Annotated in this window: 56 protein-coding genes, 1 tRNA gene, 2 pseudogenes and 1 other annotated feature (2 of these 60 cut by a window edge); of the genes and pseudogenes, 30 read left to right on the forward strand and 29 right to left on the reverse strand. The window is 59.0% G+C overall.

The window, feature by feature from the left end:
* On the forward strand, positions 1-532 hold the 3' portion of the coding sequence (locus tag ACU5AY_RS10990) for an MFS transporter (protein ID WP_446826233.1). It extends 686 nt beyond the left edge of the window; the window shows 532 of its 1,218 coding nt (coding positions 687-1,218); the start codon falls outside the window, past its left edge; the stop codon is at positions 530-532.
* Between the two features lie 89 nt (positions 533-621).
* On the opposite strand, the gene recO is transcribed toward ACU5AY_RS10990, so the two are convergent.
* Positions 622-1,380 carry a DNA repair protein RecO gene (gene recO / locus ACU5AY_RS10995; protein ID WP_446826234.1) on the reverse strand — a complete coding sequence of 253 codons (759 nt, stop codon included), beginning with the start codon at positions 1,378-1,380 and terminating at the stop codon, positions 622-624.
* A gap of 50 nt (positions 1,381-1,430) precedes the next feature.
* On the reverse strand, positions 1,431-2,036 hold the full coding sequence (locus ACU5AY_RS11000) for a TetR/AcrR family transcriptional regulator (protein WP_446826235.1): 606 nt from the start codon (positions 2,034-2,036) through the stop codon (positions 1,431-1,433).
* A gap of 129 nt (positions 2,037-2,165) precedes the next feature.
* Between ACU5AY_RS11000 and ACU5AY_RS11005 the strand changes: the two genes are divergently transcribed.
* Both ACU5AY_RS11005 and ACU5AY_RS11010 read left to right on the forward strand, forming a co-directional pair.
* Complete coding sequence (locus ACU5AY_RS11005; protein ID WP_446826236.1) at positions 2,166-2,741, forward strand: hydrolase; 576 nt, start codon at positions 2,166-2,168, stop codon at positions 2,739-2,741.
* Entirely contained in the window at positions 2,738-3,838 is a 1,101-nt protein-coding gene (locus ACU5AY_RS11010; protein ID WP_446826237.1) for an AbrB family transcriptional regulator, read from the forward strand. The genes ACU5AY_RS11005 and ACU5AY_RS11010 overlap by 4 nt, the downstream gene beginning before the upstream one ends.
* Before the next feature lie 12 nt (positions 3,839-3,850).
* Here the strand turns inward: ACU5AY_RS11010 and era are convergent, their stop codons facing one another.
* The 8 genes from era to rpoZ all read right to left on the reverse strand — a co-directional run bounded on the left by era (position 3,851) and on the right by rpoZ (position 10,716).
* Positions 3,851-4,786, reverse strand: coding sequence for a GTPase Era (era, locus tag ACU5AY_RS11015; protein ID WP_446824765.1), 936 nt, complete (start codon positions 4,784-4,786; stop codon positions 3,851-3,853).
* Positions 4,779-5,507 carry a ribonuclease III gene (gene rnc / locus ACU5AY_RS11020; RefSeq protein ID WP_446824766.1) on the reverse strand — a complete coding sequence of 243 codons (729 nt, stop codon included), beginning with the start codon at positions 5,505-5,507 and terminating at the stop codon, positions 4,779-4,781. The genes era and rnc overlap by 8 nt, the downstream gene beginning before the upstream one ends.
* Complete coding sequence (gene lepB / locus ACU5AY_RS11025) at positions 5,504-6,250, reverse strand: signal peptidase I (protein ID WP_446824767.1); 747 nt, start codon at positions 6,248-6,250, stop codon at positions 5,504-5,506. The genes rnc and lepB overlap by 4 nt, the downstream gene beginning before the upstream one ends.
* Before the next feature lie 131 nt (positions 6,251-6,381).
* Positions 6,382-6,786: a holo-ACP synthase gene (acpS, locus tag ACU5AY_RS11030; protein WP_446826238.1), complete on the reverse strand. Its 405-nt coding sequence runs from the start codon at positions 6,784-6,786 to the stop codon at positions 6,382-6,384.
* A 55-nt stretch (positions 6,787-6,841) separates the two neighbouring features.
* Positions 6,842-7,429, reverse strand: coding sequence for a DUF2062 domain-containing protein (locus ACU5AY_RS11035; protein ID WP_446826239.1), 588 nt, complete (start codon positions 7,427-7,429; stop codon positions 6,842-6,844).
* Positions 7,430-7,651: 222 nt separating this feature from the next.
* Positions 7,652-7,804, reverse strand: coding sequence for a DUF3563 domain-containing protein (locus ACU5AY_RS11040; RefSeq protein ID WP_261930651.1), 153 nt, complete (start codon positions 7,802-7,804; stop codon positions 7,652-7,654).
* Positions 7,805-7,953: 149 nt separating this feature from the next.
* On the reverse strand, positions 7,954-10,164 hold the full coding sequence (locus tag ACU5AY_RS11045) for a RelA/SpoT family protein (RefSeq protein WP_446826240.1): 2,211 nt from the start codon (positions 10,162-10,164) through the stop codon (positions 7,954-7,956).
* Positions 10,165-10,308: 144 nt separating this feature from the next.
* The gene (gene rpoZ, locus ACU5AY_RS11050; RefSeq protein ID WP_446824771.1) at positions 10,309-10,716 is read right to left on the reverse strand and encodes a DNA-directed RNA polymerase subunit omega; all 408 of its coding nucleotides are present in this window, start codon (positions 10,714-10,716) and stop codon (positions 10,309-10,311) included.
* Between the two features lie 279 nt (positions 10,717-10,995).
* On the opposite strand from rpoZ, the gene ACU5AY_RS11055 reads away from it, so the two are divergent.
* Positions 10,996-11,574, forward strand: coding sequence for a LabA-like NYN domain-containing protein (locus tag ACU5AY_RS11055; protein ID WP_446824772.1), 579 nt, complete (start codon positions 10,996-10,998; stop codon positions 11,572-11,574).
* Positions 11,575-11,581: 7 nt separating this feature from the next.
* Here the strand turns inward: ACU5AY_RS11055 and ACU5AY_RS11060 are convergent, their stop codons facing one another.
* Positions 11,582-12,256: a helix-turn-helix transcriptional regulator gene (locus ACU5AY_RS11060; RefSeq protein WP_446824773.1), complete on the reverse strand. Its 675-nt coding sequence runs from the start codon at positions 12,254-12,256 to the stop codon at positions 11,582-11,584.
* Positions 12,257-12,368: 112 nt separating this feature from the next.
* Here ACU5AY_RS11060 and ACU5AY_RS11065 point away from each other — a divergent pair, with 112 nt between their 5' ends.
* On the forward strand, positions 12,369-13,277 hold the full coding sequence (locus ACU5AY_RS11065) for a DMT family transporter (protein ID WP_446826241.1): 909 nt from the start codon (positions 12,369-12,371) through the stop codon (positions 13,275-13,277).
* On the opposite strand, the gene smpB is transcribed toward ACU5AY_RS11065, so the two are convergent.
* Together smpB and dapA are read right to left on the reverse strand one after the other, a co-directional pair.
* Positions 13,268-13,747 (reverse strand): SsrA-binding protein SmpB, encoded by a 480-nt coding sequence (smpB, locus tag ACU5AY_RS11070; RefSeq protein ID WP_446824775.1) that lies wholly within the window; start codon positions 13,745-13,747, stop codon positions 13,268-13,270. The genes ACU5AY_RS11065 and smpB overlap by 10 nt on opposite strands.
* A gap of 103 nt (positions 13,748-13,850) precedes the next feature.
* The gene (gene dapA, locus ACU5AY_RS11075; protein WP_446826242.1) at positions 13,851-14,735 is read right to left on the reverse strand and encodes a 4-hydroxy-tetrahydrodipicolinate synthase; all 885 of its coding nucleotides are present in this window, start codon (positions 14,733-14,735) and stop codon (positions 13,851-13,853) included.
* A gap of 231 nt (positions 14,736-14,966) precedes the next feature.
* On the opposite strand from dapA, the gene ACU5AY_RS11080 reads away from it, so the two are divergent.
* Positions 14,967-17,036: a transglycosylase SLT domain-containing protein gene (locus tag ACU5AY_RS11080; protein WP_446828995.1), complete on the forward strand. Its 2,070-nt coding sequence runs from the start codon at positions 14,967-14,969 to the stop codon at positions 17,034-17,036.
* 87 nt (positions 17,037-17,123) lie between these two features.
* On the forward strand, positions 17,124-18,020 hold the full coding sequence (locus ACU5AY_RS11085) for an alpha/beta fold hydrolase (RefSeq protein WP_446826243.1): 897 nt from the start codon (positions 17,124-17,126) through the stop codon (positions 18,018-18,020).
* Positions 18,021-18,180: 160 nt separating this feature from the next.
* Here ACU5AY_RS11085 and ACU5AY_RS11090 read toward each other — a convergent pair whose 3' ends face one another.
* Positions 18,181-19,173, reverse strand: coding sequence for a porin (locus ACU5AY_RS11090; RefSeq protein WP_446826244.1), 993 nt, complete (start codon positions 19,171-19,173; stop codon positions 18,181-18,183).
* A 706-nt stretch (positions 19,174-19,879) separates the two neighbouring features.
* On the opposite strand from ACU5AY_RS11090, the gene ACU5AY_RS11095 reads away from it, so the two are divergent.
* The 3 genes from ACU5AY_RS11095 (at position 19,880) to ACU5AY_RS11105 (ending at position 21,929) form a co-directional block, all read left to right on the forward strand.
* Positions 19,880-19,970: transfer RNA gene (locus tag ACU5AY_RS11095), tRNA-Ser, on the forward strand.
* Between the two features lie 44 nt (positions 19,971-20,014).
* A complete protein-coding gene (locus ACU5AY_RS11100) occupies positions 20,015-20,590 on the forward strand; it encodes a DUF6538 domain-containing protein (protein ID WP_446826245.1) in 576 nt (191 codons plus the stop codon).
* On the forward strand, positions 20,568-21,929 hold the full coding sequence (locus ACU5AY_RS11105; RefSeq protein ID WP_446826246.1) for a hypothetical protein: 1,362 nt from the start codon (positions 20,568-20,570) through the stop codon (positions 21,927-21,929). Before ACU5AY_RS11100 ends, ACU5AY_RS11105 begins: the two co-directional genes overlap by 23 nt.
* A gap of 126 nt (positions 21,930-22,055) precedes the next feature.
* Here ACU5AY_RS11105 and ACU5AY_RS11110 read toward each other — a convergent pair.
* The 10 genes and pseudogenes from ACU5AY_RS11110 to ACU5AY_RS11155 form a co-directional block, all read right to left on the reverse strand.
* Positions 22,056-23,230: pseudogene (locus ACU5AY_RS11110) on the reverse strand (IS3 family transposase).
* Positions 22,887-23,003: a sequence feature (AL1L pseudoknot), on the reverse strand. (Overlaps the previous pseudogene by 117 nt.)
* 263 nt (positions 23,231-23,493) lie before the next feature.
* Positions 23,494-23,829 (reverse strand): hypothetical protein, encoded by a 336-nt coding sequence (locus ACU5AY_RS11115; protein ID WP_446826247.1) that lies wholly within the window; start codon positions 23,827-23,829, stop codon positions 23,494-23,496.
* A 177-nt stretch (positions 23,830-24,006) separates the two neighbouring features.
* Positions 24,007-24,573: a hypothetical protein gene (locus ACU5AY_RS11120; RefSeq protein WP_446826248.1), complete on the reverse strand. Its 567-nt coding sequence runs from the start codon at positions 24,571-24,573 to the stop codon at positions 24,007-24,009.
* 48 nt (positions 24,574-24,621) lie between these two features.
* Complete coding sequence (locus tag ACU5AY_RS11125; protein ID WP_446826249.1) at positions 24,622-24,831, reverse strand: hypothetical protein; 210 nt, start codon at positions 24,829-24,831, stop codon at positions 24,622-24,624.
* Between the two features lie 273 nt (positions 24,832-25,104).
* Positions 25,105-25,896 (reverse strand): ATP-dependent Zn protease, encoded by a 792-nt coding sequence (locus ACU5AY_RS11130; protein ID WP_446826250.1) that lies wholly within the window; start codon positions 25,894-25,896, stop codon positions 25,105-25,107.
* Positions 25,893-27,929, reverse strand: a complete 2,037-nt coding sequence (locus ACU5AY_RS11135; RefSeq protein ID WP_446826251.1) for an AAA family ATPase — start codon at positions 27,927-27,929, stop codon at positions 25,893-25,895. Before ACU5AY_RS11135 ends, ACU5AY_RS11130 begins: the two co-directional genes overlap by 4 nt.
* On the reverse strand, positions 27,922-28,398 hold the full coding sequence (locus tag ACU5AY_RS11140) for a hypothetical protein (protein WP_446826252.1): 477 nt from the start codon (positions 28,396-28,398) through the stop codon (positions 27,922-27,924). Before ACU5AY_RS11140 ends, ACU5AY_RS11135 begins: the two co-directional genes overlap by 8 nt.
* A gap of 126 nt (positions 28,399-28,524) precedes the next feature.
* A complete protein-coding gene (locus ACU5AY_RS11145) occupies positions 28,525-28,701 on the reverse strand; it encodes a hypothetical protein (RefSeq protein WP_446826253.1) in 177 nt (58 codons plus the stop codon).
* 3 nt (positions 28,702-28,704) lie between these two features.
* Entirely contained in the window at positions 28,705-29,700 is a 996-nt protein-coding gene (locus ACU5AY_RS11150; protein ID WP_446826254.1) for a hypothetical protein, read from the reverse strand.
* Positions 29,701-29,832: 132 nt separating this feature from the next.
* Positions 29,833-29,958, reverse strand: coding sequence for a hypothetical protein (locus tag ACU5AY_RS11155; protein WP_446826255.1), 126 nt, complete (start codon positions 29,956-29,958; stop codon positions 29,833-29,835).
* Between the two features lie 517 nt (positions 29,959-30,475).
* Here ACU5AY_RS11155 and ACU5AY_RS11160 point away from each other — a divergent pair.
* The 4 genes from ACU5AY_RS11160 to ACU5AY_RS11175 are packed head-to-tail and all read left to right on the forward strand — an operon-like array spanning position 30,476 to position 34,137.
* On the forward strand, positions 30,476-31,015 hold the full coding sequence (locus ACU5AY_RS11160) for a hypothetical protein (protein WP_446826256.1): 540 nt from the start codon (positions 30,476-30,478) through the stop codon (positions 31,013-31,015).
* Between the two features lie 13 nt (positions 31,016-31,028).
* Positions 31,029-32,138, forward strand: coding sequence for a DegT/DnrJ/EryC1/StrS family aminotransferase (locus ACU5AY_RS11165; protein WP_446826257.1), 1,110 nt, complete (start codon positions 31,029-31,031; stop codon positions 32,136-32,138).
* Positions 32,135-32,908, forward strand: a complete 774-nt coding sequence (locus tag ACU5AY_RS11170; RefSeq protein ID WP_446826258.1) for a class I SAM-dependent DNA methyltransferase — start codon at positions 32,135-32,137, stop codon at positions 32,906-32,908. Before ACU5AY_RS11165 ends, ACU5AY_RS11170 begins: the two co-directional genes overlap by 4 nt.
* Positions 32,905-34,137 (forward strand): glycosyltransferase, encoded by a 1,233-nt coding sequence (locus ACU5AY_RS11175; protein WP_446826259.1) that lies wholly within the window; start codon positions 32,905-32,907, stop codon positions 34,135-34,137. The genes ACU5AY_RS11170 and ACU5AY_RS11175 overlap by 4 nt, the downstream gene beginning before the upstream one ends.
* Before the next feature lie 23 nt (positions 34,138-34,160).
* On the opposite strand, the pseudogene ACU5AY_RS11180 reads toward ACU5AY_RS11175, so the two are convergent.
* A pseudogene (locus tag ACU5AY_RS11180) lies at positions 34,161-34,373 on the reverse strand (hypothetical protein); the annotation flags it as partial.
* 1,465 nt (positions 34,374-35,838) lie between these two features.
* On the opposite strand from ACU5AY_RS11180, the gene ACU5AY_RS11185 reads away from it, so the two are divergent.
* From ACU5AY_RS11185 to ACU5AY_RS11195, 3 genes are all read left to right on the forward strand, one after another.
* A complete protein-coding gene (locus ACU5AY_RS11185) occupies positions 35,839-36,642 on the forward strand; it encodes a sulfotransferase domain-containing protein (protein WP_446826260.1) in 804 nt (267 codons plus the stop codon).
* Between the two features lie 317 nt (positions 36,643-36,959).
* The gene (locus ACU5AY_RS11190; protein WP_446826261.1) at positions 36,960-37,604 is read left to right on the forward strand and encodes a sulfotransferase family 2 domain-containing protein; all 645 of its coding nucleotides are present in this window, start codon (positions 36,960-36,962) and stop codon (positions 37,602-37,604) included.
* Positions 37,605-37,797: 193 nt separating this feature from the next.
* A complete protein-coding gene (locus ACU5AY_RS11195; RefSeq protein WP_446826262.1) occupies positions 37,798-38,682 on the forward strand; it encodes a glycosyltransferase in 885 nt (294 codons plus the stop codon).
* Between the two features lie 44 nt (positions 38,683-38,726).
* Here ACU5AY_RS11195 and ACU5AY_RS11200 read toward each other — a convergent pair whose 3' ends face one another.
* From ACU5AY_RS11200 to ACU5AY_RS11215, 4 genes are all read right to left on the reverse strand, one after another.
* A complete protein-coding gene (locus ACU5AY_RS11200) occupies positions 38,727-39,641 on the reverse strand; it encodes a hypothetical protein (protein WP_446826263.1) in 915 nt (304 codons plus the stop codon).
* A gap of 489 nt (positions 39,642-40,130) precedes the next feature.
* A complete protein-coding gene (gene fcl, locus ACU5AY_RS11205; protein ID WP_446826264.1) occupies positions 40,131-41,078 on the reverse strand; it encodes a GDP-L-fucose synthase in 948 nt (315 codons plus the stop codon).
* Position 41,079: 1 nt separating this feature from the next.
* The gene (gene gmd, locus ACU5AY_RS11210; RefSeq protein WP_446826265.1) at positions 41,080-42,150 is read right to left on the reverse strand and encodes a GDP-mannose 4,6-dehydratase; all 1,071 of its coding nucleotides are present in this window, start codon (positions 42,148-42,150) and stop codon (positions 41,080-41,082) included.
* Positions 42,151-42,305: 155 nt separating this feature from the next.
* Positions 42,306-43,046: a glycosyltransferase family 2 protein gene (locus tag ACU5AY_RS11215; protein ID WP_446826266.1), complete on the reverse strand. Its 741-nt coding sequence runs from the start codon at positions 43,044-43,046 to the stop codon at positions 42,306-42,308.
* A 238-nt stretch (positions 43,047-43,284) separates the two neighbouring features.
* On the opposite strand from ACU5AY_RS11215, the gene ACU5AY_RS11220 reads away from it, so the two are divergent.
* From ACU5AY_RS11220 to ACU5AY_RS11280, 13 genes are all read left to right on the forward strand, one after another.
* A complete protein-coding gene (locus ACU5AY_RS11220; protein ID WP_446826267.1) occupies positions 43,285-43,986 on the forward strand; it encodes a sulfotransferase family 2 domain-containing protein in 702 nt (233 codons plus the stop codon).
* A 609-nt stretch (positions 43,987-44,595) separates the two neighbouring features.
* Complete coding sequence (locus ACU5AY_RS11225; protein WP_446826268.1) at positions 44,596-45,687, forward strand: hypothetical protein; 1,092 nt, start codon at positions 44,596-44,598, stop codon at positions 45,685-45,687.
* Positions 45,688-45,815: 128 nt separating this feature from the next.
* Positions 45,816-46,682 carry a MurR/RpiR family transcriptional regulator gene (locus ACU5AY_RS11230; protein WP_446826269.1) on the forward strand — a complete coding sequence of 289 codons (867 nt, stop codon included), beginning with the start codon at positions 45,816-45,818 and terminating at the stop codon, positions 46,680-46,682.
* Positions 46,683-46,787: 105 nt separating this feature from the next.
* Complete coding sequence (locus tag ACU5AY_RS11235) at positions 46,788-48,722, forward strand: bifunctional 5-dehydro-2-deoxygluconokinase/5-dehydro-2-deoxyphosphogluconate aldolase (RefSeq protein ID WP_446826270.1); 1,935 nt, start codon at positions 46,788-46,790, stop codon at positions 48,720-48,722.
* A gap of 50 nt (positions 48,723-48,772) precedes the next feature.
* On the forward strand, positions 48,773-50,635 hold the full coding sequence (iolD, locus tag ACU5AY_RS11240; protein ID WP_446826271.1) for a 3D-(3,5/4)-trihydroxycyclohexane-1,2-dione acylhydrolase (decyclizing): 1,863 nt from the start codon (positions 48,773-48,775) through the stop codon (positions 50,633-50,635).
* Positions 50,636-50,740: 105 nt separating this feature from the next.
* On the forward strand, positions 50,741-51,658 hold the full coding sequence (gene iolE, locus ACU5AY_RS11245) for a myo-inosose-2 dehydratase (protein WP_446826272.1): 918 nt from the start codon (positions 50,741-50,743) through the stop codon (positions 51,656-51,658).
* A 75-nt stretch (positions 51,659-51,733) separates the two neighbouring features.
* Positions 51,734-52,531 (forward strand): 5-deoxy-glucuronate isomerase, encoded by a 798-nt coding sequence (gene iolB / locus ACU5AY_RS11250; RefSeq protein WP_446826273.1) that lies wholly within the window; start codon positions 51,734-51,736, stop codon positions 52,529-52,531.
* A gap of 146 nt (positions 52,532-52,677) precedes the next feature.
* A complete protein-coding gene (locus tag ACU5AY_RS11255; protein WP_446824793.1) occupies positions 52,678-52,830 on the forward strand; it encodes a hypothetical protein in 153 nt (50 codons plus the stop codon).
* 143 nt (positions 52,831-52,973) lie between these two features.
* Positions 52,974-54,053, forward strand: a complete 1,080-nt coding sequence (locus tag ACU5AY_RS11260) for a WD40/YVTN/BNR-like repeat-containing protein (protein ID WP_446826274.1) — start codon at positions 52,974-52,976, stop codon at positions 54,051-54,053.
* Positions 54,040-54,321: a MoaD/ThiS family protein gene (locus tag ACU5AY_RS11265; protein WP_446824795.1), complete on the forward strand. Its 282-nt coding sequence runs from the start codon at positions 54,040-54,042 to the stop codon at positions 54,319-54,321. Before ACU5AY_RS11260 ends, ACU5AY_RS11265 begins: the two co-directional genes overlap by 14 nt.
* Before the next feature lie 136 nt (positions 54,322-54,457).
* Positions 54,458-54,832: a PilZ domain-containing protein gene (locus ACU5AY_RS11270; RefSeq protein WP_446824796.1), complete on the forward strand. Its 375-nt coding sequence runs from the start codon at positions 54,458-54,460 to the stop codon at positions 54,830-54,832.
* Positions 54,833-54,968: 136 nt separating this feature from the next.
* Entirely contained in the window at positions 54,969-55,205 is a 237-nt protein-coding gene (locus ACU5AY_RS11275; protein ID WP_261930684.1) for an Lrp/AsnC ligand binding domain-containing protein, read from the forward strand.
* 125 nt (positions 55,206-55,330) lie between these two features.
* A protein-coding gene (locus ACU5AY_RS11280) for a pyridoxal phosphate-dependent aminotransferase (RefSeq protein ID WP_446826275.1) crosses the window boundary here: on the forward strand, positions 55,331-56,130 show its 5' portion. 313 nt of this gene lie beyond the right edge of the window; the window shows 800 of its 1,113 coding nt (coding positions 1-800); its start codon is at positions 55,331-55,333; its stop codon lies off the right edge, out of view.

Genomic DNA, 56,130 nt, shown 5'->3' on the forward strand with positions numbered 1-56,130 from the left:
CGGTTTCCAGGTGGCGTTCATCACCGCGCATTTCCCGGCCTATATCGGCGACATCGGCATCGACGCGCGCTACGCGGTGATCGCCATGGCGCTGATCGGCTTCTTCAACATCATCGGCTCGCTCGCCGCCGGTGCCATCGGCCAGCGCCGCTCCAAGCCCTACATGCTGTCGCTGATCTATATCGGTCGCTCGATCGCGGTCACGGCTTTCCTGCTGCTGCCGCAGACGCCACTGTCGGTCATCATCTTCGCAAGCGTCATGGGCCTGTTGTGGCTCTCCACCGTGCCGCCGACCAACGGTCTCGTCGCCATCATGTTCGGCACACGCCATCTCGGCCTGCTCGGCGGCATCGTCTTCCTGTCGCACCAGATCGGTTCGTTCCTCGGCGTCTGGATGGGCGGCTATCTCTACGACAAGTTCGGCTCCTACGACGTCGTCTGGTGGCTCGGCGTGGTGCTCGGCCTGTTTGCGGCTGTCGTTCACTGGCCGATCAAGGAAGAAGCGATCGCCCGGCCGCTGGCTGCGGCCTGACATTTCCTGAGACAATGATTCATCGCCGGCGCGCAAGCGCTTGAGGGGGAATCTTTTTACGGGCGGCCGCAACCGTCAGGAATTCGCCTTCAGGCGTTTTCGCCGGTAGCCGCCTGCCTTGCCCTCAACGCCTTAAGCGCCGCCTGGATGAAGCCGTCGCGGGCGCTGGCGACCTCGATGCCGCGCGGCTCGTAGACGTGGCGGTTGAGGAAATAGCCGGTCAGGCGGAAGGCTTCGGCGAGCGTATCGCAATTGGCGGCCTTGCGGTGGTCGGTACGCAGGAAGGGCGGCAGGGCCAGCATCCGGTCCCGGTACGGATCACCGGCCGGGCGGCTGACCGCCCTGCCCGATTTCGGCGAGACATAGACCAGTTCCTCGCGGCTGCCGGTCGCAGCACAGCGTTCGAGATCAAGCCCGAAGCCAAGGTCGTCGAGCACGGCTAGCTCGAAGCGGACGAAGAGCTCGCCCGCGTCGGCCGGATCCTCCATGTTTTCGAGGATTACGTCGAGCGCATCGAAGAGGTGCGGATGCGGGTCGCGTTCGGGAAGCAGGCGCAGCAAGGCACCCATGGCCTGCACGCCGTAGACAGAGGTCGCCGCCTCCATCAGCCGGGCGGCGCGCAGCCGCTGCGGCTCGACCCGAAACTCGCCGAGGTGTTCGTCAAGCCGCGCGCGCCATGTGACCTCGACCAGATTGCCGGGCTGCAGCACCGGCTGCATCGAGCGGGAACGCCCTCCCCGGACGAGGCCGAGATGGCGTCCTCGGTCGCGCGTCATCACCTCGGCGATGACGCTGGTTTCGCCATGCCGCTTGATGCCCAGAACGATCGCCTGATCCTGCCATTGCATGGAAAATCCTTATCACCGCCGGAGAACCAAAGCACCGGCAAAACGTTGTATCAGAGCCCGGCCAGATAGGTTTCCAGCATAACGCGCCAGTCGGCCATCGCCTTTTCCTTCGCTTCGCCGGACCTGTCCTCGTCCAGCTGCACATGCGCCTTCATGAGCTGCAGCACGACGATGGCAGACGATTCGGATATTTCCTTCGAAAGAGACGGACGCCAGAGGCGCAGGATGCCGGCGATTCGGGCACGGATCGCGCCGCGGAAATAGCCCGGTCGCGCATCCGGGCCGCGCCAGCGCATGTCGAGAAGCCCGATCGCCAGACGCCGTTCGCTGGACAGCGCCAGAAAGACATCGAGGAGCGCATGAGCGAGATCCGGCGCCGCCATATCCCGAACCTTGGCGGCGATCCGGTCCAGCCGCTCGAACACGTGCTCGCCGTAGCGCTCGATCAGCGCATCGGCCAGAACGTCCTTGTTGGGAAAGAACTGATAGAGCGAGCCGATCGGCGCACCGGCGCGGGCGGCGATCTCGGTCATGGTCGCCGCCGCAAAGCCGCGTTCCTCGAAGACGGATGCGCCGGCCTCGAGAAGCTGGGCGACCCGCTCCTTGCCGCGTTTGCGCTTCGGCGCCTTGGCGACAGCTGGGGAATTTTCTTCCAACGAAGCTCCGGTCATTGACTTTTATGAGGCCATCTTCATATAAATTTTGCGAGGACATCCTCATATAACGACATGTCCCGCTCCTGGTCCAGCCCCACCCAAGCATCTGCCCATCACGGATTGCCTCCCATGATCTTACTTGATCCCAAGACCACCGCTCTCGTTCTCATCGATCTGCAGAAGGGCATCGCCCTGGGACGCACGCTTGCGCCGCACAGCGGCGACGACGTCATTGCGCGCGGCAAGGCGCTCGCGACCCGCTTCCGCAAGGCCGGTTCGCCTGTGGTGCTGGTCAATGTCGGCTGGCATGCGGATTTCGGCGACGGCCTGAAGCAGCCGGTCGAGGAACCGATGGCGCGGCCGGCTGGCGGCCTGCCCTCGGACTGGAGCGATCTCGTTGACGGCTTGGCGGAGCCCGGCGACCTCAGGATCACCAAGCGCCAGTGGGGCGCCTTCAACGGCACGGAACTCGATCTGCAATTGCGCCGTCGCGGCATCAGGACGATCGTACTCGGCGGCATCGCCACCAATTTCGGCGTGGAATCGACCGCGCGGCAAGCCTATGAACTCGGCCACGAACTGGTGATCCTAGAAGACGCCTGTTCTACGATGAGCGAGGACATGCACGCCTTCCCCTTCCGCTACGTTTTTCCTAGGATCGCGCGCATCGCCACCTCCGCAACGGTCGAACTGACCCCCGCATGACGACACCCGTTCCTCCCGACGGCAAGCAGGAACCCGCCCCGCCCGCCGGACTTCTGACCGATGTCCCCGCGCCGGCAAAATGGCTATTGCTGCTGGTTCTTTCCGCAGCGCTCGCCGGCGCATTCGAATATGTCCATCTGCCGGCTGCCCTTCTTCTCGGGCCGATGATCGTGGCGATCCTGTTTGCGGTCAACAGCGCGCGCATGGCGGTTCCGCGCCTGCCGTATCTCGCCAGCCAGTCGCTGCTCGGCGCCATGATCGCCCAGTCGCTCGACGGCAAGGTGGTGCAGCGCTTCCTTCAGGACTGGCCGATCTTCGTGTCGGTGGTGTTCGCCATCATCTTGGCAACGTCGCTTCTGGGCTATGTGCTGGCCAAGCGTCAGGTCCTGCCCGGCAGCACGGCCGTCTGGGGAACCTCGGCCGGCGGTGCGTCCGCCATGGTGCTGATGGCCGAGGCCTACGGGGCCGATGCACGCCTCGTCGCCTTCATGCAATATTTGCGGGTCGTCTGCGTGGCGAGCACGGCGGCCGCCGTCGCCGCTTTCGTCTTTCACCTCAAGGGCGGGCAAGCGCCGGCCTTCGTGCTGTTTCCGCCGGTCGACTGGCTCGGTTTCTGCGAAACGATGGCGGTCACCGCCGTTTCGGCCTATGCGGGCTTCAAGCTGCGCATCCCCGTCGGCAACATGCTGGTGCCGATGTTCGTCATGGGTGCGCTGAACTCGTTCGACATCATCGCCATCACCTTGCCGCCATGGCTGCTGGCAATCGCCTACGGCATCATCGGCTGGCGGATCGGGCTCGCCTTCACCCGCCGGCTGCTGCGGCATGCGGCGCGCGCATTCCCGCAGGTCTTCCTGTCGATCGTGCTGCTGATCTCGTTCGGTGCGCTGCTCGGCAGCCTGTTGTGGCTGATCCTCGGCGTCGACCCGCTGACGGCCTATCTCGCCACCAGCCCCGGCGGGCTCGATTCGATCGCCATCATCGCGGCCTCGACGCATGTCGACCTGCCGCTGGTGATGACCATCCAGACGGTGCGCTTCGTCTTTATCCTGACGCTGTCGCCGAGCATATCCCGCTTCGTCGCCAGCCGCGTCTGAGAGGCGCGGCGGTCAGCCGGTGGGGAAATCGAGACCCATTTCGCGGAAGCGGGCCGGGTCGTCGCCCCAGTTCTCACGGACCTTGACGAACAGGAAGAGGTGCACGGGCTGCTCGAGGATGTCGGAGATTTCCTTGCGCGAGGCCATGGAGATCGCCTTGATGGCCTCGCCGTTCTTGCCGAGTGCGATCTTCTTCTGGCTGTCGCGTTCGACATAGATCACCTGCTCGATGCGCACCGAGCCGTCCTTGCGCTCTTCCCACTTCTCCGTCTCGACATGCGAGGCGTAGGGCAGTTCCTGGTGCAGGCGCAGGAACAGCTTCTCGCGGGTGATTTCCGCCGCCAGCTGGCGCATCGGCAGGTCGGAAATCTGGTCTTCCGGATAGTACCACGGACCCTCCGGCAGGCGCTTGGCGAGAAAGTCGAGGACGTCCTTGCAGCCCGAGCCATTGGCCGCGGAGATCATGAAGGTCTCCTCGAAGGCAATGCGCTCGTTGGCTTCCGACGCCAGCTTCAAAAGCGCGTCCGGCCGCACACGGTCGATCTTGTTGAGGACGAGGATCTTCGGCTGATGGACTTCCTTCAGCCCTTCGAGGATCGCCTCGGCATCACCCTTCAGGCCACGCTCGCTGTCGACCACGAACATGATCAGGTCGGCATCCTTGGCGCCGCCCCAGGCCGACGTCACCATCGCCTGGTCGAGCTTGCGCCGCGGCTTGAAAATGCCGGGCGTGTCCATGAACACGATCTGCGCGTTGTCGTGAATGACGATGCCGCGCACGATGGCGCGGGTCGTCTGCACCTTGTGGCTGACGATCGACACCTTGGCGCCGGCGAACTGGTTGACCAGCGTCGACTTGCCGGCATTGGTGGCGCCGATCAGGGCGACGAAGCCGGAATGGGTCGGCCGCTCTGCGGCTTCGTTCTGTGTGTTGTTTTCTTCAGTCATCTGCTTTTCCGCCGTCTTCCGGCTGCCAAACCCCTTCACGCTCCAGAAGCCGCGCGGCGGCGACCTGCTCTGCAGCGCGCTTGGAGCGGTCCACGCCGGACACGGGCTCAAGGCCCGGGATCTCGACGACGACCGTGAAACGGGGATCATGATCCGGTCCGGACCTGTCTTCAATACGATAGGACGGCGTCACCGCATATTTCGCGTGCGCCCATTCCTGCAATTCGGTCTTGGCGTCGCGGCGCGCGCCATCGGCGCTGGCCGCACGCTTCTTCCAGTTCCTCAGGATGAAGCTTCGCGCCGGTTCGAGGCCACCGTCCAGATAAAGGGCGGCGATCAGGCTTTCGACCACGTCGGCGCGCACGTTCATCATCCGCTTGCCCGTCAGCTTCTTCACGTCCGATCCGGCGCGAATGAAGCGGTAGAGCTGCAGCTCGTCGGCGATCTCGGCACAGGTGCCGGCGCTGACAAGCTGGTTGAGGCGGACCGAGAGCTCGCCTTCATTGGCGGTCTCGTAGAGCTCGAACAGCAGTTCGGCGATGCACAGGCCGAGAACCCGGTCTCCGAGGAATTCGAAGCGCTCGTAGTTGCCGGCCTTCACCTGGCCGACAGAGGCATGCGTCAGGGCGCGTTCAAGATGCGACCTGTCGCGGAACACGTGTCCGAGCAATGTCTCGACCGCGACGCGGTCGGCTTCGGTGAGCCTGGGGCTCCTCGTCATTGAACGCCCTTGAACAGGCGATCCCAGCGCATGTTCGCCGGCCACTTCCAGAACTCGAGGAACGAGGTGTCGTTGCCGATCGAGAAGAAGATGAAGCTGGCGCGGCCGACCAGATTTTCAGCCGGCACGTAGCCGACGTCGAAACGGCTGTCGAGCGAGTTGTCGCGGTTGTCGCCCATCATGAAATAGTGGCCGGCCGGAACGATGAATTCTCGGGTGTTGTCGCCGGCCGAATCCGGACGCGCGTCGAGCGTGTCGTAGGTCTTGCCGTTGTCGAGCGTTTCCCGGTAGACCGGAACATCGACGCCGGGATCATTGCGGTAATCGGACGTGAACGTGCCGTCGGGCTGGCGCGGAACCGGCTCGCCGTTGACGTAAAGAATGTCGTCCTTGACCTGGATGTGATCGCCGGGAAGGCCGATCAGCCGCTTGATGTAGTCGATCTGCGGGTTCGGCGGATAGCGAAAGACGACGACATCGCCGCGCTTCGGCTCGCTCGAGAAGATGCGGCCGGAGAACAGATCCGGCGAGAACGGCAGAGAGTAGCGCGAATAGCCGTAGGCATATTTGTTGACGAAGATGTAATCGCCGACAAGCAGCGTCGGCATCATCGAGCCGGACGGAATGGTGAACGGCTGGAACAGCACCGTGCGGATAATCACAGCAAGCAGCAATGCCTGTACGAACACCTTGATGTTCTCCCACAGGGCGTTTTGCTCCTTCTTTTCAGCTTTCTCGAACACGCGTCTCTTTCCTTTGCAATGAATTTCGAGCTTCTCTGTAGTCTTTTCGATTGCGCCGGGCAAGGCGCGTCACCCGGGGCGAGCCGCTAAATGGGGCACTATGTCCCACCCGCCGGCATCGCCTCCCGGCTTCAACCCGAAGTGGGCCTCGCCTCGATCACCACGAAGGCCTGGGCATAGGGCGGCTCGTCCGTCATCGTCAGATGCACGACCGCCTCGTGACCCGGCGGAGTGAGCGCAGCAAGCCGCGCGGCGGCCCCTCCGGTTAGCTCCATGACCGGCCCGCCGTCCTGGCGGTTGACGACGCCCATTTCCTTCCAGAAGACCCCCATGGCAATCCCGCTGCCGAGCGCCTTGGCACAGGCCTCCTTGGCGGCGAAGCGCTTGGCGTAGGCGGCAATGGCGTTGCGTCCATGGCCCGCCTTCTGCTTTTCAATTTCGGTGAAAATACGGTCGGTGAAGCGGTCGCCGAAGCGCTCCAGCGATTTCTCTACGCGGCGGATATCGATGAGGTCGCTGCCAATACCTATGATCATGCGATGGCCTTCATCCGGCGGTGCCTTTCATGGGCCGCCCGCGATACGCGAGCGTTCACACACTTTGGATATTGCCGACACCGCCGGCCATGCGCGCCTTTGCGCGTTCGGCCAGGCGCTGGCGGCGGCGGCTCTGGAAGCCGCGGACGGCGTAGTAGGTCGCGATATAGACCGCCACGGCGCTGACCAGGCCGAGCGGGATTGCGCCGATCAGCATGGGTTTCAGCACCGGATCCCAGAGCGCGAAGAAGTCGCGATGCTCTAACATCCGGAAGAGATCCAGACGGCCACCGCCACCGCGATGCCCATGGCCGAGGATGATGTGCCCCACTTCCCAGGTCGAAGCCCAGATGAAGGGGAAGGTCAACGGATTGCCGAAGGCCGTACCGAGAGCGGCGGCAACCATGTTGCCCGCCACCAGATAGGCGATCACGAAAGCGAGAATGAAATGGAAGCCCATGAACGGCGTCCAGGACGAAATGACGCCTGCGGCAACGCCGGCGGCGACGGCATGCGGCGACGCCGTCAGGCGCAACACGCGCATGCGAAAATAATGAAACGGACGCAGGAAGCCCTTGCGCGGCCACAAAAGGCCTTTGACACCGTCTAGAAAGCCGGCCGGTTTACGTCGTCTGAACAGCATGATGTCATTTATGTTTGCAGCCATACCTCTGGCAAGGGTCGATAACGCAAAAGTGCGTCCGGTTCGTGTCTCGGATCCACCAACCCCGCCGCTCATATCCTCTTACGTCGCGCTTTGCAAAGAAAGTGTTTCGCTCGCGCAAAACGGCAAACGCCTCCCGTTCGGGAGGCGTTTGCCGTTTGTCAGTCCTGAGGCGTCTTCCGGGCCGAAGCCCGCGCATTCTTAGTAGAAATGCTTGAAATCGCCGCGGTCAATGGTGCGCTGGCGCATTTCCAGGTCAACGCGATCGCGTGCCTGGCTCAGATACTTGAGCTCCATCTCGTGAATGCTTTCAGGACGAAGGCTCTTGGCGAACTTGCGGATCGACTTGAACATCTTGCTTTCCTCTCGTCATCAAATTCTTGTCTCGAGTAGGAATATGCGGTCTGCCGGCCGATTTTACTACAGCCAGCAATCGAAGGCAGCCGTGCGTTTGCTGCATAGCACAATTAACGCGACATCAATGTGTGCAGCGCAGCATCCACTCAATCGTAGACGCGCTTGACCGTCGCGATACAGTCGAGATCCTTCAGCTGGGCCAAAAGCTGGTTCAGCTGGCGCAGATCCCAGACCTCCAGATCGATCGCCATCTCGGTGAAGTCGGTGGCAATCCGCACCATGTTCAGCGTCTTGATGTTGACGTCCTGGGTGGCGATCGTCTGGGCGACGCGCGCCAGCGTACCCGGCTCGTTCAGCGCATTCAGAAGCACGCGGGCGGTAAAGCGGGTCTTGTTGGCTTCGTCGAGATCCCAGCGCACATCGATCCAGCGCTCCGGCTGGTCGTCGAACTTCTGCAGGGCGGATGCCTGGATCGGGTAGATGGTGATCTGCTTGTCGTCGCCCATGATGCCGACGATGCGGTCGCCGGGAACGGCGCCACAGGCGGAAAATCCGACATTGATGTCGCCGGACAATCCGCGGATCGGCAGGACGCCGGCTTCCAGCTCGTCTGACTTGCCCTTTTCGTGGCCGGGGACGCGGAAGGCCATGCCGGTCACGCTGCGCACGTTGAACCAGCCCTCGTCGCTGGCCGGCTTCACGGTCACGCGCTCGTCCTGGTAATCGGGGAACACGGCGCGCAGGACGTCGAGCGACGACAGCTCGCCGCGACCGACGGTGGCGATCACGTCTTCGCTGTCCTTGTGGCCGAGCCGGTGCAGGACGGGTTTCAGAGCCTCGCGGGAAAACTGCTTGCCGGCGCGTTCGAAGGTGCGCTCCAGGATGCGGTAGCCGAGGCCGCCATACTGCTTGCGGATCGCCATGCGGGTGGCACGACGGATGGCCGCGCGCGCCTTGCCGGTGACGACGATTTCCTCCCAGGCGGCCGGCGGAACCTGCACGCCGGAGCGGATGATCTCCACCTCGTCGCCGTTCGACAGCCGGGTGACCAGCGGCATGATGCGGCCGTTGATCTTGGCGCCGACGCAGGTATCGCCGACATTTGTGTGGACGGCATAGGCGAAGTCGATCGGTGTTGCGCCGCGCGGCAGGGCGATCAACTTGCCCTTCGGGGTGAAACAGAAGACCTGGTCCTGGAAGAGTTCCAGCTTGGTGTGCTCGAGGAATTCTTCCGGATTGTCGCCCTCGGCCAGCGCCTCGATCGTATGGCGCAGCCAGGAATAGGCGTTGGTTTCGCGCGACAGCGGATCGCCGTCGCCCTCCCCGTCCTTGTAGAGCGCGTGGGCGGCGATGCCGTATTCGGCGATCTCGTGCATGCGCCGCGTGCGGATCTGCAGCTCGATGCGCTGGCGGGACGGGCCGACGATCGTGGTGTGGATCGACCGGTAGTCGTTCTGCTTCGGCGTCGAGATGTAATCCTTGAAGCGGCCGGGCACCACGCGCCAGCGGGTGTGCACGATGCCAAGCGCCCGGTAGCAGGCGGGAATGTCGTTGACGATCAGCCGGAATCCATAGAGGTCGGACAACTGTTCGAAGGACAGCGACTTCGACTGCATCTTCTTGAAGATCGAATAGGGCTTCTTCTGCCGACCCTTGACGACGGCCTCGGTGATGCCGTTGGCGATCAGGAGATCGCGCAGCTCTTCCTCGATCTTTCGGATCAGGCCTTCGTTGCGCTCGGAAAGCTCGGCCAGCCGGCGGGTGATGGTCTCGTAGGCTTCCGGATTGAGATTGCGGAAGGACAGGTCCTCCAGCTCGTCGCGCATGTCCTGCATGCCCATGCGGCCGGCGAGCGGCGCATAGATGTCCATCGTCTCTTCGGAGATGCGCATGCGCTTGTCTTCACGCATGTGCTCCAGCGTGCGCATGTTGTGCAGACGATCGGCGAGCTTGACGAGAAGCACGCGGACGTCGTCGGAAATCGCCAGCAGCAGCTTGCGCAGGTTTTCCGCCTGCTTGGCCTTCTTGGTGACGAGGTCGAGCTTCTTGAGCTTGGTCAGCCCCTCGACCAGCGCGCCGATGTCCTCGCCGAAGAGTTCGTCAATCTCGGCGCGGGTGGCGGTGGTGTCCTCGATCGTGTCGTGCAGCAGCGCGACCGCGATGGTCGACTCGTCGAGCTGCATTTCGGTGAGGATGGCCGCGACTTCGAGCGGATGGGAGATGTAGGGGTCGCCGCTCGCCCGTTTCTGCTGGCCATGCTTCTGCATGGCATAAACATAGGCCTTGTTGAGTAGCGCCTCATTGGCGTCCGGCTTGTATTTCTGTACGCGCTCAACGAGCTCGTATTGACGCATCATCCCAAGGCTACTCCGGAGACATTTCACATGTCGCGCCGCCGGCTTCCGGCCGGCATGCGCAAATCAAAAAGTGCGCCAATCATAGGATTGGCGCACGGAAATTCAAATGCAAAAGCCGGATGCGCGAAGCATCGCAGACGACGATCAGTAGTCGTCGTTCTTTTCCGGCGGCACGAGGCCTTCGATACCGGCCAGCAGTTCTTCTTCCGACATGCTGTCGAAGGTGATCTGCTCGGGCGCATCCTCTTCCGTTTCGGCGCCGCCGAAGACGTCTTCCGCGCGGCTGGCCGACTGGGTTTCGACGTCGGCTTCCGGCTCGTCCACTTCCACGTGCTTCTGCAGCGAGTGGATCAGGTCTTCCTTCAGATCGTCGGGCGAAAGCGTCTCGTCGGCGATTTCGCGCAGAGCCACGACCGGGTTCTTGTCGTTGTCGCGGTCGATCGTGATCGAATTGCCCTGCGAGATCTGGCGGGCACGGTGGCTTGCGAGCAATACCAGCTCGAAGCGGTTATCAACTTTATCGATGCAATCTTCTACTGTGACACGGGCCATTGCCTGTCCTTTGTGGTCGAAATTTCAGGAGTTGCCCCCGCGATACAGACAACTGCGGAAAATTTCAAGTTTTTCCTGCCCGACCCGCACGAAAGCGACAAATTCATAGGGGAAACCGCATACCTCAACCTGAGCGGGCTTGGAATGGCGCCCCTCCTGCCCTAGATGAAAACAGAGAACCCCGAATAATTACGATTGTGCGACAAGCTTTAGCAAAGTATCGATGAGCAGGTAAACCAACAAAAATTTAACTAATTGATTAAAAAAGGATGAGGAAGCATGTTTGACCCAAGAGAGAAGATTGCACTTTTTATAGACGGTGCCAATCTTTATGCAGCCTCGAAAAGCCTCGGCTTCGATATCGATTATCGCAAGCTGCTGAAAGCTTTTCAGAAGCGCGGTTATCTTCTGAGGGCGTACTATTATACGGCCCTCATAGAAGACCAGGAATACTCGTCTATCCGTCCGTTGATCGACTGGCTGGACTATAACGGCTACAAGGTCATCACCAAACCTGCGAAAGAATTCACGGATTCTATGGGCCGCAGGAAGATCAAGGGCAATATGGACATCGAGCTGGCCATCGACGCGATGGAACAGTCGGCGACCGTCGACCATCTGGTGATCTTTTCCGGCGACGGCGACTTCACGACGCTGGTCGAAGCGCTGCAGCGCAAAGGCCGCAAGGTTTCCGTCGTCTCGACGATGTCGACCCAGCCGCCGATGATCGCCGATGACCTGCGCCGCCAGGCCGACCACTTCATCGATCTCGTATCGCTGAAGGCCGAAGTCGGACGCGACGCCGCCGACCGCCCGGTCCGCCAGACCGAGCCGGTTGCCAGCGAATACGAGGACTGACCGCGGCTCACTGGATTTCCGGAAGCAATTTGCGCAGCCGGTGCCCGTCGCCTTTTCTGCGCTCCTCCAGCACGTCCAATGACCAGATCCTGTCCAGCCTGAAGTGGCGGATATCCTGGCGCAGGTCGCACCATGCGGAGAGGACGACCGCGCCGACGAAATAGGCCAGCATCAACGGCAGGATGCGACGCACCGTCTCGTTTCCCAGTTCGTCCCGGTACGTGATTTCGAGCATCCGCTCCTCGCGGATGGCGGCGCGCATGAGCGCCGGATCGAAACAACCTGGCGGAATCTCGTGCCAGCCGGATGCCGCGACGATCGGATCCAGCACCAGCGTTCTCAGACGTCCCTCAAGGCCAGCGGAAATCCTGTCGCGCGCCCGCGCGGCAGCCGCCACAAGCTCTCCGTCTCCCGTCCGGCCGACGAGGGCCAGTCCGGTCAGGATGGCATCGATCTCGCCCGCCTCGAAGGTCAACGGCGGCAGGCTGTAGTCCGAACGCAGGATATAGCCAATCCCCGCCTCCCCCTCGATCGGAACCCGCATCGCCTGCAAGGCGGCGATGTCGCGATAGACGGTACGCTGATGCACCTCAAGGCGGGCCGCCAGCTCGACCGATGTCAAGGCGCCGGACGCGCTTCGCAAGATCTGAATGATTTCGAACATCCGATCCGATCGGCTCACTGCATTCGTCTCCCGTCTGCGGATTTCGGTTGCAATCTAGCACAGTCCCTGCTGACAGTATGCTGTCAGCACAGGTGTGTTTGATTGCGCCGACACAACGAGGTAACGACACATGGTGCTGACTGAAACGGACGCCGCGGCAATGGCCGGCGCGCGCGCAAGACGGATCGAGGGCATTCTCCTGACGGCATGCGCGGCAGCACTCTGGAGCCTCGCCGGATATTTCACCCGAGCAATCGAAGCCGACACGATGACGCTCTTGTTCTGGCGTTCGACGCTGGCGACGGTCTGGATCGTCGGCTATCTCGCCTTGCGGGAAGGCCGGCAATCGCTGAAGGCCGTCTCCGCCATGCCCTGGCAGGGCTGGCTCTATGTCGGACTGACCGGGCTCAGCATGCTGCTGTTCCTGACGTCGATGCGCCACACCAGCATTGCGCGCGTCTCCGTCATCTACGCCACCGTGCCGGTGATCACCGCGCTCCTCGCCTACGCACTCTTCCGGGAGAGGCTGCGACCGGCGGCGCTGGTGGCGGGCGCGTTCGTCGTCATCGGCGTGATCATCATGTCGGCGCCGGATGGCAGCGGGCATCTGAGCGGCGATCTCGAGGCGCTCGGCATGACCATCGGTTTTGCCCTGATGACGATCATTTCCGGCCGTTACAAGGCGATCCCGGCCTTGCAGGTCACCGCGATCTCGACCTTCCTGACGGCGTTGGCCTCACTGCCGGTCGCCAGGCCCGCCGCCACCAGCGCGACCGATCTGGTTCTCATCAGCCTGTTTGCGTTGACGTCGCTGGCAATCGCGCCGGTCGTCTTCTTCCGCGGCGCGCGGCTGCTGGCACCGGCCGAGACGTCATTGGTTGGGACGATCGAAACACCGCTTGCGCCGCTCTGGGTCTGGCTCGCCTTCGGCGAAACGCCGACGGGCCGGACGCTCATCGGCGGCCTTGTCGTGATGGCAGCCGTGATCGGCTATCTCTATTCGGGACTGCGACGGCAAAAGGCTGCCGCTCAGCCGTGATCCTTGAGCAGCCGGCTCTTCTGGCGGTTCCAGTCGCGCTGTTTCTCGGTCTCGCGCTTGTCGTGCAGCTTCTTGCCCTTGCCGAGCGCCAGCTCCATCTTCGCCCTGCCCTTTTCGTTGAAATAGACCTTCAACGGAATGAGCGTCATGCCTTCGCGGTTGACGGCGGCGCGCAGACGGTTGATCTCACGCTTGCTCAAGAGAATCTTGCGGCGGCGGCGCGGCTCGTGGTTGAACCGGTTGGCCTGCAGGTATTCCGGCAGATAGGAATTGATCAGCCACAGCTCGCCATCCTCGTCGGAAGCGTAGGATTCGGCGATGTTCGCCTTGCCTTCGCGCAGCGACTTGACCTCCGTGCCGGTGAGCACGAGGCCGGCTTCGTAGGTGTCGACGATCTCATAGTTGAAGCGGGCCTTGCGGTTTTCCGCAACGATCCGTCCGACCCGTCTCTCGCTTCCCTTCGGTGCCATCTTTCCAATTCCAGTCTTTCGAATGCCGACGCCCGTATTCCGAGAAGAACACGGGCGTCCATGCATTACAAATATGTCGCTGACCCGGCTTTTTAAAGCCCGGTCAGTTTACCAGCCCCGCGTGCTTCAAGGCTGCGTCCATCGCGGCTTCCGTCGACGGCTCCAGCGCGCTCATCAGCGGCGAGCGCACCGTGCGGCCCATGCGGCCGAGTTTCGACAGGCCGTATTTCGCGCCACAGACGCCGGGTTCCATGAAGATCGCCTTGTGCAACGGCAGGAGCCGGTCCTGATATTCCAGCGCGCCGGCAAAGTCGCCCTTGCCGAGCAGCGCCTGGAACTCGGAACACAGGCGCGGCGCCACATTGGCAGTCACCGAGATGCAGCCGACGCCGCCATGGGCGGCATGGCCGAGGGCTGCAGCATCCTCGCCGGACAGCTGGATGAAATCCTTGCCGCAAGCGGCACGCTGTTCCGACACGCGCTCGATATTGCCGGTCGAATCCTTGACGCCGACGATGTTCTTGTAGGTCTTCGCCAGATGCGCCATCGTCGCAACGCTCATGTCGACGACCGAGCGCGGCGGGATGTTGTAGATGATGATCGGCAGGCTGATTGACTCAGCCACGGCGGAGAAATGCGCAATCAGGCCCTTCTGCGTCGGCTTGTTGTAATAAGGCGTGACGACGAGAACGGCATCCGCCCCCGCCTTTTCGGCGTGCTGGGCGAGATCGATCGCTTCGCGGGTGTTGTTGGAGCCGGCGCCGGCGATCACCGGCACGCGTTTTGCCGCCACTTCGATGCAGAGTTCCACGACACGTTTGTGTTCGGCATGCGAAAGGGTCGGCGATTCACCCGTGGTTCCAACCGGAACCACACCGGTGCTTCCTTCCGCGATCACCCATTCGACGTGTCTGGTAAAAGCGTCTTCATCAATGTCACCCGTTTCTTTGAACGGTGTGACCAAAGCGGGCATAGACCCCTTGAACATGCATCACTCCCCACGGCCGCAAAGACGTTCATCCTTCAGCCGCATTCGCTGTGTAAAACTCGCGCACCATAGTGTGCGGCGTGTGCCGCGACAAGCGCCGATTTCGGAGATATCCAGCGGGTTTGCCGCGGTTTTCACGAATATTTTCCGGCCCGTGCGCATTGCCATAAGGTTTCGTTAACCACCCTGCTGCTCAATCAAGGAATGACCGCACTGCTACGCAAGCACTGGATGAGAACGACGGCCCTGGCGCTTCTCGGCGCTGGCCTCCTCTATTCCCTCATAGAAGGACCGGCGCAGGGCTCGACCGAAGCGCTGGCGAATGTCGCCACGGCCGCCGACCAGAAGATCCTGCCGCCGTCCATGGAAACCACCGGCGCCATTCCCACGCTTCAACTGGCCTCCGCCACGGTGAGCGACCTGAAGACGGGGCTCGACGCGCTTTCCAACAAGGACATTGCCGGGGCACGCACCATTCGCGACGGCCTCGCCCTGCATTCGATCGACCGCCACATCCTGACATGGTCGATCGCCATGTCGGCTGCTGGTTCGATGTCGTCCGACGAAGTCGCGGCGGCGTCCGAAGAGCTCGCCCACTGGCCGGGCCAGGATCTGCTCGCCAGCCGCTACGAGCAGGCGCTGTTTCGCGAAAACCCGCCCGCCGAAACGGTGATCGCGAAACTCGGTGACAAGACGCCGGGCACGCCGGAAGGCGCGCGGCTGCTCGCGCGTGCCTATGTCACCCTCGGCAAGACGGATCAGGCTCATGCCGTTCTCGCCCGGCTCTGGACCTCGGAGACGCTGGACGTAAGCACCGAAGACGCCATTCTCGACGAGTTTCCTGATCTGCTCGGCGAGGCCAACAATCGCACGCGCATGCAATACCTGCTCTACCGGGGCAAGATAGAGCAGGCGGAACGCTTTGCCCGGCTCGGCAAGGCCTGGTCGCTGTTCCAGGCCTGGAGGGCCGTTGCCGCCAAATCCTCGAACGCCGAGGCGCTGATTGCCGCCGTCGACACCTCCTGGGCGAAGGATCCCGGCTATCTCTATATCCGCGTCGTCAACGCGCAGCGCAAAGACCGGTACGAGGAAGCCGCCAGGCTCCTGAAGTCGATGCCCGATGATCCCGCCGCGCTCGTCGTTCCCGGAGAGTGGTGGGACGAGCAGCGGATCGTCGCGCGCGGCCTTTTCGAAGCGGGCAAGCCGAGGGAAGCCTTTGACGTGGCTGCGGCCCACACCGCCGCAAGGCCGGTCGACAAGGCGGATGCTGAGTTTCATGCCGGCTGGTTTGCCCTGGTCGGCCTGAAGGACGGCGCGCTCGCCGCCCCGCACTTCCAGAAGATTCTCGACGCCTCCGACGGACCGATCTCGCAATCGCGGGCCTGGTACTGGCTTGGACGGGCTGCCGAGGCCGGTGGTCCGGGCAAGGCAGACGACTATTACCGCAAGGCGGCCGGTTACAGCGCCACGTTCTACGGGCAACTCGCCGCCGCGCGCCTCAAGCAGCCGGGCCTTGCCGTGGTGCCGCCATCGGCAACCATGGAGGATCGCCACCGTTTCCAGTCGAACGAGGCGGTGCAGGCGATCGCGCGGCTCGAAGCGGCCGGATATGGCTGGCGGGCCGAGAGCCTTTACCGGGCACTCGCCCGGCAATTCTCCAGTTCCGGAGAATTGGCGCTGCTCTGCGAGCGGGCGGAGCGCGAGCACAGTCATCAATTGTCGCTGCAGCTCGGCAAGATCGCCCAGTCGCGCGGCGTGGATGTCACGGCACTCGCCTTCCCTGTCGGTGCCATTCCCGACGACGCCGACATTTCCGGCTCCGGCAAGGCGCTGGCCTACGCGATCGCCCGCCAGGAAAGCGCCTTCAACCCCGCCGCTATCTCGCCGGCAAACGCGCGCGGCCTGCTGCAGCTACTCCCGGGTACGGCCAAGGAGATCGCCGGTCGCTACGGCCTTGCCTATTCGCAGGACCGGCTGACCACGGACGCCGGCTACAACGCCACGCTCGGCGCCCATTTCCTCGGCGAACAGATCGACAGTTTCGGCGGATCCTTCATCCTCACCTTTGCCGCCTACAATGCCGGGCCGAACAAGATCCCCGAATGGATTTCGCGATTCGGCGATCCGCGCGGCATGCCGCTCGACGACGTGATCAACTGGATCGAGATGATTCCCTATCCGGAGACGCGCAACTACGTGCAGCGGATCATGGAGAACTACGAGGTCTACAAGGCACGGCTCGGTGAACGGGCCGACATCGTCGCCGATCTCATGGCCGGCGCCAATATCCGCATGAAATAGGGCTTGCTCCCCTTCCCTGCCTCACGCATCTTTGCCCGATCACGGGCGAACCGGGCGATGTTGCGCGGCCGAATCACGGAGGAAGGTATGGCAGCGGACTACGACACGGGCTTCAGCGAGCATCACTTTCGCACCAATGACGGCCTGAAGCTCTATGTTCGGCGCTATGCTGCCGCCAATGGCCACGACGACCTGACGCCGGTCGTCTGCCTGCCGGGACTGACCCGCAACAGCCGTGACTTTCATCAGCTTGCGCTCGTGCTGTCGCAGTGCGATATGGGCCCAGCACGCACGGTTTACGTCTTCGACTATCGCGGCCGCGGCCGTTCCGAATGGGCAAGCGACAAGGCGAGCTACAATATCCTCACGGAAGCCGACGACGTGGTGGCCGGCTGCGCCGCACTGCAGGTCGACAAGGCCGTTTTCATCGGCACGTCGCGCGGCGGGCTGATCCTGCATGTGCTGGCCGGCCTGCGCCCGACGCTGATCGCCGGAACGATTCTCAACGACATCGGCCCGGTGATCGAAGCGGCGGGCCTGGCCCAGATCCGTTCCTACCTGTCGCGGGGCGCCAGGCCGAAAACCTGGAAAGAGGCCGCCGATATCCTGAAAGAGACGCATGGCGGCAGCTTCACCGTGCTGGCGGAGAGCGATTGGCAGGACATGGCGCACGCCATCTACGCGCCGCGCGGTCGCAAGATTGCCGCAGACTACGATCCGGCGATCGCCAAGCAATTGATGAACATCAATTTCGATGCACCGCTGCCGGCACTCTGGCCGCAATTCGAGGGCCTGACGGCGTTCCCGATGATGGTGATCCGCGGCGCCAATTCGACCCTGCTGTCGGCTTCGACGCTTGAGGAGATGCAGAAACGCAATCCGAAGGCGCAATCCATCACGATCGACGGCCAGGGCCATGCGCCGCTCCTGCATCTCGGCAGCCTGCCGCACCAGATTGCCGGATTCCTCGGCCAGATCGACTGATAGTCTCGAGGCCCTCCCGCCCGACACCCGCAGCCTAGCATCGCCGTCGGCCTATCTGCCCCCAGCGAATAACGGCTTGCCGATGTCACAATACAAAGGCCACCAAACGCAGAAAGCCCGGCCAAAGGCCGGGCTTTCCGTTCAATCTGATCAGATCAGATTAGAAGTTGCGCTGCAGACGGACCCAGCCATCCCAGTAAGCATCTTCGACAGACGGGTCGTTGTACTGAACGTTGACCGAACCAACGAGACCGTCGGTGATCGTGTATTCAGCCAGCAGACCAGCATCCCACTCGTCTTCGCCGCTGTCTTCAAACGAGGTGTACTGTACGCCGGGGGTCAGGGTCAGCTTGTCGGTGATCTTCGCAGCGTAAGCAGCGGAGAGAGCCCAAGTTTCGCCTTCGTCGGAGAAGAAGTAGCGGGTCTCACCAGACTGGTAAGCACCAGCGAAGTCGAGCGTGCCCGGGCCGATAGCAGCAGACAGAACGCCTTCAACGGCAACTTCAGAGCTGTCGCCATCGTAACCAGCATACAGGGTAGCCGTTACAACACCGAACGTGCCGCCAACCTTACCGGAAACGCCGTAAGCAGCGCTGTCAGCCAGATCGCCGAACTGGTCGAAGCCGATGTTACCAGCAAATGCACCGGTGCTGAACTCGTACCAAGCGCGCCAGTTGACAGTGTCGTCGCCGAGAGAGTCGGTTTCGCCGGCAATGCCGTCGTCGAAGGGGTTGGTCGTGTAACCAACGCCGAAGCCGCCGAGCATGATGTAAGCGCGGTCAAGCGTTGCGCCGTCGCTGGACGTGTCCGTGCCAGATACGTAGAACGAGATGTTTGTCTTCAGAACGCCAGCTTCGGTGTCCTGAGCCGTCAGGAACGACAGGTAACCGCGAGCATAACCGTCAGAATACGAGTCAGTACCGGAAACGTCCGAGTTCTGCGAGCTGAACTGTTCCTGGATACGAACGTAGCCGCCGATCTTGAGGCAGGTTTCGGTGCCCGGGATGTAGAAGTAGCCAGCGCCGAAAGCGTCGCAGACCTTGACGTATTCCATGGGCTCCGGCTCAGCAGCGACGATTGCGTCGGCAGCCTGGGCGCCGGATACTACTGCGAGAGCAGCAGCGGAGCCGAGAAGAAGGCTCTTGATGTTCATGTGTGACCTCCAATTAAGGTTTTCAGTCGGGTCTGGGATTTTGCCTTTCGGCATCCCTGCCCCATCCCCAAGTTTCAAGAAGCTTTGCGACGTGCCGCCGTGCTTCTGGGGAGACATTTACAAAGGCAGGGATTCCGCACAACAGAAAAAGCCAAAGCCAAGCCGTTAAAAAGCCGCGCATGTGGCGGCTGTTGCCGAAACAACACAAACAGCCCTGCCGGACGGGTCATTCGTAAACGGGGTGTTAACGGCAAAGGCCTTGGGCGGCACCGAAAAGTCGAGGTAGAGGACGAATTTAGTCGAATCGGCACGGTTCCTTCCGCTGCTCCCGGCCGGGGGATTCGTTTCGCGACCGGGGTCGACCAAGCCGATTCCGACACCCGCTTTCAGCCTCATTTTCACCTCCCTATATATAAGGTGCATTTCACACCGCCAAATTCATGCCTGCCGGGCCGGTTCCGCCGATGGCAATTCGGGGGCTCCGGAAGTGCCGGCGATGGCACCTAGTTCCAGAGAACGCGTCGAGCTCGCTTTCGCCCCATCCGCTTGCAGCATCAGCCTCGCCAGAGAGCGCAAGTCACGACGCCTTCATTGTCCGCCCAGGGACGACGGCCGCCGCGGCTTTGCGGCCGACGAACGAAAATACCCGGACATTCCAAAAAACATCTTGATCGCACGGGCAAACACCAATATCACCGCCCTCACCGGAGAGGTGGCCGAGTGGTCGAAGGCGCTCCCCTGCTAAGGGAGTATACGTCAAAAGCGTATCGTGGGTTCGAATCCCATCCTCTCCGCCATCTTACTTTAAAGCATTGGTTTTCTTGGAAAAATGCCAACTTTGTTGACGCATGACAAGGAGAGAATCCATGCAGGTATCGCGCGAAGTACACCTTCAGGTGCCGCGTCAGCCAAACCAGCCCGCCGCCGAGAACACAAGAGCACGCGCCGCAAGCAGGCCTCGCCGGGCCGATACATGGTCCGGTCAGGGTCCGTTTATCTTTTTCAGATTAAGGTGCCGAAAGAGATCATCGCCGATCGCCCTGTCATCCGCATCAGCCTCGGAGCCAGACAATACCGGCAGGCCCGAAGGCTCGCGGACCTGATGGCGGCAGAAGCGCGACTCCTGTTCGATAAGGTGAGGCGGAAAAATATGGCTGACAACGGTAAAGGCGGCGAAGCCGAAGCTGGTGACGATACCTTCTGCAATGAAAGCCTCACCCGGTCAGCGGCTGAAATGACAGGCTACCTCAAGGCACACCTGATGATCGCGGAGCATGAGGCTCCCGAGCCGACCGCCGAGGAACGAAAAAAAGACCCAGGGGATCCGCGAACTGGCCCTTCTCTCGCGCGAAATGGAGGCGCTGAAAAAGGGGCGGCCATACAACGAACTGATCATGTCGAATGCCGACTATCTTAAGGCGCAGGCGCTTCGCAAGCTGACACCGCCCACGGGACCTCGTCTGGGTTCACCCTCTCCAGTATCCGCCTACCAACTTCCGAAGACGGCCAGTGCAGCCGCCGCGGCTGACATCCCTTACCTGCCCCTCGACGATGATGATGAGGAGGAAGAAGACCAGTACGACGAATTTGGCAACAGAATTCCAGACTTCCTGCTCGACCGGCGCTACGTCAAACGCCGCAAATCGAGAAAGCCGCGTTTCAGCCGCATTGCCGCTGACTACATGGAAAAGCGCGCCAGGAAGAAGGGCGCGGAAAATAAGGATGTCCGCATTGCACGCACTCGGCTCGAGGTCTTTATCGAAATTATCGGTGACCATCCGGTGGATACCTATACGAGCGCGGATCTGCAGGCATTCGTCACGAAGATGCAATGCTGGCCGGCAAATAAGAATGCACGCCGTCCCGGTGAAACGGCTTTCGACGTCCTTGAACGCAACAAGGATCTTCACCTGAAGCCAATGGCCCTTAACACGCTGAAGAACGGCTATGTAGCCGTCGTCGCCGCAGCGCTTCGGTCAGCGATGACCAAATATTCTTATCGCGATCCGTTCGGGGGAGCACGAATCGATTATCCGGACACAGCCGCGCCTCCGGTTTCGGCGGAACCACTCAGCGCCGAGAAGATCAGCAAAATCTTCCAGCTCGGGGTCGAAACCGGGATCATGGAAAACTTCATGCTTCCCCTGCTCGGCCATCTCACCGGCCGGCGTCTGGGCCTGCTCATCCATCTCATCGGCAACGACTTCCGGGAGAAATATCCGGGTGTTTGGGTAGCGCAAACGGCTGGCATCACCGAAGTGAATGGCACATTCAAACGGGTGCCCTACAAAACTAACGCCAGTACCGGCTTCTTCGTTCTGCATGACTTCTTCAAGGACATCGGTTTCATCGATTGGGCGGTCAGCCAAGGTGACAAGTTCCTCATCCCCGGTCTTATGAGGCTCAAGGATCCCAGCAAGAGCGGCTCCTCCTACATGCAACGCCTATTTGCCAAGGCCGGCGTCGCCGGCGACCGGAGAGAAGTCTTCCATTCCCTTCGTGGTGGGCACATCGATGAGATGCTGGACGCAAAGATCGATGAACGCGTCCGCAAGCTCCAGGTTGGCCATGAGCTCAGCGGCGATGTACACATGAAATATGGAACGAAGTCGCTCAACGAAGCAAGGTCGCGGGATCTTGCACGCCTGCCGCTTAATCCGGACATCGACTTTTCGGTCTTTCAAGGCCTGAACTTCGGAAAGTTGGCCAGGAACAAGCGAACCATGGGCCGGCAACCGCGAAAGAGGAAGCGTTAGGACTTTCCCAAGTTTCTTCGTGCGGGCGGAAAGCCTCTGCACATCAGGTCTTGGTTCGAAGCCTCGGACGGCTTTCTGCGTCCGTACTGAACCGCACCGGGTTTGCCGGAGGCCATTTCGTTTAAGTTACGCAGCCATGGCTGCTTCGTCCAACATGGCGTAATACTGATCCTCGGCTTCGGCTGGCGGTATATTGCCGATGGGCTCCAAAAGCCGTCGGTGGTTGAACCAGTCTACCCATTCCAAGGTAGCGAACTCGACCGCTTCGAAGCTCCTCCATGGTCCACGCCGATGAATGACCTCGGCCTTGTAAAGACCGTTGATCGTTTCTGCGAGGGCGTTGTCGTAGCTGTCGCCGACGCTTCCGACAGTTGGCTCGATACCTGCTTCTGCCAACCGCTCGGAATAGCGAATGGACACGTATTGAACACCGCGATCCGGGTGATGCACGAGGCCGCCGCCATGAGCGGGACGCCGATCATGAAGAGCCTGCTCGAGGGCATCGAGGACAAAGCCTGCATGTGCCGTGCGGCTCGCCCGCCATCCGACAATGCGGCGGGCGAAGACGTCGATCACGAAGGCCACGTAGACGAAGTCCTGCCAATTGGCGACATAGGTAAAATCCGAAACCCACAGCCTGTTTGGTGCAGGGGCTTTGAACTGGCGGTTCACGCGGTCAAGCGGGCTCGGAGCCGTCTTGTCCGGGAATGTCGTGCGGACCGGCTTTCCTCGAATGATCCCCTGCAGGCTCATCGACCTCATAAGTCTGGCGACCGTGCAGCGGGCGACATCGAAGCCTTCACGCTTCAATTGCCGCCAGACCTTGCGAACGCCATAGACGCGGAAGTTCTGCTCGAAGACACGACGTATCTCGATCTTCAGGCTGATATCGCTGCGGGCACGGATCGACAGGCGATCCACGTACAGTCGCTTGGCGACGTTCTCGTAATAGGTTGATGGGGCAATCGGCAGTAGGTTGCAGATCGGCTCGACCCCGAACACGCCACGGTGTTCGTCGATGAACGAGATCATCGCTTGAAGGGGCGGTCGAGCTCCGCCTGGGCGAAATAAGCAGACGCCTTGCGCAATATCTCGTTGGCTTAACGAAGCTCGCGGTTCTCACGCTCCAGAGCCTTCATCTTCTCGGCCACGTCACTCGGCAGGCCTGCTCGTTTGCCGGTGTCGACCTCGGTCTTCTTCACCCATTCATGCAGCGTGGCGGGTGAGCAGCCGATCTTGGCCGCAATAGATGAAACGGCAGCCCACCGCGAAGGGTGCTCGGCTTCGTGATCCAGCACCATACGAATGGCACGTTGACGGACTTAAGGTAAAAACTTGTTCGTTGTCTTGCTCATAATGGCTCCACTTTCTCAGAAGTTGGAGCCTCCGGCAAACCCGGTGCGGTTCATACTGATGTAAAGCGGCTATAGAAATCTGATTCGGAATCAAACGTCGTTTTATGGAGTAATGAGAGGAGAAAACGAATTCCAGGCAAACTACGTTTGCGATAGGGTGACAGAGTTCCTGCAGATGACAACCAAATTGCAAGCAATCGGAAACCGGCTCAGCCCAGGTCGTCGCCATCGTCTGAAAAAAGCAGATGGGCCTTCCTTCGGAAGGGCGAGCCACCGCTCCGGTACTTGCGAAAGAGATCATCGAGGACCTCATCGCACGCCTTCTCATCAAACCCTTGTTCCACCAACATCATCACCATTCGATCGCGGAACTTCTCCAGCTCCTTAAGCTGGTTCTTCTCGATCGCCCCGCGGACCAGCCAGAAGAGTGCTATGCGGGCGACGTCGTCCCGGCTGGGGCGCTTCTCCTGCTTCTGCTTGCGCCGCAGTTCCCTCTGCCGCTCGCGCTGTTTGTCGAGCCGCGTATCGTCCGGCTGCCTTGCCATATGCATCCCCCTTTCCGATCGCCGCCACCGGCTCTTACTGCCAGATAGCCCTTGCCTCTGAATCAGCAATGTTGAGATTGGAATCGGATGTTCGCAATTTGTCTTAAGTCACCCAGACATTGATACAGGTCGTTTCAATGTGCCCGCGCGTCAAAGCAAACCGTTGGGCCGCCGCAATCAGTCGAGGGCGAGAACGCTTTCTAGAACCGAACGGGCTTCCGCGAGCAGGCCATCGACCTCGAGCAAGTGCTCTGAGAAGATCAGCGCCGAGAAAGTCTCCCACCATGGCTGCCATGCGGAACCGGCCGGCGGCCATGACGGTTGAACGAGATCCGGAACGGTCGAGCTACGGAAGGGAAGCAGGGCTATGCTCTCGAATTGGGCCTGCGCCTCCTCGGCGGCAATGGTCAGCTTTCTACGGATTTCCTGGGCTTCGCCTGCGTCGTCGGCGTGGACCTCCAACTCATCGATCAAAGCAATCATCGTGGCGACCGTATCGCTGAAAAGAGCTATGCCATTTCGAACTTTGAGCGCGGCCAAATCTTCCAGAGCCGTCATGCTTCGCCGCAATAGGGGGTGGGTGACAGGATCGCCAGCAACAGGATCAGCATGGCCAAGGAGCGCATCAAGCACATTCGTGGATACCGTCGCATAGGTCTGTATGGTATTGACGCCGAGTTCGATGTCTTCGTCCGTCCCATTGCTGAGGGCAATCACCACATCCTTGGTAGCGCCGAGTTTCACGAGGCGGCTTCGGCGCGGACGGAGCCATGCCGAGGCCGACATTACTGCCTAGCACTCTGACCAATCAAGGCCGCAACGCTGCTCAGCCCAAGGCTGCAAGGCCGCTTCGCCGGCTTCATTTTCGGCCGCCTCAAGGAGCTCACCGAGATCGATGAAGCTTTCGGGCTTTTCACGATCGAGACCGGCGATTTGCTCCGCTAGGATCTCCAACTGCATTGCCTTGTGAGAGGGAATGCCAAAGGCGCTGTAGTCGAACATGGGGGTTCCTTGCAGTTGATGGGAAGGGGCGGGTAAGGATTTCAGAAACGGAAGTCGTATTGGCCGCACGTTAAGCCTTGGTGAACGGGATGCGCGGATGTCAGTTAATCCTCCTGGTCCATGGAAACGGCGGCAATGACGATTGCGAAGGAATCGGATTTCCGGAATCTTGAATCACCGGCGCAGAGTTCGGAATCGAATGATCGCAATTTGTTTTGACTTGCGGGCACGTTGAGATGACGTGAGACAATGTTGTCCCACGTCATTCCGATTTCAGCGGTGTTCGGGGCCGGCTCCGGCTTCTTCCAAAATCCGCACGACGTCAGCGCCTTCCAGCGCCTGGGCCTCGACCAGCGCCGCAGCCAGTGCGTCGAGAGTGGCGCGATGGCGAGAGATGATCTCACCTGCCCTTTCCTGCGCCTGCTCCAGCCTGGCATGAATGCGGATTGCAAGTCCCCGGTCATGATCGAGGACAACTGTGTTGTCCTTCGACGGCCGGTAGAGCAGTGGCAGGTCTTCGCCAAGGCCCCATGTCCGCTCAATAGACACGGCTAGATTGGTGGCACGGGCGAGATCGCAGTCGTTGGTCCCTCCGGCTCCAGCCCCCGGCTTGCCGAAGACGATGATCTCGGCGGCCCGGCCGGCCATCAACATCGCGATGGTGTCGTCGGCCATGGAGAGCGAATGCGCCCGATCTGCCCGGAAGCCAAGATTGCCAAAGGCCCCGCTGCTGGAGTCGATTGTCACGCCAAGGATAGGACCGATTTGCAGGACATGATGGACGAGCGCATGGCCTTCTTCATGAACCGCATGCAGGCGGAGGAGCTCAGGCGATTGCGGCGGGCGTGACAGCCGCAGGCTGATCTCGAGATCGGCAATGGAAACGGCGCGCTTTTCGCGTCGGGCTTTTAGCCGGGCCTCGCGGACGACGCGTTCGACGTCCGCACCGGTCATGCCCATTGCCCTCGTCGCCAGCCGCTTCAGAACCGAGTTGTGGGCTTGGCCGTTTGCCACCAGCAGAGCCGCTGTCGTCGACTCAATGGTCTTGTTGAGCGCGCTTGTCACTGTCCGATCCTCCGTGCATTGTTTCCGGATGCCGTTTTGGATCGTTTGATGTCGCCGTCACCGGCGTTGATGTCGGCCTCCGGCCTGGCCGTCCCATCGACCGGAGCATTTTCGCGATGCTCGGCATCTTCCGCCAGCAGGCGAGCGAGATCGCCTCCGAGGTGATGCGCCCAGATGCCGGCAAGCGTTTCGATGTCTGGACGCGGGAGTTCAATATGGGTCTCCAGCCTGCCGGCACGGCGTAGTGCCTCGTCGATCTGATGCGGAAGATTGGTCGCTCCAACGACAATGACGCCTTCGGCCTTTACAGCACCGGCCAGAAGTTCCAGCGCCTTGTTGACCACAGCGTTCCAGTAGTCAGCATATTCTCGTTCGGCGGGTCGACGCTTGCCGATGCCGTCGATCTCATCGACGAAGAGAATGCTTGGAGACAACGCCTTCGCCTCTTCAAACGTCTTGGCCATTCTGCGGATCACATCATCGAGATGGCCGCCTTCCAGCCATGTCGATACGGATGTCACCACCAAGGGGATCTGCAGTGTGTTGCAAAGCGCCCTTGCGAAGGTCGTCTTGCCCGTTCCCGGAGGACCGGAAAGCAGCAGCTTTGTGCTCATATCGGCCCATGCCAGTCCACCGGCCAGATAATCGGTCAGGTCGGCCTTCAGGCCGAGCGCCCAGTCACGAGCTGAGCCGTAGCCAGAGAGGGTTTCGACGGAAAGCGGTGGCCGGACGCTTTCGGATGCTGCGCCTAATGACGCCGGTCCGATCTCTTCCGGCTGAATGACCTCCGCGCCGGACGGCTTGTCCCTCCGCCAGTCTCGTCCAGCCGATTTCTTGTCATCGCCCTTTGGCTTAGAAGACGAGGTCTTAACCTTTGCTGAGGAGCTGTTGGCGGCTTCTCGCATCGTGCCAGAGGATGCGGCGGCGAGATCAAAATCGAACTCACCGTCCGGACCGCTGTCATTGTTGTCGCCGTCACCCTCATCTTCCGCATTGCGCGCAGCCAGCGCCGACAGAACATTCAACGCCGCTGTCGCTCGCCGTCCAGGACGGAAGGCCAGCAGAAGATCGTCAAACGTCAAAGTCCAGACAGCGAGTTTTTCCGGCAGTTTGGCAAATACCGCCCGGCCCACCTCTCCATAGATCACCGTCACGATGTCTTCGATCAGCGTCCGGTCAATGCGGCGGATGAACAGGTTCAAGTCGGAGGTGAGCATGATCATATCCGGCAGCTTATCCGGCCGGTCCGAGGTCGCAAGGATCGGCATGTCGCGCGACAGAGTGTTGACCAGACGGCGGCGCATGGACTCGGATGTGATCCGCGACAGACCGTGACTGTCGTAGTGAACGGCGCGGCGGCCTTCCTTGTCTTCGTCAGGATAGTATTCACCGCGGTCATGGCCCATGCCACCATTAGCAAAGTTCCAGCCGTTACCCCCGGCAATGCCGGTCTCCTCTATCAAGCGGACAATCTGGTCCTCGACGCCATCGATCTCGGATTGAATGGCGACAAACGGTGCCGGGGATCGCAGCAAGCGCATCGCGTCACGCAGGGCCAGGCATCTGTCCCGCATCGCCCGCGCCAGCATGAGCGCCGTGATCATATGGCTGACCAGCGGCGATGCACCAGCTTCGCCGACGAGACGCACCGCATAAGACCGGTGCCAGTCCTCATCTTTGACTGCGCTATCCACCGTTTCGGGGTGGCTACGGCCAAGACCATACAGGCGACCCGCACTAAATCGGCCTTGCATCGCGGCGTCACCAAATCCGACCGCCGAAGGTTTGGGGGATACGACCTCCCTCGATCCTTGCAGGTATGAACCGAATTGCTTGCGTAGCCACACGACATCATCTTCCAGGTTCATGGTCAGCCGCGAGGTGTCGAAGGCGGGCGCATAGTGCCGCACCAAGCTCCCATTCCACTCGACGATCTTGAGCATCAGGAGACCATTTGCCAGAGCGGCGCGCCGGGTCTTGCGGCGGGTGTCCTGCTGCAGGCGTCGCATGAAGAAACGGCCGACCTTATCCATGGGACGTCTTCCCTGCAGCTTTGCGGGCTGTCGCGGAAATAATTTCCGGGAAACGCTCGCGACGTATGCGCGAACGGCGCAACGGACGTTCTTCGGGATCGGGCTCCGGAACCGACGCCAGCGCCTGCATGACGCGATCGTGCGCCGATCTACGGCGGCGGCTAACTTGCGTCTCCGGAATGGTGACCTGCTCCATCCGGCGACCACGCTCAAGCCAATCGAGAACCATGCGGCAAGCCGGATTGCCCAGTTCGACATGAAGCGCCAGCCGCTTGAGAATGAGCGGCGGTACTTCGCCGTTAAAGAGTGCCCCCTGTCGAGCGAAGGCCAGCGCAAGCCCGATCAGCGTTGCGGGATCGCCTGCAGCTTCGAGGTCGACATTGGACGGCCCGGAAACATCTGAACCGGGATGGACGTCATCACAACGGAAGCCGGAGGTGGGGTGGCAATAAATGTGTTTGGAAGACATGAGGGCTCCTTGGCCGGTCCGGCTCAAACCGGGCGACATCAAAAGAAGAGGAATGGGGATGAAGAACTGGCGGGACCGGAGGCCGTTGGCGCTAACGCTAGCGCCCGTGGCTTCGGCCTTCAGGCGTCAGTGTATCCGCGAGCCGCGCGCAAAGCCGACCTTGATCCGGAACGGCAGGACAAGCGGGCCGTCTTCCACTCTGCCATCGAGGGGATCAACGTCGTTGAGATGTCCGGTCCCGGCTGTGTCCTCCTCGTCGCCATCGTCATTCCAGCCGGTCAGATCATCCTGATCGAACCACAACGCTTACTCCTCCTCAAGACGAGCCTGCTCTTCGTGGAAGGTCCGGCTGGGTCCGTTGAGATCGATACGCAACCTCTGCACTGGCGGCGGAACCGCTAGTGCGGCCGCGCAAACGTACGGCACCTGCCCAGTGGCCGCGCGGATTGCCTTGTGAGCTTCCGCTTCGAGAACCTGGCGGACACGCACCCCGAAGCGTGACCTGAGTTCGGCCATGCAGTCGATTTCCAAAAGGTCGTCGATCTCGTCGAGCGCCCAGATGCCGTTGCCATGGTCGCTCGGCCGGCTGGCCCCGTCGATGATCGCAACGCCGACGGTGTCGATCATCATTCGCTTGTGGTTCTTGTACAGCCAATCCGGCAGGATGAGCGCTACCGCCATCATCCGGATTTTGAGTTCGTCCAGCCGGCCGGTATCAAGATAGCTGGCGAGCGAGCGCTTCAGATCGAGAATGTAGCCAACATGGCGAGACCGGTTCACGATGATGAGGTCCGGCGAGTAGCTCCCCTTCGCAGGCGCTTCGCAATCGATCGTGATGCCATCAAGGCGCGACCAGTTGTTGCCGGTCACGGTCTCCATCGCCGCCTTGACCAAAGGCAGGCGCAAAGACTGCGAAAGAACCGTGATAGACGGATTGGCCTTAGCCAGGCGCTCGACTGCCTGCTCCAGCAACTTACCCTCCCAGAAGGACACGGCCCTCACCAGCGAGGCGATCTGGACATAGTGACCGAGGATTTCGTCCTCGACAGGTTCGCCGTCGATGATGGTGGCGATGGCATTGTCGATCAGACGATCGAGATCGTCCTCGACTTCGGCGTAGGTCACCGAGTGCGGATAGCCCGCCGGAGAGGTCACACCAGCCGACACGGCTGTCTTGGGATCGGTTAGCCCTCGGGAGCCAAAGCCGAAGGGACGCAAGAAGCTGCTGTTCGGGAATACGGCGGAGATGGGAGTGTCGGCGGCAGCAAGCGCTGTATGAGATGTGTTGGTGATGAGGTTCATGGAAAGCTCCGGGATATGTTCGGACACCGACATGCAATCCGACCTCTAGGCGCACCGGTCCTCACGGCCGGAAATGCCAAGGCAGCAACGGTGGCAGCGGATGAGATGGGATCGGCGGCGTCGGTCGATGGATCAGATGACGGCGAGCGGCATACGGCGGCCGCGCAGCCGGAAGCCAAACGCCGAGGTCCGGCCGATGGAATCATTGATCTGATGGAAAGCTTCCCCGATGGGGATGGATTGGATAACTGTCGTCATAGCCCGATTCCTTTTCGTGAAGGCTGAGGGTCAGGCCCTTGTCGGTGTTACCAGCACCGGCCAGGGCCGCTTTCGTTCCGGACCATCCGGAACACTATGATCCTGGCAGGACCGGCGGTCGGGCTCAAGGACCTTTCGAGCCCAAAAGAGAACATAGCCGGTACGTGGTTAACGGCGGGCTCATCGACAAATGGTGACCATTTTCGAGGGCGGCCCGTCCAATATTAGGAAGGAATTGACATCTCACTCATTTGCTGTTTGCTCAAGAGCAATCATGAGGTGCACCAATCATGCTTCCCGGTTTGGGCATAGAGTTCGCGGATGTCATTCTGCAATTAGCGGTTGACGCTCCGTACTTCGCTACCTGCATCGTCCGCCCCCCCACAAATATTTCAGCAAGTTACTCCAAACCTCTCAGTTCCACGCTCTACATCTCACCGATGGTTTACTCGGAGCACTTGTCACAGAAGGTCTTTCGATTTATTCCGAGACGATGCCCTGCGGGGCAGAATGCGCGTTGTGCACCATCGGCGATTATCCCCTACGAACACTTGATGCTGTTCGCGAGATTCCGCGCCGCACTATCGAGATTGGAAAAATGATAAAACGTATACACTTCGACAACATCGAGATTGCGATTATCGTCTACAGCAAATTCCGGTCCGAAGGCGTCAAATTCGTGACTGACGAGGGATATTCACAGCAGCTTGCATATATGAATAGGCCGAAAGGTGAGTACATTCGACCACACTATCACAATACGAATGCGCGCTCCGTACATTTTACCCAGGAGGTGCTGGTGCTGCGGAGCGGAAGGCTCCGGGTGGACTTTTACAGCCCTAACCAGCAATATTTTGGCTCCGAGGAACTTGGCCCCGGTGATGTACTTATGCTGGCTGCGGGCGGGCACGCTTTCAAGATCTTGGAGCCTGTAGAAATGCTGGAAATCAAGCAAGGACCCTATGCTGGCAATAACGACAAGACCATCTTCGAGGGCATTTCTGAGGACGGCATATGCCCCGTAAGCGCGTCATGTTTTTCAATTGACGACAAATAACAGAAGTAAGCCAATGATCCCCGTGAACACGCCCTTGCTTAAAGGAAACGAAGCCAAATACCTTGCGCAATGCATCGAAACGGGCTGGATTTCATCTGAAGGTCCTTTTGTGCGTAGATTCGAACAGCTATTCGCCGAAAAAGTCGGTCGCGCCGACGGCGTCGCAGTGGCAAACGGTAGCTGCGCACTTGATGTTGCTGTGAAGGCGCTGGAGATTGGGCCGGGTGACGAAGTCATCATGCCGACATTCACGATCATCTCCTGCGCAGGTGCTATTATTCGGGCTGGCGCAACCCCAGTGGTTGTGGATTGTGACGCCGGCACTTGGAATATGACGGCAGAGGGGGTTCGAGAAAAAATAACAGCGCGCACCAAGGCTATAATGGTTGTTCACATATATGGTCTCCCGGTGGACATGGAGCCGATCCTCAAACTCGCCCTCGAGTACGGCTTGAAGATCATTGAGGACGCAGCAGAAGTGCATGGTCAGACATACAAGGGCAAACCGTGCGGAAGCTTTGGGGACATCAGTACATTCAGCTTCTACCCAAACAAGCATGTCACAACGGGCGAAGGTGGCATGGTGATGGCGGACGACCCGGTGCTTTTGGAGAGATGCCGTTCGCTGAGAAATCTTTGCTTTAATGAGCAACAGCGTTTCGTACATCATGAATTGGGCTGGAACTATAGGATGTCCAACCTGCAGGCGGCGGTCGGCTTGGCGCAATTGGAACAACTGGATTCTTTCATCTTACGAAAACGTGCGATCGGGGCTCGCTACCAGGAGATGCTGGGAGACCTCGACTGCTTCGATTTCGCACCGGTCGCAACGAACTATGCCGATAACATATATTGGGTATTCGGCCTCGTCGTCCGACCATCGGCAAGACGGAGCAAACCGGAAATCGTCGCGGAACTGGCGAAGCAAAAAATTGGAACGCGTCCGTTTTTCTGGCCAATGCATCGGCAGCCCGTCTTTGAGAAGATGGGGCTCTTTGTTGGCGAGCGATATCCGAATGCGGAATATATTGCTGAGAACGGTTTCTATCTCCCGAGTGGCCTTGGCCTGTCAGACGACGACATCGACGCCGTTGCAAAGGCACTGCGAGCGTTTGCAGCATGACCGCATTCTCGAATTATGCCGAAATTTACGATCTGCTAAATGCAGAGAAGGACTATGAAAGCGAAACTCGATTCGTGTCCGCCCTTCTTAGAGAGGATTCCCCCACAATTCGAACGATATTGAATCTCGGATGTGGAACAGGGCGTCATGACCTCCTGCTTGCCCGTGACAGTTTTGACGTACTAGGCATCGAACTCAGTTCCAGCATGCTCGCGGAAGCAGAGAACCGACGCTTGGAGGCCAGCGAATTCGCGAACAACCTATCCTTCGCTCTTGGCGACCTTCGGCGATATAATGGGAACCGGCACTTTGACGCGGTCATTTCGCTATTTCACGTGTTGAGCTATCAAACGGAAGACGACGATGCTGCCGCAGCCTTCAGCACCATAAGTCGGCACATGCGGGCTGGATCGGTCGGGCTCTTCGATCTGTGGCATGGCCCCGCGGTTGAAAACATGAAGCCGGAAGTTCGGGTGCGCCGGGCTGAAAACGATGCCATCAAAGTGACGAGACTTGCAGAACCGCAGCATATCGCCGACAAGCATCTCGTGAACGTGAAATTCACATTTTTTGTCGAGGACAAGTTGACGCGATCGATATCCAGTTTCGAGGAAGTGCATCCGATGCGCTACTTTTTCCCAGACGAGATTAACCGGTACATTCGTGACGGAGGTTTGACCCTTACGCAAACCGGGGAGTGGATGACGAGAAACGCCCCAAGTGAGCGGACTTGGAGCGTTTACTATCTGGTGGAAAAAGAAAAATCGTGACTGCCGTGGAATATCCAACAGTTTCGGCAACCCGCTTCAAACTGGCAGTTATTCTCGACAAGAGAATCACAATCGGTGGAGGCTTCAACCAAGCGCTGACGGCCGCGCAGCAGATACTGCGCATCGCGCCAGAGAGTTTTGACGTTGAACTGTTCACGAACATCAAATCCAACATCCGATCATTAGCCGAAAACGGCTTGTCCGTGACCTATCTTGCCGAACCGCGGCGAAGCCTGTTCAGTAGGGTTCGGCGAGCGTTTACCCCAAGAGGGAAGCGCCTGGAAACCACACTCGATTTCGATCTGGAAATGGAAACTCGCGGTGTCGATCTGGTGTACTTCACCTCTCCTAGCGCATATGCGCTGGATCTCAAGACAATACCCTACATATTTACTATCTGGGATTTATGCCACCTGGAACACCCAGAATTCCCGGAAGCTGCTGCGAGAGATGAATTTGCGAAACGCGAAGCACGTTATTCGCGTGCAATACCGAGAGCGTTCCTCAATATAACTGACAGCAGGCATACGACGGAGCTGGCTTGTCACCGCTATGGCGTACAGAGAACCCGCTTTCTCGATATGCCGTTTTCTCCTGCCGCCTTCACAGACCGACAGCTGCAGGCTTCGCCTTTAGCAGTCCAAGACGTGATGAATCGATATAGGCTGTCGCCAGGATACTTCTTCTATCCGGCTCAATTTTGGGACCACAAGAACCATGTCCGTTTGCTCCAAGCAGCCGCGGAACTCAAGCAAAGGACGGGCAGCGCGCCCGATCTGGTATTTGCGGGAAGCGATCAAGGCCATAGAAACACTATCGAGATGCTTGCCACAGAATTGGGAGTCGCCGAGACAACCTACTTCATAGGATTTGTTCCGACGGAAGACATGCCAGCGCTGTATGAAGCTGCCGTAGCACTCGCAATGCCCACGTATTTCGGGCCATCAAACCTTCCGCCAATGGAGGCCTGGATATTTGGCAAACCGGTGCTTTATCCGCACACCTTTGTCGATTTCGTAGGCGATGCGGCAATTCTTTTTGATCCGGATGACGCGCATTCGCTCGCGGACGCGATGAACACGGTTCTTACTGACGAAAATCCTGACGACTGGAAGGAAAGGGGAGCAAAGCGCCTGGAGCACTTCTCTATGCTTCGAAGTTTATCTGAAGATAAACTTCTCATTTCACTTTTGAAAATTCGAAATCGAATCGCATTAATAAAACAGTAGTATTGGAAAACCGTTTTTGAATGCTAAAGTCGAATCCGATCATGGGTGCCGATCAGTGCATCGTATCCGGCGGCGCCGAAATAATTCTGACATTCGTTTGGCGTGGAGAGCCTGAGTAGCCGACCGATGGTGTTACAGAGGCCGCCGATCGAGCACTCGGCGGCCTTTCGCAACAGTGTCTTGAGTTTGGAGAGGGCGTTTTCGATGGGATTGAAATCCGGACTGTAGGGCGGAAGTTATTCGAGGTTCTGCGAAGAGAAATGTTTCTCCACCCCCGAAAGTCGCCCATGCTGCAATCTGATTGATGGATTGCGCACTAAGCTGTTTCGGAGGGTGCTCTCAGAGGCGAACCACAAAGTTTCTGAGGATAAAGTGTTCAACGGAGGATCCGATGGGAATGTTAAGCAAATCCTGTCGAAATTTGTTTCTGATAGAATATCGACAGATATTGATTCAGAAGAAATGTTACGCTTGAAAAGAGCGATAATATACAGGAACAATTTTGATTATCCTCCCGATAAATCTGTTATTTTTTTACGACACATAAATGTGCGAGCACATTTTTCTCCAGGCTTCTATCAAAAATTGGATCAGACAAACCATTGCGTCACATTGATTATGCAGGGATGCTTTATCTCGCGGGCAATAGCATTGACGTGGGGGATCAATTCCAATTTATGACTGATAGTGAAAAAATTCTGTTTTCTCAATACGGAGATATTTATGGCCCTTTGAGAAAGCCAATCGATATCGAAAGAATCGAAGATTTCAAAACCATATTCTTCTTAAGAGAGCCGCGGGATGTTTTGGTAAGCGCCTAATACTCTTTCGGATTTTCACACGGAGTTCCGTTAAACAGTGAACGAGCGAATAAGTTCCAAATTGAAAGAGAAAAAAAATAAAGCAAGAAGGGATAGATGTTTACTGTAAAAGGGCTGTATCCGAGTGGATAATCCCGACTTATGAACGCTATAGATTGATAACAGATCGATCTGGTGGACTACTTCTTACCTATAATGAGTTTGTTTACACACCATAAATATTTTCAGAGCGCCTTGTAGATTTCATAAATATCAAAGACAGCGCCATTAGAAAAAATATAATAGGTATGGTCGTAAATGAAAACAAAATTAGCAGAAACAATGACCAGAACGCCCCTTTGAAGCACAAGCGCTCCGGACTCAGCAATCAATTCGTAAAAGAACTTGAGGGTGATACGGTACAATATATAAATTATGTGCTAATTGAACAATTGAAATATTGGGGATTCGAACAAAATTAACTTTCCCGAAAACTTTTTATCATGCCAAGCACAGATGCAAAAAGCGCTTGAGTGACTTATTGCACAGACATCACATGGGGATGGATGAACGTTATTCACACGCGAACAGATCTCCGATCTGCCTAGATGATCTCGCCCTGAACTTCACGCGGTCTGGAAACCCACCAACAATGCTCCTATCAAACGCTTGAATCCGTGCTGTTTTCGAACTCTTGACGATGCCGGTAGAAAACGGAGGGTTGACAGAGAGGCGACAAGGCGCTTCGCTCTCATATCAGTATTGGTGACAAACCGCCGATATTGGTTATGAACGAATCTGACGCACCCAGTCCGAGATGAGCAGAAAATCCGGGAAAGCCCCCCCGGCGCAAGTTCGGATTATATCTAAATTAAACCCATCACATAGGTAGTTATTCAAAATGGTACTACGCGGTAAGCTGGGCCTGAAGAAGAGAAGAGATATCCAGAATGCTTATGATGACGTCCCGGAGAACCCTCTACATTCTGACTTGTACTTAGTATCATTCCCAAAATCAGGCGTAACCTGGCTAACATTCATATTTGCAAACCTAATAGCAAAAATGAATAATGATGCAACAATAATAAACTTCTTTAATGTTGATGACTATGTTCCAGATATACACGTATCTCGTCATTTAGATTCAAGAAAATCAAATTTTTTTCCCTATTTTCGTATCATTAAGAGCCACTCTCCCTACAATCCCGCCTACAGAAAAAACATATACCTAATAAGAAACCCTGTAAATGTATTGATTTCTTATTATAAATTTCTGTCTTACATAGGAAAACCGTATCAAGGCAGCTTCGAAAAATTCGTAGAAGATCCCCGTTACGGGGTTGAGGCGTGGCGCGAACATGTCAATTCATGGGTTCGCTCTCCACCAAGTCGCATGGTGACATTTGTCAGATTTGAGGACCTGCGCTCGGATACAGTGAGCGCGCTAAAAGGCTTGACATGGAAACTGGGTGTGGAGATTCCACAAAGCGTCATAGAGGCGGCAATTGACGCGTCCTCGCTCGAGAGCATGAAGAACCTGGAGTTGCTTCAAATCAGCGGCCTGGACGGGATTCGTTTCAGCAAAACAGCAAATTTTGTTGGAGACGGAAAGATCTCCACAGACGAAGCAACCATATCGGAGCAAGCAACGAAAAAAATTCTAGAGGCGACAACGAAAGAAAGAGCGTTGTTCGGGTATCAGTGAGTCGCCACTTGAGAGATTGAAACCGGCAAAAGAGCCTTTGGTGGAGGAAGAGACGGGGTTTTCGGTCACGAAATGGTGCATCTGCCTTGCGATGCCCGTGAAAGGCTGGAAGATTGGCGAAAGCACTATCAACAAAATTCGCTGCATCGGCGGGTCGAGCACTGAAACCGGTTTGGACATGGCGGCACCTCCCCCTCAATCCGCATCCCTCATGATGACGATAAGGGAAATCGTGAAAATCCGACTTCTATTCAACGCGACTTTCAAAGGGAGACACGTTGTCGTAAGGCTCCGGGAGTAGTCGTAGGAGAACATTATTGATTTCACATAGCCACCGTTTCATATTCATCCACGTCTATAAAGTCGCTGGAACCTCCGTTAGGGCTGCCTTGGAACACTATGTCGACGGGCTCGGACCAAGAAGAAGGTCTATGAACAAATTTGCCCGACGCCTGATCGGAACTGACGTCATAAAGCCTTTTCATCAGCCTTTGCACGGACATGCAACTGCACGAGAGTATAAGGATTTCTTGGGTGAGAAATATTTTGACTATTTCTCTTTTGCGTTTGTGCGCAATCCTTTCGATTGGCAAGTTTCTTTGTATGAATACGCCAGGCAATCAAAGAGCCATTATCAACACGAGCTTCACAAGCGAATGAATTTTGAGGAATATATTCGATGGAGGTGTTCCGAAGATCGAAATCTACAAAGAGACTTTATTTTCGATAACGATGGGTCAAAGTTGGTGAATTTTGTCGGCAGATTTGAGAATATGAACAATGATTTTCGGTTCGCCTGTCAAAAGATAGGTATATCCTGCGACCTTCCTCACAAGAAACGGTCGGCAAGGAGCAATGCATCGCAATATTACAATAGTGAGACCCATAAGCTCGTGGCAGATGCATTTTCTGCAGACTTCGAGGAATTCGGTTACAGCAAGGAACTCATTGATGTTGCTTAACATGGTCAATTGTTCAGGAACCATAAGTTGGTGCTGTTCACCAAGACGAGAATTGATTCGGCTCGCTACGATGTCGTGAGATTGTTCCCGCCCCCCCTGAAACGACACCACATCAAAATTGGAACTCTGCGGATTATTCCGCTATTCGCAGTTATTGGCATCAAACGGAGCCAAATAGAAAAATGAGGTTCTCTTGTCTAAACTCAAGATTACAATTGTAACCCCAGCATATAAAAGCGCCGAAACGATAGAGGAAACCATAAACTCTGTCATTTTTCAGGCTTATGCCAACAAGGAATATATCATTGTTGATGGTCATGGCGATCACACCGGTGAGATATTGAAGTCTTACGATTCCCACATCGACTGGTGGTGCAGTGAGCCGGACGATGGTCAGTATGCGGCCATAAAAAAGGGGTTTTCCAAAGCAACAGGGGATGTCTTCTTCTGGCTTAACGCGGATGACAAGCTACTTCCTGGTGCCTTAGAGGTTGTTGCAGACATCTTTGAATCTCATCCGAAGATTGAGTGGCTATCGAGCTTGGCTCCAGGACATTACGATTCAAAAGGCTACTATCAGGGGCACGGCAATATCCCAGGTTTCTCAAAAGAGGCGTTTCTCGATGGATATTTCCTACCGGAAGATGGGCGGCGAGGGAAATGGATACAGCAAGAATCGACTTTTTTCCGTCGAAGCTTGTGGGAAAAAAATGCAGATTCGTTTGGAGAGCTCAGGCTAGCCGGAGACTTCGCATTGTGGTGCGAATTTTACAAGTCGACAGACCTCTATGGTGTGACATATCCACTTAGTGGCTTTCGACATAGATCGGGTCAAAGAAGTGACAGCATGGAAACCTATCTGAGGGAGGGTAAGGTCGCCCTCACCGCCTTGCGTGAGCATGAAGGTTACCAGCCCGGAAGATGCAAAAATGCTTTCCGCTCGTTTTTGACACGAATCCCGATTTTGAAGCGAAAATTGCGCGGAAAGTTCGGTTATAGCGGAAAGAAGATTAGTCGGACGCGGGCAAAGTATGAAGATGCCAGCTGGTCGAATGAGAACTATTACTGGTTTCCCTAAGCCGAACATCGTCCAGCGCAAGTCCGAAATTGCGAGCCTCCAGATTAATGGGCTGGGTCGATTAAAAATGAGGCCGCCTCAAGAACGTCCAGCAATGGATGCTTATCAAAGTACTGCTTATAGAATTGAGCGGCCCTTTCGGTACCCTGGAGGAATTCATTACGGCTTCCGGCGACAGCGACTACCGCTTTTGCATATTCTTCTATAGATGCGGCAGCTATCGCATTCCCGTGACAAAGCAAATCCGCCATTGACAAGCCAGATGCATGAACCAGTGGTTTTTGAGCCACGATAGCATCTTGAATGACGCCGGAGCCCTGCAGTCCGTAAATGCTTCTGTCATAGGGCAATAGGATCAGATCCATCGTTTTGAAAACTTCGATGAACTCGGCAGGAGAAAGTCCGGCATCCAAGGGAGATACGCTGACATCCTTACCGCTATTCACAAAAGTCTTGAGAGGGCCATAAACCCCAGAGGGGCTGAAATGATGGGCTGCCCCCTGAACGACGAACTCGAACTGTCTTGCGGTCCTTGAGCTTATGAGCCCATCCAATGCGGCCACTATCTGAGGAACGAGGGGACTACCTTTCCGCGATTTGGGCAAACCAAGAACACCAATTCTGAACTTTCTCGCCGTCGACGGCTGTTCTACCCGTGTATTGATTTCCATGCTGCAGGGAAGATAAAAGCCACCAGTTACCGGGATGCCGTATTCCGTTTTCAGGTGCTCGGCGAGTTCAAAGGTCTCACTAAACAGAGAAATTTTACTTCGATCAATCTCAGCTAGCTTTAACAGCCTTCTTCTCCGCACATTTGCACTCCTCTCACCGAGATCAGGAGCGAGGAATCGAAGGCAAATAAGTGGAGCATTGCTCTGTAACCTAGACAGGGCGTCGATGGCCGACTCAAGTGCATCAAGATCAGCGGACGGTATCATAACAACATCTTGCTCACACATGCAGCACACTCTACAAGCTTCGAGTATAGTAGCTCCATATGCAGACGAAGGTATCTTCGTGGTCACAAGTCTAGGTAGTATACGCCCTATCGAGATGAGGCGTTTGATGGAATTTCCGTAGGTTGCTTGCAGCGACATTTTATATTGCTGCATTGTATTGGCGTTAAGAGTTGCCGTAGCCGGACCAAGAAAGCCACTATAGGAAGCACCAGCCACAAAGTAAACTTCATAGCTTGGAAGCAGTTTCTTAAGTGACGCTATTTGGGTGTGGTTATGGCCAGCGTTCTCAACCAAATTTGGCTCTATGATAAGCGCTTTCCGCTTGGCGTAATGAAGGTCGATCGACACTGCTATACTCGCATGTTGCCTTATTTTTTTTGTTGGATTAACCTAACGTCCCTTTGGTGCTCACCTCGCCATCGATTGCTAACCTAGCCGTTATTCCGAGAACCTGGACCCCGTCGATTGGTTTTTCGCGCCGGATGATTACTAAGGAAGCCCCACATAATTCTTTACATACCATATGTAGGTTTCAGCAATACCGTCGGCTAATTCTGTCTTGGGTTTCCAGCCCATCGATCTGAGCTTCTGGGCGCTCATCAGCTTGCGCGGTGTTCCGTCCGGCTTTGTCAAATCGTAACTGATTGCCCCCTCGAACCCCACCGCACGACAAACGATCTTGGTGAGTTCAAGGATTGAAAGATCCGTTCCACTCCCGACGTTAACATGACCTGTGTCCGAATAATTCGCCATCAAGAACACCAGGGCATCGGCGCAGTCGTCGGCATGCAGGAATTCACGCAGCGGCGATCCCGTTCCCCAGACGACCATTTCCTTGTCGCCCCTGAGCTTCGCCTCGTGTGCCTTGCGAATCAGCGCGGGAAGGACGTGGCTGGAAGTCAGGTCGAAATTGTCGCCGGGGCCATAGAGATTGGTGGGCATGGCGGAAATGAAGTCGCAGCCATATTGCTTGCGAAAGGCCTGGGCGAGCTTGATGCCGGCGATCTTGGCGATCGCGTACCATTCATTGGTCGGCTCCAGCGGACCGGTCAGCAGCGCGTCTTCGGTGATCGGCTGCTCGGCAAGCTTCGGGTAGATGCAGGAGGAGCCGAGGAAGAGAAGCTTTTCGACCCTGGCGCGATACGACGCCTCGATGATATTGGCCTCGATCATCAGGTTGTCGTAGAGGAACTCCGCCGGGCGCGTGTCGTTGGCGAGAATGCCGCCGACCTTTGCCGCGGCCAGGAAGACGGCCTGCGGCTTCTCCCTGGCGATCCAGGCCGACGTGGCGGCCTGGTCGCGAAGATCGGCCTGGTCACGGCCGACCGTCAGGATTTCACAGTCTTCCTGCTGCAGCCGTCGCACGATCGCGGAGCCGACCATGCCGCGATGGCCGGCGACCCATACACGCTTGCCCTTAAGATCGTAGAGGCTCATGTCAGACGCCTTTCGCAACCACGTCGGACTGCATGATGCGAAGGTCTTCCACCACCATTTCGCGCGCAAGCTCCCTGACCGCGGTTTCGTGCCTCCAGCCAAGCTTCTGATGCGCCTTGCCGGGATCGCCGATCAGAAGATCGACTTCGGTCGGGCGGAAATAGCGCGGGTCGACCTCGACGAGAACCTTGCCGGTCGCCGCATCGATCCCCTTCTCCTCGACGCCCTCGCCCTGCCATTGGAGCGTGAAGCCGGCATCGGCAAAGGCCCATTCGACGAAGGTGCGCACCGGGGTCGTCTCGCCGGTCGCAAGCACATAGTCGTCCGGCTCGTCCTGCTGCAGCATCATCCACATGCCTCGCACATATTCGCGCGCATGCCCCCAGTCGCGCTTGGCGTCGAGATTGCCGAGATAGAGCTTGTCCTGCCGGCCGAGCTTGATGGCGGCGGCGGCACGGGTGATCTTGCGGGTCACGAAGGTCTCGCCGCGCAGCGGACTTTCATGGTTGAACAGGATGCCGTTCGAGGCGTGCATGCCATAGGCCTCGCGGTAGTTGACGACAATCCAATAGGCATAAAGCTTGGCGGCGGCATAGGGACTACGCGGATAAAACGGCGTCGTTTCCCGCTGCGGCACTTCCTGGACGAGGCCATAGAGTTCGGATGTCGATGCCTGGTAGAAGCGGGTCTTCTTCTCAAGCCCGAGAATGCGGATCGCTTCCAGAAGCCGCAAGGTGCCGATGCCGTCGGCGTTGGCGGTGTATTCCGGCGTCTCGAAAGACACCTGCACATGGCTCTGCGCCGCAAGATTGTAGATCTCGTCCGGCTGGGTTTCCTGAACGATGCGGATCAGATTGGTCGCATCGGTCATGTCGCCGTAATGCAGGAAGAAGCGGGCGTTCTGTTCGTGCGGGTCCTGATAGATGTTCTCGATGCGCCCGGTGTTGAAAGATGAAGAACGCCGCTTGATGCCGTGGACGACATAGCCCTTGTCGAGCAGAAGCTGGGCGAGATAGGCACCATCCTGTCCGGTGACGCCTGTGATGAGTGCGACCTTGGCTTTATCCGACATTCAATCCGTTTCCGCTGTTCTGATGTGCATCCGGCTGCACTTTGGTGCTGATACGATCATCTGCGCTGGGGCACCGTCTCAAAGACCACTGTTCGAGATGCGTTAGCCGATGTTCGAGGCAAAATAAACCTCTGGGGGCAATTTGCCGGCTTCCTTCACTCCGCGACCCAGTTCGATGTCGCGTTCGTGATCACCTTCTTGATCTTACGGTTGTTGCGCCATTCGCGGCCGATGTCGCGAATAACCGGCACATTGTTGGGCGAGAAGATGTGGTTATTGTAGGGAGCCGCGAAACGCTCCAGTGCGGAGTTGACGCCTGAGTAGAATTGCTTTTCCGGATCGCGCGACACATCCATCAAAGATGCGGCCTTGCGGGCAAAGTCACCGCGCAGGATGGAGGGTGACGTAGTGAATTTCGGAAAGCTCCTGAAGAGCGGGATCTTGATGCCGAGCAGCCGGACGTATTCGTTTCTGCGGTGCAGGTGGCCATTCTTGGCGATGTCCCAGTTCTGGTCGGCGGTGTGGAAAGAGACCTGCATAACCGTGGGATCGGCAAAGTGCTCCAGCATTTCCTCGCCGACCTTGGTAAGGGCGATCCAGTCGTCTTCAAGGTGGAAAACATAGTCGGACTTGGTGGCGCTCCACAATCGCTTCACGGCAGCACCGAAGCCCGGTGCTCCAGGAGTGAAGATTTCCGTCTGCGGAAAATGACTTTTGACGCAAGCCACGCAGGCCGCCTCGTCCTCAACATCGCCGAAGATCGGATCGACATTCACTAAGATATTGCGGATATTGAGGTTCGGAAAGACGCTTGCCGCGAAACTGTCGAGCGTCTGCCCGAGCAAATCGGGCCGCCGGCCGGCGACGATGCAAAGGTCGAGTTCACTGCTTCTCATTTCCGCTACATCCACTTCGATTGCCGCGCCCTGAAGAGAGGCGCAATCCGGGTATATTCACTGTTCATTGTGAGGGGAAGGGGTGAAGATGTTCTTGGACAAGCACGCCGAGCCGCTTATAACGGCAAATAATTTGACGCTTGCTCCGCGCCTCCAAATGACAGGAAGCGGACGACGATACGAATATGGAGACAACTGCCGTTGAATATGAGGATGCGGCTCCAAACCTGAGACAGAGATGGCCAGATACAAAAAGTTCCTGAAAACAAAAGCTCTCGAGATCAGATTATTTTTGCCGAAGGCGAAAACTGAATTTCGGACGAGTATGAAAAAATCGGACTTCTTTTCATTTGCCAATGAAAGCGCACCAACACTTGATACAGATTTACGATTTGCGTTCTTTTCACACAACAAGATTGCTCAGACATCAATCAACAGAAACTTGCTATCAAGTCGCGCCTTGATCTCCAAGGATTCCATGAATCTGTGGAATGTCGCGCTAAAGAAATATGAGCGCATGTGGGACGTGAGACAGCCGTTCGTTTTCACCATTGTGAGAAACCCATATACCCGAACGATGTCAGCCTTCTACTACTTAAAGAAAATCGGAAAGATCGGCGCGAAACGGCAATTCGACGAATTCATGCAATCCGATTTTCTGGATGTTGGCCCCGCCTTTGATCCACATTTCGATCATCAGGAAAAATTCTCCGTTCCGATTGCCAAAATGGGCTTCGACAAGGTCTTGCGCATTGAAGAGATCTCCGATCAGTGGCCGTCAGTTGCCGCGATCATCAAATCCCCCTCGACTTTACCACAATCCAACAAGACGGAAGAGACGAAGGACATCCTCTCGATGCAGCAGAGAACACGGCAGATAATCGAGGAGACCTATGCGAAGGATTTTGCAGGGCTGGGTTACCAGATCATTTCCGAATGATCCTCGCCTGATCTGCTCATAAAATCAAACCTGATGCGGAGTGGAAAGCTGCGGCGTTTTGCTGTGGGCTATCGTCATCTCCAATACACCGATGGCAATTTCGCCACCGGTGCCTTGCCTCACTTTTCGTGCGATAATCTGCATCCAGCTGGCACCCCGAGGCGCGCGTTGCTCTTACCTTGGTGCAGTCGACCATACCACCCGAAAAAGCGCCACCCCAAAAACGCGATAATCGACCGGCCCACTCCGGCAGTTGAACTTAAAAGCATCTTGATTTTGGCCATAAAATCCACGCCATTTTCGACCCCGTACATGTTGAAGTATCGCGCGAGGTATCGTAAATTCGGCTTTACACTCAGAAGGTTGACATAAGCCTCTTATTTTAAAGTAACTGGGTTAGAGTCCCATCCTCTCCTATTGTATTGCAGTCGTCATCAACCTCTATTCCGGCGGGAAAATTGGCCGGTAGCGGGACGCGAGGCAAGGAGGATACCGCAGACGCGCCAGTCGCAGCCATGAGGACCTCCGGCCTTCAAGCGACAAAACCGCCGCCTTGCAATTCGCCGCATTTTTGCGTTCATTGCCGGCTTGACGACAAGAAGCGGAAGCATGGCCTTGAAGATCATATTGCACGTCGGGATGGACAAGACCGGCACCACGTCTCTTCAGCAGAGCTTCCAGACCGGCGCCCTTCGCGGGAACGCCGTCTATGTCTGGCTCGACGGCCAGCCCAATTCTTCGCTGCCCGTCATGCATGCCGTCGAGGCGACGGAGAGCCTCAGGCTCTTCAGCAACCAGCTCGCCGCCTCCGCCAGGACCAACCTCCACATGAAGCTCAACGCCCGCAAGGCGTTCGAACGGCAACTGACCGACGCACAGGACCGGACGGCGGTTATCTCCGGCGAGTTCATCAATTATATGACGGCGGCGGAGACTGCCGACCTCCGGGCATTTCTGGCCGCCTACAGCAGCGATATCACGGTCATCGCCTATGTCCGCCGCCCCAAGGCCTACATCGAAAGCGTCATCCAGCAGATATTCAAGTATGAGTCGCTCCCATTGAGCGCGCTCGTCCAGCACGGACCGAACTACCGCAAGCGGTTCGAGAAATATGACGACATCTTCGGTCGCGAGAAGGTCATCCTGCGGGATTTCGATCCGGCGCTCTTTCCGGAAGGCTGTGTCACACGCGATTTCTGCCGGACACTTGGGCTCGACGTCGACGAAAGCCTCGTCGTGCGGGCCAATGAGAGCCTGTCCAAGCCGGCCGTGCAGATGATGAACCTCTTCCGCCGGCGCTATCCGGGCATCGTCGAGGGCAACGAGCCGCTGATCGGCAAGATGGCCGAGCTCGGCGGCGAAAAGTTCCGGCTGCATTCGAAACATTATCGGCGGCTGTTTGCCGACATGGCGGACGACCTGGCCTGGATCGGGGAGCGTGCGGGCATGGACATGTCGGAAGACATCACCCGCTACGACGGCAAAGGCGCTATCGAAAGCGAGAAAGATCTCCTCGACATCGACAAGGCCGCGGTCGCCTGGCTCATCGAACAGTCCGGGGCGACGGACAAGAAGGCCTCGCTGGTGCGCAAGCAGCCGGAGGAGATCGCCGATCTCGTCAATCGTCTGCGCCTGAAGCTGATCGCTCGGTCCGCGCCCGCCCCCGGTCTGCGCCGCCCTGCTCGCCTGCCCGGCCTGTGACGGTCGACGCGAACTGCGCCTGCCGGCATCGGGCATCTGCCCACGCACTTTGCACCCGCCGCAAAAATGGAATATTTATTTCAGCCATGCGCCTCGGGCGGCGTGGTGACGAGAGGCGAGCTTAAGAGATGCCGAATAGCAAGACGAAGCCAGCGGCGGAACCGCCACGCGATTTCGAAAGCCTGCGAAGCGTCATCCTGCAGCGCAAGGACACGATGCCGAAGCGGCTGGCGCAGGTCGCCGCCTTCGCGCTGGAGCGGCCGGACGACATCGCGTTCGGAACCGCCGCCAGCATCGCGGCGGCGGCGGACGTGCAGCCCTCGACGCTGGTGCGGCTTGCCTATCATTTCCATTTCGACGGCTTTTCCGACATGCAGCGGGTGTTCCGCGAGCGGCTGCGGGAGCGCACCTCGACCTATGAGGAGCGGCTGCACGCGCTTGAACAGAGCACCTTCGACGGCGCCGAGGCCGCCATGCTCAAAGGCTTCCTCAATGCCGCCAGCGCCTCGATCGCGAAGCTCGCCGCGACCATCGATCCCGAAACCTTCATCGCCGCCGTCGAGGTACTGGCCAGGGCAGAAACGATCTATCTCGTCGCCAAGCGGCGCTCCTACCCGCTGACCTCGCACATGGCCTACGCCTTTTCCAAGCTGAAGATCCGGCATTGCGTTGTCGCCTCGCCGAACGGCGTCGATGCGGAAACGATCGAATTCGCCACGCCGCGCGACGCCGCCATCTGCGCCTCCTTCTCGCCCTATGCGGCGGAAAGCCTGGCGCAGACCCGGGCGCTCTTTGCCCGCAAGGTACCGGTCATCGCCATCACCGATTCGGCCTTTTCCCCGCTTGCGGCCTGCGCAACCCACTGGTTCGAGGTCGCCGAGGCCGATTTTGCCGGCTTCCGCTCGCTCTCGGCGTCGGTCGCGCTTGCGAGCGCCCTGCCGGTCGCCATCGCCGAGCGGCGGATGAAATCCGCAGGATCGCCGCCGACCGCATAGATTGAAACACTTATTCCGCATTGACGAAATTTCGGAATGGGTGTTTTATTCTGTCGAAATTTCGTCTGACAAGGCGCAGCAACGCGCCACGCATGGGAGGAAGACATGTCTCGACTGGACCCCGGCTTCAAACCGGAGGCGGCACTCGACGTGATCACCATCGGCCGTTCCTCGGTCGACATTTACGGCCAGCAGATCGGCGCACGGCTCGAAGACACCGCGACCTTCGCCCGCTCGGTCGGCGGCTGCCCGTCCAACATCGCCATCGGCACCGCACGGCTGGGCCTAAAGTCAGCCGTCATCACCCGCGTCGGCGACGAGCAGATGGGCTCCTACATCAAGGAGCAGATGGCGCGCGAAGGTGTGTGCATCGACGGGATCGCCACCGACGACAAGCGCCTGACGGCGCTCGTGTTGCTCGGCGTCGAGAATGACAAGACCTTCCCGACCATCTTCTACCGCGAAAACTGCGCAGACATGGCGCTCGACGAGGGCGACATCGACGAGGGCTTCATCAAGTCGTCGCGCGCTGTGCTCGTCTCCGGCACGCATTTTTCCAAGCCCAACACGGAAGCGGCACAGAAGAAGGCGATCCGCATTGCCAAGGAGAACGGTGCGAAGGTCATCTTCGACGTCGATTACCGGCCCAACCTCTGGGGCCTTGCCGGCCACCGAGCCGGCGAGGAGCGCTACATCGCCTCCGACACCGTCTCCAGCCGGCTGAAGCCGGTGCTGGCCGATTGCGACCTGATCGTCGGCACGGAAGAGGAAGTGCTGATCGCGTCCGGCGAAGGTGATCTGCTCGCCGCCCTGAAGACGATCCGGGCGAACTCCACTGCCACCATCGTCTTGAAGCGCGGGCCGATGGGCTGCATCGTCTATGACGGCGCCATTCCCGACGACCTGGAACAGGGCATTGTCGGCCAGGGCTTTCCGATCGAGGTCTACAACACGCTCGGCGCCGGCGACAGTTTCATGTCCGGCTTCCTGCGCGGCTGGCTGAAGGGCGAGGAGCATGCGACCTCGGCCACTTGGGCGAATGCCTGCGGCGCCTTTGCCGTCTCCCGCCTGCTCTGCTCGCCGGAAATCCCGACCTTCACCGAGCTGCAGTATTTCCTCAAGCACGGCAGCCGCTACCGGGCGCTGCGCAGGGATGCGGACCTTAACCACGTCCACTGGGCTACGACGCGGGTCGCCGGGGACATTCCGCTTCTGATGGCACTCGCCATCGACCACCGCTCGCAACTGACCGACATCACCAGCGCGCTCGGCGTCGGTGAAGACAGGATTTCCGAATTCAAGCGGCTGGCGGTCGCCGCCGCAGCGCGTGTCGCCAAGGGGCGTCCGGGCTACGGTATGCTGATCGACGAGCGCTTCGGCCGCGACGCCTTCTTCGATGCGGCGAAGCAGAATTTCAGCTGGATCGGCCGGCCCGTCGAATTGCCGGGCTCGAAGCCGCTCCGGTTCGAATTCTCGCAGGATATCGGCTCGCAGCTCGTTTCCTGGCCGGTCGGGCATTGCATCAAGTGCCTGTGCTTCTATCATCCCGACGACCCGGCGACGCTAAAGGAAGAGCAGCAGCAGAAGCTGCTGGCGCTCTTCGAGGCGGCCCGCAAGGTCGGCCGCGAGCTGTTGATCGAGATCATCGCCGGCAAGAACGGCCCGATGAAGGATGACACCATTTCGCAGGCGCTGTCGGAGCTTTATGCTCTCGGCATCAAGCCGGACTGGTGGAAGCTGGAGCCGCAGGCCTCGGCGGACGCCTGGAAGAAGATCGACGCGGTGATCACCGAGAACGACCCGTTCTGCCGCGGCATCGTGCTTCTCGGGCTGGAAGCGCCGGCGGAAGAGCTGGAAAAGGCCTTCTCGGCGACGCTTGCGGCACCGACAGTCAAGGGGTTTGCGGTCGGGCGGACGATCTTCGCCCATGCCGCGCGCCAGTGGCTTGCCGGCGACATGGACGACGAGGCGGCGATCGCCGATATGGCCGGACGCTTCGAGCAGCTGACCTCGGCATGGCTGAAGACCCGCGGTCTCTGATCGCGGCGGATCGAACGAAGAGTTAAGAAGACGAATTTTGGGAGGCCCCGATGGGCAAGACAATCCGGCTGACGATGGCTCAGGCCGTCGTGAAGTTCATGCAGAACCAGATGACGGTGATCGACGGCGTCAAGATGCCGATCTTCGCCGGCTGCTGGGCGATCTTCGGCCACGGCAACGTCGCCGGCATGGGCGAAGCGCTCTACCAGGCGAAGAATGATTTCCCGACCTACCGCGCGCACAACGAACAGGGCATGGCCCATTCGGCCGTCGCGTTTGCCAAGGCCTCCTTCCGCCGCCGCTTCATGGCCTGCACGACCTCCATCGGCCCGGGTGCGCTGAACATGGTGACGGCGGCAGGCGTGGCGCATGTCAATCGCCTGCCCGTCCTGTTCTTGCCCGGCGACATCTTCGCCAACCGCGCGCCGGATCCGGTGCTCCAGCAGATCGAGAACTTCGGCGACGGCACCGTCTCGGCCTCCGACGCCTTCAAGCCGGTGTCGCGCTATTTCGACCGCATCACCCGCCCAGAGCAGATCATCACGGCCTTGAGACGCGCCATGCAGGTGCTGACCGATCCCGCCGAATGCGGCCCGGTCACGCTCTCGCTCTGCCAGGACGTCCAGTCGGAAGCCTTCGACTATCCGGCAAGCTTCTTCGACGAGCGTGTCTGGACGACGAACCGTCGCGCCCTGCCCGATCAGGATGAACTGGCAAGCGCGATCTCGCTCATCAAGGCGGCGAAGAAGCCGCTCATCATCGCCGGTGGCGGCGTGCTCTATTCCGGCGCCACTGCGGAACTCACCGCCTTCGCCGAAAAGCACGGCGTTCCGGTCGCGGTCAGCCAGGCGGGCAAGTCGGCGATCGACGAACGCCACCCGCTGGCGCTCGGCTCGGTCGGCGTCACCGGCACGTCTGCCGCCAATGCGTTGGCTGAGGACTGCGACGTCGTGATCGGCATCGGTACGCGCTTCCAGGATTTCACCACCGGCTCATGGGCGCTATTCGGCAACGAGGACCTGAAGATCCTGTCGCTCAACGTCGCGCCGTTCGACGGCGGCAAGCATGACGCACAGCCGCTGATCGCCGACGCGCGCGATGGGTTGCGGCTGATCTCCGAAGGTCTCGGCGACTGGAAGGCGCCCGCCTCGCTGGCGGAGAAGGCTGCGGACGAGAAGAAGACGTGGCTTGCCAGCGTCGACAGGATGTTCTCGCCGGACTTCAAGACCGGCACCGGCCTCCCCTCCGATGCGCAGGTCATCGGCGCGGTCAGCCGTTCGGTCGACCTGGAAAAGTCCATGGTGCTCTGCGCCGCCGGCGGCCTGCCGGGCGAACTGCACAAGCTGTGGCCGGCGACGACGCCAGGCAGCTATCACCTCGAATACGGCTTCTCCTGCATGGGCTACGAGCTTGCCGGAGGCCTGGGGGCAAAGATGGCGCGGCCGGACATGAACGTCGTCGTCATGGTCGGCGACGGCTCCTACATGATGATGAATTCCGAGCTCGCAACGTCGGTGATGATCGGCCAGAAGATCACGGTCGTCCTCCTCGACAATCGCGGCTACGGCTGCATCAACCGGCTGCAGATGGGCACCGGCGGCGCCAACTTCAACAATCTGCTCGACGACAGCTACCATGTCGTTCCGGCGCATATCGACTTCCGCGCCCATGCCGAAGCGATGGGTGCCGTGGCGGTGAAGGTGTCGTCGATCGCAGACCTTGAAAAAGCCTTGAAGGCATCCGAGGCCAACGATCGCTCGACCGTCATCGTCATCGACACCGATCCGCTGACGACCACGGAAGACGGCGGCTACTGGTGGGACGTCGCGGTCCCCGAAGTCAGCCCGCGCAGCGAAGTCAACGAAGCCCGCAAGCGCTACGAGGCCGCCCGCGCGGCCCAGCGCCTCGGCTGAGCCATTCGAGCCCCGGCGAAAAGCCGGGGCCGGCAATTCTGATCATTGTCCATGTCCGGAGACGCCTCTGAAACGCGCGTCTCCGCCGCTCTCAGGAGAGTTTCGATGAAAGCCAAGCTCGGCATGTCTCCCATCGCATGGTGGAACGACGACCTTCCGGACCTGAGCGACGACGTGTCGCTCGAGGAATGCCTGCGCCAGTCGCGCAGCGCCGGTTTCACCGGCATGGAAAAAGGCCGCCGCTTCCCCGACGATCCCGACGTCATGCTGCCGATCCTGAAGGCCGCCGACGTGACGCTGTGCGGCGGCTGGTTTTCCGGTACGCTGGTTGACGAGGAGCTTGCGGCCAACAAGGACCGCATCGCGCCGATGATCGCGCTGTTCAAGGCGGTCAACGCACCCTGCATCGTCTATGGCGAAGTCGGCCGCTCGATCCAGGGCGACCGCTCCAAGCCGCTCGCCACCAAGCCGAAGCTTGCCGATGACGAGATGAAGGCCTATGCCCGCCGCGTCACCGAGTTCGGCGAATGGTGCGCCGACCAGGGCATGCCGCTCTCCTACCACCACCACATGGCCGCCGTCGTCGAAACCGAGCCGGAGCTCGACGCCTTCATGCGCCATTCCGGCGAAGGCATTCCGCTGCTGCTCGATGCCGGGCATCTGGCCTTTGCCGGCGGCGACGTGCTGCGCGCCATCGACAACCATCACGCCCGCATCAACCATGTGCACGTGAAGGATATCCGCCGCTCGGTCGTCGACGCTCTTGATCGCAGCCGCCAGTCCTTCCTCGATGCGGTGGCGCTCGGCGCCTTCACCGTTCCGGGTGACGGCTCGCTCGACTTCGGCGCGATCGTCAAGCGCTTCGCCGATTACGGCTACGAGGGCTGGTTCGTCGTCGAGGCGGAACAGGACCCGAAGAATGCACCGCCGCAGAAGATGGCCGAGATCGGCCATGCGGAGTTGATGCGCGTCATGACCGCCGCCGGTTATACCGTGGAGACCGAGGGTTTCCCGAAGGGCTGAACGACTTTTGACGGCGGCGCGCGCCATGGCCCGCGCCGCCCGAAGCACCATAAAGCGACTGAAAGGGAGAAAACCATGCCCAACCTTCTCGTCAAGCCGAAGGGCGACACAGGCCGTATCACCCATGTGACGCCGGAAAATGCCGGCTGGACCTATGTCGGCTTCGATCTCCATAGACTGAAGGCCGGCGAAACGGTTTCCGCCGATACCGGATCGCGCGAAGTCTGCCTCGTCTGGGTCGCCGGCAAAGGCAAGGCCAAGGCTGCCGGCGAGGATTTCGGCACGGTCGGCGAGCGCATGAGCCCGTTTCAAGGCGCGCCGCACGCGCTCTACGTTCCGGCCGGCTCCAGCTGGTCGGTGACGGCCGAGACCGATCTTGAGCTTGCGGTCTGCTCCGCCCCCGGTGGCGGTGACTACAAGGCAAAGCTGATCCCGCCCGGCACGCATCCGGCACTGACGCGCGGCAAGGGCTCCAATGTCCGCCACGTCAACAACATCATGCCGGAAGACGACAATTCGGCGCATTCGCTGCTGGTCGTCGAGGTCATTACCCCGAACGGCAACACCTCGTCCTATCCGTCGCACAAGCATGACCAGGATGACCTGCCGAACGAAAGCATGCTGGAAGAGACCTATTACCACCGCCTCAACCCGCCGCAGGGTTTTGCGTTCCAGCGCGTCTACACCGACGACCGGTCGCTGGACGAGGCGATGGCGGTCGAGGACGGCGATGTGACCTTGGTCCCGAAGGGCTACCATCCCTGCGCCACCATCCATGGCTACGACCTCTACTATCTCAACGTGATGGCCGGACCGAAGCGGGTCTGGAAGTTCCACAACCAGAAGGAACACGAGTGGCTGGTGAACGCCTGAGCGTTCACAGGCACGAACAGGCAAGCCCCGCCGATCAGAACCAGCGGGGCTTTTCATCGCACCGCAAAATTTCCTGCATTTCCGGCGGAACAAATGCCGGGGTCATGCGTTTGGCTGGGCTAGTTGAATTTACTCTGGGGGTTTGAATGCGATCCACGAACAATGTTCTTTATTTCGTCGTCGGCGCTCTTGTCGTCGTCGTGGCCGGAATGGCCTATTATATCTACGACAAGGAACGTCAGCCCGAAGGCGTCGAGCTCAGCATCGGCAAGGGCGGTATCTCCGTCGAAAAGAAATAACCACAGAATTTCTATTTAAATTGCAAAATTAAATCCTGATGGAAAAACGGCAATTTGAATATGACGACCGCCAAATCGTCATTTCAATTGCCGTTTTTCTTGGCTAGCATTTCCCGATGAGCTCATTTGGGAGGATGCGCCACATGCCCACGACCGTCATGCTTCTCATCGGCACCCGCAAGGGTGCGTTTATCGCCACCAGCGACGCAACCCGGCGCGACTGGACGCTTGCCGGTCCCTTCTGCGACGCCTGGCCGATCAACCACGTGATTGCCGACCCGGCGACCGGCACGATCTATGCCGGCGGTGGCAATGAATGGTTCGGACCGGCGGTCTGGCAGACCTCCGACCGCGGCAAGACGTGGACGCATTCCAACCAGGGCTTCGCCTATCCCGAGGGCCACGATCCGGTCAAATCCGTCTGGAGCCTCGCTGCCGCCCATGGCACGCTGCATGCGGGTGTCGAGCCCGCCGGTCTTTTTCGAAGCGGCGACGGCGGCAAGACTTTCGCCCATGTGGAAGGCCTGCAGGAGCATCCGTCGCGACCGACATGGATGCCCGGCGCCGGCGGCCTGATCCTGCACTCGCTCGTTCCCCATCCCGACGATCCGAACCGTATCTGGGTGGCGATCTCGGCAGCCGGCGTGTTCTACACCGAGGACGGCGGCAAGACCTGGGTCGCACAGAACAAGGGAACCCGCGCCGATTTCATGCCGGAAGACCAGCGCTACCCGGAAACCGGCCAGTGCGTGCACTGTCTGATCATGGCGCCCGGCAAGCCGGACCGGCTCTACCAGCAGAACCATTGCGGCATGTATCGCTGCGACGACGGCGATGCCGCATGGACCAGCATCGAGGACGGGCTGCCCTCCTCCTTCGGCTTCCCGGCGGCGGTGCATCCGCGCGATCCGGACGTGCTCTACCTCATTCCGCTCAACGGCGCCGAACAGGGCCGCTACGTGCCGGACGGCAAGGCCGCCGTCTGGCGCACCCGCGACGCCGGCAAGACATGGGAAGCGCTGCGCAACGGCCTGCCGCAGGAAAACTGCTTCTTCAACGCGCTGCGCCAGTCAATGGCGACGGACCGGCTGGAACCGGCCGGCGTCTATTTCGGCACCAATACCGGCGAACTCTATGTCAGCACGGATGAAGGCGACAGCTGGACGAAGATCTTCGACAACCTGCCGGTCGTCCATTCGGTCGAGACCTATGTCGTCGACTGACACGACCGTCCATGTCGTGCTGCCGGCCTCGCTCGCCGATCTCTTTCCCGGCGCGCCCCGCCGCTTCGATGTCGAGGCGGCCAACGTCCGGGAGCTTATCGACCGGCTGGAGGAGGCATGGCCCGGCATGGGCGGCTTCATCCGCGATTCCCGCCCCGCCATCCGCAAGCACATGGCCATCTTCGTCGATGGCGAGCGGGCGACGCTGAAGACGACGCTCGCGCCCGGCAGCGACGTCTTCATCCTCACCGCCATTTCCGGCGGCTGAAGGGCAAGCTTGCCACTTTCGCACACTTTGCATCCCGATATCTCGGGAGCCCATAAAAGTTTAGGGGTTTCGTTGAGGTCACGGCAATTGTTGCATGGCAGCATCCTTCTCTGACGCAAACCCTTTGAGGAACTCTATGGCTGCTGGTGGATCATCACACCTCTCGTTCGTGAAGTCCGACTTCTACGAGCGGCAATGGGAGCGCTTCCAGGTGAAGCGTCCGGCGCGGATCACCGCCGTCGACATCGGCTTGCGCAAGACCTTCACGCGCAGCTGTCACGTCGTCGACATCTCGCGCGGCGGCGCGGGTCTCGTCATGGACGGACTGCACGGCCTGCCGCCACACTACTACCTCAACATCATCGGCCTTTCGAACCGCATCGGCTGCGCCGAGGTCTACCGGCAGGGAGAGCGCGTCGGCGTGAAATTCATCCAGCCGATCTCCGACCTGCTATTGAGCGAGATCATCCACACCGACTTCCGCAACGCCGCCGACAAGTATCGCAACTGAGCGGCCCGTCCGGCGTTTCATTTCCCACTCTAATTCTCTAAAGTCGGCCGAACCGCCGAGTGAGTCCGAAGGACGCCGACCCGGCCCGTCATCGTTTCCGGCGCAGGTCGCTTCGGCCGCGCCCTCCGGAGGAACCATGGATTGCATCTTCGTTCAGGTCCGCTGCAAGCCCGGCCAGACCTATACCGTCGCCGACCGAATCTATGAGAAAGAGGTCGTCTCCGAGCTCTACTCGACCAGCGGCGACTACGACCTGATCGCCAAGATCTATGTTCCCGACGGCCACGACGTCGGCCGCTACGTCAACGATATCTTCCAGGATATCGCCCATGTCGAGCGGACGCTGACGACGCTGACCTTCCACGCCTTCTGATCCCAGCTTCCGTCCTGTCACAATTCCCGGCGTCACGCCCGCGAGGCGACCGACGCCGGCTTGCGCCGGCCAGATTTGCCCCTATTGTTGGCGCAACGACAAAATTCCGGGAAACACTTGAAATCATGTCCGCCTTTTCGCGCTTCACACCGCTGATCGAGAGCCTGCCCGCAACCGTGCCTTTCGTCGGCCCGGAAGCCATCGAGCGTAACCGCGGACTGAAGGTGAAGGCGCGCATCGGCGCCAATGAAAGCGGCTTCGGCCCGGCGCCCTCCGTCATCGCCGCCATGCGCGAGCATGCGCCGTCGGTCTGGACCTACAACGATCCGGAGAACTTCGCCCTGAAGACGGCGCTTGCCGGCTTCCTCGGCACGAAAGCAGGGAACATCGCCATCGGCGAAGGCATCGACAGCCTGCTCGGCCATATCGTCCGGCTCGTCATCGAGAAAGGCATGCCGGTCGTCACATCGTTCGGTGCCTATCCGACCTTCAACTTCCATGTCGCGGGCTTCGGCGGGCGGCTGGTCACCGTTCCCTACCGCGACGACCGCGAGGATCTCGATGCGCTGCTCGACGCCGTGCGCCGTGAAAACGCGCCGCTTGTCTATTTCGCCAATCCCGACAATCCGATGGGCAGCTGGTGGGATGCCGACAGCATCGCCGCCTTCGCGAAGGCCCTGCCGGAGACCACGCTTCTGGTGCTGGACGAAGCCTATAGCGAGACGGCACCGGCGGGCAGCATTCCGCCGATAGAGGCGCTGATCGACCTGCCGAACGTCATCCGCACGCGCACATTCTCCAAGGCCTACGGACTTGCCGGCATGCGCATCGGCTATGCGATCACGACGCCGGGCACGGCGCAGGCCTTCGACAAGATCCGCAACCATTTCGGCATGAACAAGCTGGCCACCGAAGCCGCCCTCGC

Source organism: Rhizobium sp. PAMB 3174, from assembly GCF_052908375.1.

Excerpts from the sequence above, each read along its gene's own strand:
- ACU5AY_RS11140 (WP_446826252.1), bottom strand. The coding sequence starts at position 28,398 with ATGTCTTCCAAACACATTTATTGCCACCCCACCTCCGGCTTCCGTTGT.
- rpoZ (WP_446824771.1), bottom strand. The coding sequence starts at position 10,716 with ATGGCCCGTGTCACAGTAGAAGATTGCATCGATAAAGTTGATAACCGC.
- ACU5AY_RS11150 (WP_446826254.1), bottom strand. The coding sequence starts at position 29,700 with ATGAACCTCATCACCAACACATCTCATACAGCGCTTGCTGCCGCCGAC.
- ACU5AY_RS11035 (WP_446826239.1), bottom strand. The coding sequence starts at position 7,429 with ATGCTGTTCAGACGACGTAAACCGGCCGGCTTTCTAGACGGTGTCAAA.
- iolB (WP_446826273.1), top strand. The coding sequence starts at position 51,734 with ATGCCCAACCTTCTCGTCAAGCCGAAGGGCGACACAGGCCGTATCACC.
- iolE (WP_446826272.1), top strand. The coding sequence starts at position 50,741 with ATGAAAGCCAAGCTCGGCATGTCTCCCATCGCATGGTGGAACGACGAC.
- ACU5AY_RS11260 (WP_446826274.1), top strand. The coding sequence starts at position 52,974 with ATGCCCACGACCGTCATGCTTCTCATCGGCACCCGCAAGGGTGCGTTT.
- ACU5AY_RS11255 (WP_446824793.1), top strand. The coding sequence starts at position 52,678 with ATGCGATCCACGAACAATGTTCTTTATTTCGTCGTCGGCGCTCTTGTC.
- ACU5AY_RS11040 (WP_261930651.1), bottom strand. The coding sequence starts at position 7,804 with ATGTTCAAGTCGATCCGCAAGTTCGCCAAGAGCCTTCGTCCTGAAAGC.
- ACU5AY_RS11080 (WP_446828995.1), top strand. The coding sequence starts at position 14,967 with ATGAGAACGACGGCCCTGGCGCTTCTCGGCGCTGGCCTCCTCTATTCC.
- iolD (WP_446826271.1), top strand. The coding sequence starts at position 48,773 with ATGGGCAAGACAATCCGGCTGACGATGGCTCAGGCCGTCGTGAAGTTC.
- ACU5AY_RS11085 (WP_446826243.1), top strand. The coding sequence starts at position 17,124 with ATGGCAGCGGACTACGACACGGGCTTCAGCGAGCATCACTTTCGCACC.
- ACU5AY_RS11090 (WP_446826244.1), bottom strand. The coding sequence starts at position 19,173 with ATGAACATCAAGAGCCTTCTTCTCGGCTCCGCTGCTGCTCTCGCAGTA.
- ACU5AY_RS11155 (WP_446826255.1), bottom strand. The coding sequence starts at position 29,958 with ATGACGACAGTTATCCAATCCATCCCCATCGGGGAAGCTTTCCATCAG.
- ACU5AY_RS11200 (WP_446826263.1), bottom strand. The coding sequence starts at position 39,641 with ATGTGTGAGCAAGATGTTGTTATGATACCGTCCGCTGATCTTGATGCA.
- fcl (WP_446826264.1), bottom strand. The coding sequence starts at position 41,078 with ATGAGCCTCTACGATCTTAAGGGCAAGCGTGTATGGGTCGCCGGCCAT.
- gmd (WP_446826265.1), bottom strand. The coding sequence starts at position 42,150 with ATGTCGGATAAAGCCAAGGTCGCACTCATCACAGGCGTCACCGGACAG.
- recO (WP_446826234.1), bottom strand. The coding sequence starts at position 1,380 with ATGCAATGGCAGGATCAGGCGATCGTTCTGGGCATCAAGCGGCATGGC.
- ACU5AY_RS11055 (WP_446824772.1), top strand. The coding sequence starts at position 10,996 with ATGTTTGACCCAAGAGAGAAGATTGCACTTTTTATAGACGGTGCCAAT.
- ACU5AY_RS11220 (WP_446826267.1), top strand. The coding sequence starts at position 43,285 with ATGGCCAGATACAAAAAGTTCCTGAAAACAAAAGCTCTCGAGATCAGA.
- acpS (WP_446826238.1), bottom strand. The coding sequence starts at position 6,786 with ATGATCATAGGTATTGGCAGCGACCTCATCGATATCCGCCGCGTAGAG.
- ACU5AY_RS11215 (WP_446826266.1), bottom strand. The coding sequence starts at position 43,046 with ATGAGAAGCAGTGAACTCGACCTTTGCATCGTCGCCGGCCGGCGGCCC.
- ACU5AY_RS11005 (WP_446826236.1), top strand. The coding sequence starts at position 2,166 with ATGATCTTACTTGATCCCAAGACCACCGCTCTCGTTCTCATCGATCTG.
- ACU5AY_RS11235 (WP_446826270.1), top strand. The coding sequence starts at position 46,788 with ATGTCTCGACTGGACCCCGGCTTCAAACCGGAGGCGGCACTCGACGTG.
- ACU5AY_RS11270 (WP_446824796.1), top strand. The coding sequence starts at position 54,458 with ATGGCTGCTGGTGGATCATCACACCTCTCGTTCGTGAAGTCCGACTTC.
- ACU5AY_RS11265 (WP_446824795.1), top strand. The coding sequence starts at position 54,040 with ATGTCGTCGACTGACACGACCGTCCATGTCGTGCTGCCGGCCTCGCTC.
- ACU5AY_RS11115 (WP_446826247.1), bottom strand. The coding sequence starts at position 23,829 with ATGGCAAGGCAGCCGGACGATACGCGGCTCGACAAACAGCGCGAGCGG.
- ACU5AY_RS11135 (WP_446826251.1), bottom strand. The coding sequence starts at position 27,929 with ATGGATAAGGTCGGCCGTTTCTTCATGCGACGCCTGCAGCAGGACACC.
- ACU5AY_RS11230 (WP_446826269.1), top strand. The coding sequence starts at position 45,816 with ATGCCGAATAGCAAGACGAAGCCAGCGGCGGAACCGCCACGCGATTTC.
- ACU5AY_RS11225 (WP_446826268.1), top strand. The coding sequence starts at position 44,596 with ATGGCCTTGAAGATCATATTGCACGTCGGGATGGACAAGACCGGCACC.
- ACU5AY_RS11105 (WP_446826246.1), top strand. The coding sequence starts at position 20,568 with ATGTCGAATGCCGACTATCTTAAGGCGCAGGCGCTTCGCAAGCTGACA.
- era (WP_446824765.1), bottom strand. The coding sequence starts at position 4,786 with ATGACTGAAGAAAACAACACACAGAACGAAGCCGCAGAGCGGCCGACC.
- ACU5AY_RS11185 (WP_446826260.1), top strand. The coding sequence starts at position 35,839 with ATGGTACTACGCGGTAAGCTGGGCCTGAAGAAGAGAAGAGATATCCAG.
- dapA (WP_446826242.1), bottom strand. The coding sequence starts at position 14,735 with ATGTTCAAGGGGTCTATGCCCGCTTTGGTCACACCGTTCAAAGAAACG.
- ACU5AY_RS11065 (WP_446826241.1), top strand. The coding sequence starts at position 12,369 with ATGGTGCTGACTGAAACGGACGCCGCGGCAATGGCCGGCGCGCGCGCA.
- ACU5AY_RS11010 (WP_446826237.1), top strand. The coding sequence starts at position 2,738 with ATGACGACACCCGTTCCTCCCGACGGCAAGCAGGAACCCGCCCCGCCC.
- ACU5AY_RS11275 (WP_261930684.1), top strand. The coding sequence starts at position 54,969 with ATGGATTGCATCTTCGTTCAGGTCCGCTGCAAGCCCGGCCAGACCTAT.
- ACU5AY_RS11170 (WP_446826258.1), top strand. The coding sequence starts at position 32,135 with ATGACCGCATTCTCGAATTATGCCGAAATTTACGATCTGCTAAATGCA.
- ACU5AY_RS11165 (WP_446826257.1), top strand. The coding sequence starts at position 31,029 with ATGATCCCCGTGAACACGCCCTTGCTTAAAGGAAACGAAGCCAAATAC.
- smpB (WP_446824775.1), bottom strand. The coding sequence starts at position 13,747 with ATGGCACCGAAGGGAAGCGAGAGACGGGTCGGACGGATCGTTGCGGAA.
- ACU5AY_RS11125 (WP_446826249.1), bottom strand. The coding sequence starts at position 24,831 with ATGTTCGACTACAGCGCCTTTGGCATTCCCTCTCACAAGGCAATGCAG.
- rnc (WP_446824766.1), bottom strand. The coding sequence starts at position 5,507 with ATGACGAGGAGCCCCAGGCTCACCGAAGCCGACCGCGTCGCGGTCGAG.
- ACU5AY_RS11045 (WP_446826240.1), bottom strand. The coding sequence starts at position 10,164 with ATGATGCGTCAATACGAGCTCGTTGAGCGCGTACAGAAATACAAGCCG.